Below are 57,671 nucleotides of genomic sequence, written 5' to 3'. Positions count from 1 at the left end.
CCGTCGAACCGCGCCCCACCAAAATCCTCGTACTGTGTGAAGGACGCCCCGCTAAAGTCCGCCGCGCTCGCAAAGCGTACGTTGCTGAACATTGCGGACTGCTTGGTGGCTATTCCGGCAAAGCGCGCGACCCCGCCGAACAGCGACTTGGAGAACACCGCCGGACGGTTGAAGACCGACGCGGCGAAGTGTGCCTCATCGTGGAACGTGGAGGCGGTGAATACTGCCTTTCCGTCGAAGGTGATTGCCGCGAAGCTGGCTATGCCTGCGGTGTTCAAGCGTGAGAAGTCGGCATCGGATTTGAAGGTGGATACCGCGAAGTCAGCCGCAGCCGAGAAGACCGCATCTGAGAAGTCGGCTCCGCCGGTGAAGGTTACGGTTGCGAAGCTTGCCGCGTCTGCAAAGTGTGCCCCGCTGAACTCTGCTGCGCCCGCGAAGTGCGCGGCGCTGAACCCCACCCAGTCGTTGAAATTTGCGCTGTTGAAGGATGCGTCAGCCGTGAACTGTGCTGCGGAGAAGCTGATGTCACCGTGGAAGGTTGCGCCGGAAAAATCCGCCGGGCCGTAGAAGGTTGCGGAGGCGAAATCGGCGTTCTGAAAGTGCAGCTGCCGTAGCGGGTAGAAGATGGGTGCGCCGCCAAAGTCGAAGCACAGATCAGCCCACATGGGCGATATTGGCGGCACCGCGTGCTGGCTTTCTTCGCTGTCTGCCTTGTTGCTCTCGGCGATTGCGGCGAGGCGGCGGCTGAACTCCATGAAGACGGTGCGGCGCACCAGCTGCTCTTCGCGGAATGCCTCCTGATCGCGCGTAAAGTCGCCTTCGTATCCTTCGGGGGCCTCGCCTGATTCTAGGACCTGCCGCTTCTGTGCGAGGGGGTAGGGCGTGCGGATGCACCCGGTCAGCGCGTCGATGATGGCCTGGGCTTCTTCGCGGCGTACCTGCTCGGGGAGGGATGCGTCGGTGAGCCATTCGTCTGCGAGGTTCGCGAGCGTGTACGCCCCACTGAGGCGTACGGCGGGCTGCCCGTCAAGGAATTGCTCGAGTGCGTGCGTGTAGCGTTCGCGCCGCCCTGCCTGCTGGTTGTGTGCCGGGGCGTTTTTGCGTTGCCGCAGCGCAGTTAAGAGTTTGTTGAGGTTCATGGCGGTGTTCCCTTCCTGCTCCGGTGCTGGCTTATATCCAGCATAGGGGAGAGCCCCACCCCTGCGCGCTCGCGCTGGGCAAAGAAGAAGCCCCGCCTGTACGAGATGCATAGGCGGAGCTTCTTTTATTGAGCCTTACTTGGAGGGGCTTTTCCTTGATTATCAGACTCTTCTATCGGCTTTGCTGGCTCACTTAGCCCACTGTAATTCCCATCCTTATACTTTGGGGACATCGGGTCGAAAAGTACCGTTCCAAGGGGGATTTCGAACGTCTTACCGAGAAGAGTAGCGGTTCCACAATTGATAGGTTTGCTACCCTGCCTGACTGCGAAATAGTAGTCCTGCGGATTTACCTGTGCAGAGAACAGAGTAGAGCCGACGATATCTGCAAATGTGGGTGCATACTTTTCGAAATATACGCGATTGAAGTCTGTGTTGCTGGTGAACTTCGCGTCCGTAAAGTATGCCTTTTCGGTGAAATACGCACCCCAGAAGTTTGCGTTTCCGGTGAACGTAGAGTTCCTGAAGTTTGCGTTTCCAGTGAACTCCACACCCATGAAGTCTGTGTTGCTGGTGAACTTCGCGAACACGAAGTCTGCGTTTCCGGTGAACTCCGCACCCGCGAAGTGTGCGTTTCCGGTGAACTCCGTGCACTCGAAGTGTGCGTTTCCAAAGTTTGCGTTTCCGGTGAACTCCGCGCCCCTGAAGTCTGCGTCTCTGGTGAACTTCGCATCCCTGAAGTCTGCGTCTCTGGTGAACTCCGCGCCCCTGAAATCTGCGTCTCTGGTGAACTCCGCGCCCCTGAAATCTGCGTCACCGTAGAATCTGGCAGAAGAGAAGATTGCTTTTTCAATGGTGAGGCTGTTCAAGGGGTAGAAAATGGGAGCTCGGCTGAAGTCGAAGTCAAAGCCACTCCACGCTCCTGAAGTAGTGTCAATTATCTTGCCATTATTGTCTTTAGCGAAGGTACTACTGCGCCTGCTCATTTCCTTAAAAATGGCGCGGCGTACGTCCTGCTCTTCGTGAAACTTTGCGTAGTCTGTGGTGATATCTCTAGGCTCTTTATACTCAGTAGAGTCTTTGAACCGCTCGCGTAGAACCTTGAGTCGGGAAGACTTATTTGCACTGAGATTCTTAGAGTCTTGCTTCTTGAGCGTTTCTAGTTCCTTGCGGGCTTCATATTCGTCAATCTTCTTAGCCAGGGGAAAAGAAGAACGAATATGCGCGCAAAGAATATCGATGATATCCTGACATTTTTTCTCATCCTTTTTACAGTTTGGGCTATCTTCCAGCCAAGAATCAGCCATGTTTGCCAGTGTTTTTACTGCGGAGATTCGAGATGCTAAATCTTTTGAGTCTAGCATTTTGCAAGCATTAGTAGTGATTCTCTCTCGCTCAGATCGCTCGTCAATAATATTTGTTACATTCTGAGCGGTATTAATATTATTCTGAATGGATATAGGTGAATTGTTATTTTCCTGAATGGAGGTGGGTGAATTTCCCTGAATGGTGGTGGGGGAATTTTCCTGGATGAATTCAGGGGAAGATTTTGAAACGTTTTTTTGAAGACCAGATTCTTCCTTCTTTTCCTTATTGAAACTTTGCATGAGTTGGGCAAGGCCAGGAATACCAAATATTACGGATAGTAGAATTGCGATTAGTGGCAGTGTTTCCCCTGTAATTTTAAATATGGAAAGTAGTACTGGAATGAGAATTGAGAGTGCAAAAACTATAAAAAGGCAAATTAATTTATGTTTCCTGAATATATTAACTAGCTGCTTGTTGCATATGAGTAGAAGGGCGGCCATGGAAATAATTGCAAATGTGCCGGATATTTTATTTTTATCTTGTGTGGAGTCGATAGTGGTATTTGAATTTCCGGATTTAAAAGCAGTATAGATGTCTACGCATGTATCGATATATGTAATTAGGGAAACGGTGAATGCAATTAGGAATATGATGAGAACTGTCCTGTTCCCAAACTTTGATGGGGGGTTTTCTGGGGGCATGAAGGTCTCCTGTCTACTTTGAGAGGATGTAGTCGTAACCAGCATACGGCAGGCGGGTAGCCTCAATCCACAGGTGAAGGTTAAGGAAATACATGTCGGACAAGCAGAGATGCCCCCTATGCGGTGAGCGATGGAGCTTGCATACAGGTCCTCTATATATAAGAGGAGTGAATCTCAGAAATTTCAGGCGGGTGCTTATAGCTGAGGTACCTGCACGAAGCGCACCTCTAGTAACGCTCTCTAGCAACGCTGCTAGAGGCCTAGCCTCCAGACCTAAAAATCGCCCCGTACACCCTATATAGGGTGCTCCCAGACCATCTTCCAGCACCTCTCGCACCCCAATTTCTCGGTTTTCCACCCCTTTTTTAAAGATTTTTAAAAATTTTTTCGCCCCGAGCGCCCGCCGGTGTCCGCCGTGCGCTGAATCGCCGCGCCGCGCCCTCGCGCCACTCAAAAACCCCGGAATTTCGCGGCAAAACCGCCCATCCGCGTCTCGCCGCCGCCCCGATTTTCCCCGTAAAACACTGCCCCAGAACCCTAAAAAACCCGCCCCTCACACACCTCCGCGAAAAAAAGTTGAGTAAAGTTCGCTCAACCCTATTGACACACCCTCTGAGGGGGTGCATACTTGAGTACATGAGGCTCAAGGAGCCGCGCAGACCACCCCACACGGGGCGGCACGCGCAGCACCGACCGCCTCCAAAACTTTCAAACTAACCCGCCTCGCATTAGAAGAAGCGGGGCACTAACACCTAAGGAGTGAATAAACATATGGCACGTGCAGTAGGCATTGACCTCGGTACCACCAACTCTGTCGTTTCGGTTCTCGAAGGCGGCGACCCCGTAGTTATCGCCAACGCAGAAGGCACCCGCACCACCCCCTCCGTCGTCGCATTCTCCAAGGACGGCGAGGTTCTGGTCGGTAGCGTCGCAAAGCGTCAGGCAGTAACCAACGTCGACCGCACCATCTCCTCCGTCAAGCGCCACATGGGCACCGACTGGACCACCGAGATCGACGGCAAGAAGTACACCCCGCAGGAAATCTCCGCTCGTATCCTCATGAAGCTGAAGGGTGACGCAGAGGCATTCCTGAACGACACCGTCACCGATGCTGTCATCACCGTCCCGGCATACTTCAACGACGCTGAGCGTCAGGCAACCAAGGAAGCCGGCGAGATTGCAGGTCTGAACGTCCTGCGTATCGTCAACGAGCCCACCGCCGCAGCACTCGCATACGGCCTGGACAAGGGTAAGGAAGACGAGCTCATCCTGGTCTTCGACCTCGGTGGCGGTACCTTCGACGTCTCCCTGCTGGAAGTCGGCAAGGACGACGACGGCTTCTCCACCATTCAGGTTCGCGCAACCAGCGGTGACAACCGCCTCGGTGGTGACGACTGGGATCACCGCATCGTTGAGTGGCTGCTCGCACAGGTGAAGGCAAACACCGGCGCTGACCTGTCCAAGGACAAGATTGCTCTGCAGCGTCTGCAGGAGGCAGCTGAGCAGGCTAAGAAGGAACTGTCCAGCGCAACCAGCACCAACATCTCCCTGCAGTATCTGTCCGTCACCCCCGAGGGCCCCATCCACCTGGATGAGAAGCTGACCCGCGCAAAGTTCGAGGAACTGACCCGCGACCTGCTCGAGCGCACCAAGAAGCCCGTACTCGACGTAATCAAGGAAGCTGGCGTGTCCATCTCCGAGATTTCCGAGGTCGTTCTGGTCGGTGGCTCCACCCGTATGCCCGCTGTTGCTGAGCTCGTCAAGGAGCTCACTGGTCGCGAGCCCAACAAGGGCGTGAACCCCGACGAGGTTGTGGCAATGGGTGCAGCACTGCAGGCAGGCGTTCTGAAGGGCGACCGTAAGGACGTTCTGCTGATTGACGTCACCCCCCTCTCCCTCGGTATCGAGACCAAGGGCGGCGTGATGACCAAGCTGATCGAGCGCAACACCGCAATCCCGACCAAGCGTTCCGAGACCTTCACCACCGCAGAGGACAACCAGCCCTCCGTGACCATTCAGGTCTTCCAGGGTGAGCGTGAGTTCACTCGCGACAACAAGAACCTGGGTACCTTCGAGCTGACCGGCATCGCCCCCGCACCCCGTGGCGTGCCGCAGATTGAGGTTACCTTCGACATTGACGCAAACGGCATCGTCCACGTCTCCGCAAAGGACAAGGGCACCGGCGTTGAGCAGTCCATGACCATCACCGGCGGCACCTCCCTCTCCAAGGACGACATCGACCGCATGGTCAAGGACGCAGAGGCACACGCTGAGCAGGATAAGGCACGCCGCGAGGCTGCTGACACCCGCAACGCAGCCGAGTCCGTCGCATACTCCGTCGAGAAGCTCCTGAAGGAGAACGGCGACAAGCTGCCCGAGGACGTCAAGACCGAGGTTCAGGGCGATGTCGACGAGCTGAAGAAGGCACTCGAGGGCGACGACGACGCAGCAGTGAAGTCCGCATTCGAGAAGCTGCAGGCATCCCAGTCCAAGCTGGGCGAGGCACTCTACGCAGCAGCACAGGCTGAGGCATCCGAGTCCAAGCCCGCCGCTGATGAGGACGTTGTCGACGCCGAGGTTATCGACGAAGACGAGAAGAAGTAATCATGGCTGAGCAGGAAAACACCACCCCCGACCCGCTGGAGGAGGCATTCAACGCCCCCGCAGCGGAAGGCCACCCCGAAGCTGAATCGGTCGAAACCACCGAAGAAGCTGCGGAAGCCGTCGAGGCTGAGCTCCAGGACGCTGTAGAAGCAGAATCTGCGGATGCGGCACTCGCCGCAGAGCGCCTGGACTCCCTGCTTCGCCTGCAGGCTGAGTTCACCAACTACAAGAACCGCACCGCTCGCGAAAAGGAGCAGCTGCGACTCTTCGTCATCAGTGACCTGGTCGGCGCACTGCTGCCGGTGTTCGATGATATCGACGCCGCACGCAAGCACGGCGACCTGCAGGACGGCCCCTTCGCCTCCATCGCTACCAAGCTCGAAGAGCTGCTCGGCAAGCAGGGTGTGGAGCGTTTCGGTGAAGTAGGCGACGCCTTCGACCCGAACATCCACGAAGCTGTTCTGCAGCAGCCCACCGACGAGGTAGCTGAGGACCACATCTCCATGGTCCTGCGATACGGCTACCGCGTGAACGACCGCGTGGTTCGTACCGCTCAGGTGGCTGTGGCTGTCGCACCGTAAGGTGGTCGGCTCAGCAATGGCTGAATAACTAACGACGGGCGGGTGCTCTCCCTGATGGGGGAGTGCCCGCCCTGTTGTTTGCCTGGGCTGCTGGCTTGGACTGTTCGCCCGGTGCGCCTGTTCTGCCGGGGTTGTTATACCCGGTGTGTTGGCGCGGGTTTTGGCGAGCTGTGGTGGCGGTTAAAGGCTTGTAGGGGCGCTATTTTTTGGGCTCAGCCCTTTCAAAATTGAGTCAAGTAGACTAAACTTTTATATAGAGTATTAAGACAAGCACGCGGTGCCCCTGCAAGCCGTCCCGTAACCGAGGAGGGCGGCGCATCACCGCAGAAGGAGAAACACAACATGGCAAGTGAAAACTGGCTAACCGACGACTTCTATAAGGCACTGGGTGTCAGCGAAGACGCAAGCGAAAGCGACATCAAGAAGGCATACCGCAAGCTCTCCCGCAAGTACCACCCGGACCTGAACCCCGGCGACGCCGCAGCAGAGAAGAAGTTCAAGGAAATCTCGGAAGCATACGACGTGCTCTCCGATAAGAAGCAGCGCGAAGAGTACGACCAGATTCGCCGCTACGGCGCATCTGGCATGGGCGGCTTCGGCGGAGGCGGTTTCGGCGGTGGCAGCTACACCGGCTACCCCGGCGCGGACGCATTCGGCGGCTTCAGCAACGGCGGCGCAGGCATCAACATTGACGACCTGCTCGGCGGCCTCTTCGGTGGTAGCGCCGGTGGCTCCCGACGCTCCGCAGGCTTCACCAGCGCCGACTTCGGCGGCATGGGTGGCGGCGGTTTCGGCGGCGCACAGCACGCAGCCCCCGAAGAAAGCACCACCAGCACCCGCATCAGCCTCGCCCAGGCATACACCGGCGCAACCGTGACCGTGTTCCTGCCGGACGGCTCCCACACCGAGGCGCGCATCCCCGCAGGCATTAAGGACGGCCAGAAGGTCCGCCTGCGCGGCAAGGGCCTGCGCGGCGGCGACCTGAAGGTCACCGTGCGCGTCTCCGATGACTCCGTGTACTCTCGCGAGGGAAACAACCTGATTCTGCGCGCACCCGTCACCCTCGCCGAGGCCGTCGACGGCGCAGTGATTGAGGTGCCCCTGCCGGACGCATCCACCGTGAAGCTGCGCCTGGCACCCGGCCAGGTCGGCCGCCGACTGCGCGCTAAGGGCCGCGGCTTCAAGGCTAAGGGCGGCGACGGCGACCTGCTGGTCATCCCGGAGATTGTTCTGCCCACCGAGCTGAGTGCAGAGGCGCAGGAAGCATTCGATAAGTTCGTAAAACTGGCACCGCAGGAGAACCCGCGTAAGGATCTGTTGAAGAAGGCGAAGTAAACCATGGCATCTCGAGAATCATCATCTAAGTCCCGTAGCGGCAAGCCGTTGCACAGCGTGGACCTGCCGGTTTTCGTGATTTCTGTGGCGGCTGAGCTGGCGGGCATGCACCCGCAGACCCTGCGCCAGTACGACCGCATCGGCCTGGTCCAGCCTTCGCGTGCGCCCGGTAAGGCGCGCCGCTATTCGCAGCGTGACGTGAACCGTCTGCAGCAGATTCAGCAGCTTTCGCAGGAGGGCGTCTCCCTGGAGGGTATTCGCCGCATTATTGAGCTGGAGTCCCTCGTGGAGGAGCAGCAGGAGCAGATTGCGGCGCTGCAGCGTCAGGTTGAGGATGCGAAGGTGAAACTGGGCATGGTGGAGCGCGTGTTCGCAGCCGGTACCAGTGGCGATGTGGTGCATATTGCCCGCGGTACCCGCCCGGCGCCTCGTCAGCGTTCTTCGGCGGTGGTGCTGTACCGTCAGCGTCACCAGTCGGCTACGGCGGATGATGCGAAGCCGCAGCGCTAAACCGGTTAAACCCGCTACACTGGGATAAACGGTTCGGCTGTTCTAGCTCGCTTCTAGTTCATTTGAGCTGGTCAGCCGCCCATATAGACTTGTGCGTCTTAGCGCCGCGCGAGCGAGGTAGGGTAGACCCCCGCCCGCATGCACTCAGACCCACACACAAGGAGGTGAGGCTCCCCGAATGATCGGGGAGCCTCACCTGCTTTAACGTATGCACTTTGCGCGGTGGCGGGAAATCACCTGGCGGTAACTCTCGCTAACGCTGACCCGCTTACTTGCGGCGGTAGGTCAGATCATGCGCGCGGCGGCCCGCCTCCTGAGCCTTACGCTCAAAGCTGGTGAGAGTACGGCCCTCCCAACGCGGAGCCCAACCACCCAGCGGATCCTCCTCGGTCGCACCGGCGCCCGGGTTCACGTTCTCAAAGTCGGGGTGCGCCTCCAGAACCTCACGCATGACCAGGGCGTACTCCTCCCAGTCAGTCGCCAGACGCCAAATGCCGCCGGGCTTGAGCACGCGCGCAACCTTATCAGCGAACGCCGGGGACACCAGGCGGCGCTTGTGGTGGCGGGACTTGTGCCAGGGGTCCGGGAAGAACACCCACAGCTCGTCCACGGAGTTCTCCTCAAGCATGTTGTCGAGCAGCTCGGGCGCGTTCGCCTGAGCTACACGCACGTTCTCCACGCCGGCGTTGCCCATCTTCAGCAGCAGGTCCGCGATGCCGGGGGTGTACACCTCAACGGCGAGGAAGTTCGCCTCGGGCACCTCAGCTGCGCGGTGCACGATTGCCTCGCCCAGACCGGAACCGATCTCGACGACCTGGTACGCCTCACGGCCATAAATCTTATCCGGGTCGAAGGTCGCCTCAGGCGCGACGGAGGTGTCGGTGCGCAGGCGCGGAATGTCCAGCACGTGGGTGGGGGAATAGGTGTCCCACGCCTTCTGACGGCGCGCGGTGAGGCGGTCGCCGCGGCGGACGAAGGAGTAGGGCTGGCGGAAGAATTCCTCGGGAACCGGCTTCTTGGCCTTTTCTTCGGTGGATTCGGGTGCCTGGCTAGGCTGCGTGTTCTCAGTAGACATACCTAAAAGAATAGCGTAGCGCCGCTATACCGTGCGGTTTCGCGGCGTGCGGGGCTGGCGTGACGCTGAACTAGCCGGGCGTGAGACTGAACTAGCCGGGAGCATGCCGGTCTGAGAAACGCAGAAATTCAGCACGCATACAAAAGTGCGGCGGGAACGAATACTGTTCCCGCCGCACTTTCGTGAGGTTGTTGAGTGAGTTTAGTTTGTGGGGCTTACTTCTTGGAGCCCAGCAGTGCCAGGCCTGCGCCGAGCAGCACGATGTTGTTTGCGAGCTGCTGGCCGTCCTGGGTGGGGCGGAAGGTTGCGTCGTGCATGTCCGGGTTGCGGAAGTACATGGTCATCAGGTTTGCCGCGAATGCGGTCAGGCCTGCGCCCGCCAGGCGGGAGGGGACGAAGGGGGTCAGCAGGGTTGCGCCGAGTGCGGTCTCTGCGCCGGAGATGAGCTTACCGAAGGTTGCTGCGTCCAGCTTGGAGACTGCGGGAACACCGGTTGCCGCCATCTGCTGCAGGAAGGCGTAGGTGCCTTCGTCTGCCTTGAGCTTCTTGACGCCTGCGTCGAGGATGAGTGCGCCGGCGGTGAGTCGCAGTGCTGCGTTGGAGAACTTGCTCATGATGTTGTCCTTCTGTTCTGTAGTTGGTTGGTTAGGTTTTTGTTGAACGGTTTCTACTCTAGACCCGGTTTCTCGCCGTGTAAAGTTTTACACGTAAAGTTTCTAAATATTTTTTGAAAACCCGGCAGAAGCCTGCAGAGAAGGGGTGTGATCTAAGGGTGATACGGGGCGTGTTTCGGGTGAAGGCTGAGGGATGCCACAGGCTCGTCCCGTCTCAATCGCCCCGTCTCAAAAATCTGGTGATGTTGTATTCCTTGTACTTGTGTGGGTATGAGGGGGTAAAATTTGAAATTATGCATTCTCTGCATAACCTTTTATCGGCGATGCAAGAAATCGGAAGCCCCGCGAAATCGGAGCCCACAAGCCCAAGCGCACCGCGCCGGCTCGGGAAGCGCGGGAACCGCCTCCTGGCGCGCCGTTCAGGATTATGTATGAATACCAGCCACCCGGACTCGCCCCCGAGTGAATTTTAGGGCGAATCGACGCAGGAAAGAGGAATACGTGACACAGCAGCCAACGCCGCATAACTCCGTCACCGGCCTAGACTCCGAAGCAGAGCACTCCAAGCTCCAGCGCGGACTAAGCTACCGACACATCCAGCTGATCGCTATTGGCGGCGCCATCGGCACCGGCCTTTTCCTCGGCTCGGCAAAGACCATCGCCTTGACCGGCCCCTCCATCGTCTTTGTGTATGCGATTATCGGGAGCGTTATCTACTTTGTTCTGCGCGCCATGGGCGAGATTCTGCTCTCCAACCCCAAGTACAAGTCCTTCACCGACTTCATTACCGACATCCTCGGTCTGCGCGCCGGCTTCTTCGTCGGCTGGTCGTACTGGTTCTTCTGGGTCGTCACAGGTATCGCGGACGTCATTGCTATTACCGGCTACATCAAATACTGGTGGCCGGAAATCCCAGCCTTCATCCCGGCGCTGACCGTTATCGTGGCTCTGCTGCTACTGAACCTGCCCTCGGTGAAGAACTTCGGTGAAATCGAGTTCTGGTTCGCCGTCATTAAAATCGTCGCTATTGTCGCCCTCATTATTGTTGGTGCGCTCATGGTTGCCTTTAGCTTCACTGCGCCCGACGGTACCGTCGCCTCCGTGACAAACCTCTGGGATCGCCCCGGCCCTTCCGGTAGCGGTATCTTTACCCAGGGCCTGACGGGCTTCCTGGGTGCCTTCCAGATTGCGCTCTTCGCCTTCGTGGGTGCTGAGCTGGTCGGTACCGCCGTGGCGGAAACCGAACACCCTGAACGCACCCTGCCCAAGGCAATTAACGCGGTACCCTTCCGCATTGGCCTCTTCTACGCGCTGCCGCTGCTGACCATCCTCGCCGTCACCCCCTGGGACAAGTTGGATAAGTCCATGAGCCCCTTCGTGGGCATGTTCTCCCTGGCTGGCATTGCTGTTGCCGCCTCCCTGGTGAACTTTGTGGTGCTGACCTCCGCGGCGTCCTCGGCGAACTCCGGTATTTTCTCGACCTCCCGCATGGTCTACGGTCTGGCGCATGACGGTGCCGCCCCCTCCGCACTGGGTAAGCTCACCAAGAACGGTGTGCCCGCCAACGCCCTGTACCTGACCACCGTGATGCTGCTGTTTAGTCTGGTCATGTTGTATGCCGGTAGCGGCATCATGGAGGCGTTCACCGTGGTGACCTCCGTGGCGTCGATGATGGGTATCTTCACCTGGAGCATGATCCTGATTGCGTACCTGGTGTACCGCAAGAAGTTCCCGGAGCGCCACGAGGCGTCCGCGTACAAGATGCCCTGGGGTATTGGCATGAGCTGGTTTGGTCTGGTCTTCTTCGCCGTCATGGTCTACGCCCTGAGCCTGTACCCGGACACCGCAATCGGCCTGGCGCTGACCCCCATCTGGTTTATCGCTCTGGCTATTGGCTACGAGATTCTGACCCGCCGCCACGCGGCGAAGCGTGCTCGTGCGCTGGCTGTTGAAAACGCTGCTGACAAGGCTGGTCAGAAGTAGTTTCTGTTCTTTCTGTGGCGCTCCGGTAGTGCTGTGTGTAAGCCCCGTTTCTGCATTCTTTTAGGATGCGGAGGCGGGGCTTACGCGTGCCCTCGTGCCTGCCTGTTTACGTTCCGGACGGCATTTTTTACGTCGCTTGATATGACGTAAATAATAGAAACAGGTCACATTTTTGCTGTAAATCCTGTTTTCTTGCACTTAACACCTGTAGAATAACTATCCAAGTAGCTGTGAGAGCTCTCAGAAAAACTCCGCGTCAATCGATAGCGTGACACTTCCGAATGCCGCGCGGTATTTGATAGAGACCCAGCCTCGCCCCGAAATCCGGGGACGCCCCGCAAGCTAATGGCCGCATATTCATACAGTGACCGTGCCTGCTGCGATCTAGCGATTCTTATTCCAGTAACGGCACATGCGGTACGGGGTACAACCGCTGAAAAGAGGACGTCGTGACTGAACAGAACAACGTCAGCCTGAATCCTAAAGCTCCCGAACAGGGAGAGCGACTGCACCGCGGTCTGAGCAACCGCCACATCCAGCTCATCGCCATCGGCGGAGCCATCGGCACCGGCCTGTTCATGGGCTCCGGCCGCGCCATCTCCATGGCGGGTCCCTCAGTTATTTTCGTGTACATGCTCATCGGCGCCGTCATCTTCCTGGTACTGCGAGCTATGGGCGAGATTCTGCTCTCCAACCTGAGGTACAAGTCCTTCTCTGACTTCACCACCGACCTTGTCGGCCCCATGGCGGGCTTCTTCCTCGGCTGGTCCTACTGGTTCATGTGGGTGGTCACAGCCGTCGCGGATATCATCGCAATCGTCGGCTACCTGCACATGTGGTGGCCCGACCTGCAACCATGGATCCCGGCGCTCGCCGTCATCGGCGTTCTGCTGACCCTGAACCTGGTCTCCGTGAAGAACTTCGGCGAAATCGAATTCTGGTTCTCCATGATTAAGATCGTCGCCATCGTCGCCCTGATTATCGTTGGCGGCGGCATGATCGCCGTCGGCTTCACCTCGCCCAGTGGCGCGCAGGCATCCGTCGCAAACCTCTGGAATGACGGCGGAATGTTCCCCAACCACTTCATTGGCTTCCTCGGCGCGTTCCAGATTGCCGTCTTCGCGTTCATGGGCTCAGAGCTCGTCGGTACCACCGCAGCAGAAACCCAGGACCCCGAAAAGACCCTGCCCAAGGCAATTAACGCTGTACCGGTACGTATTATGGTCTTCTACGTGGGCGCGCTCGCTGTCATCCTGATGGTCACCCCCTGGCGCCTGGTCAGCCCCGATAAGAGCCCCTTCGTCGCCATGTTCACTCTGGCGGGCCTGGGCATCGCCGCGCACATCATCAACTTCGTGGTGATTACCAGCGCAACCTCCTCGGCGAACTCCGGTATCTTCTCTACCTCGCGTATGGCATTCGGCCTGGCGCGCGAGCGCAGCGCACCGCAGTTCCTGGGCAAGATCTCTAAGAACGGCGTGCCTCGTAACGCGCTGTTCCTTTCCGCCGTGATGCTGCTGTCCTCGATTGTGCTGCTCTACGCGGGTGACTCGATCTCTCGCGCGTTCAACCTGGTCACCACCGTGGCTGCGGTGCTCGTGATTTTTGCGTGGGCCATGATTATGGTCAGCTACCTGATGTACCGCAAGAAGTTCCCTTCGCGCCACAAGAAGTCGAAGTTCCGTCTGCCCGGCGGCCGTTTCTCTGCGTGGCTGTCGCTGGCGTTCTTCGCTTTCACCATTGGTGTGCTGACCATGAACGAGGAAACCCTCATGGGTCTGCTCGCGATGCCCGTCTGGTTCGTGATTCTGGGTATCGGCTGGGTCTTCAAGCGCCGCGCTGATGCCCGCCGCCACGAAGCAATCTCGACCCGCACCGCGCAGATTGCGATTGTGGAGGCGTCCGAGATTTTCTCGGCACGCTAAGCCACGCCGGCTATCTCGGTACCGGCTATCAGCGCATGCGTAAAGCCCGCGTCACCTGCTCCTCTCAGGGAGCGGGGGACGCGGGCTTTCGCTGTCTCCAGGGATGAACTCGAGAGGCTCGCGGGAGTGCGCGCTTAGAGGGGCGCCGCCTCAGCCTCTTCGGCAAGCGGGTCGTCGTCATCATCGGTGCGGTAGAAATCCCAGCGTTCACAACCGCAACCGGAACGCATCGCCTCAATGACGGCGGCAGCTGCCTCCAGCGGGTCGAGCGCGTGCAGATTCCACAGCGCATGCACCGGTACCGGGTGCCTCCAGCCGTGCTCCTGCAGGAACTCCGGGTCGAAGGCGGGCAGCGCCTCGACGGTGGGTTCAAGCTCGCAGAGGAAACCGGTGGGGGAGCGGAAAACCGTCACCACGGGGGTCGGGTCGGCATCTTCCAGGCAGGCTCCGTCGAAGAAGTAGTAGGTGCTCAGACGGCGGTTCCAGGCAAGCTGCGCGAGGCGTTCGCCGAAGACTTCCACCGTCTGCTCCCACTGGGTGCGGTGGTACGCCGCCAGGTTGGTGTGGGCGGTCTGCACCACGCCGATGCCCTGCTCGGTGAGTTCGCGGGCGCTCAGACGCGCGGGCTCTGCCGGTTCCGCCGGTTCTGCGGGAGCGCCCGCAGGGGATGCGTCCGGGGTATCCAACTCTGCTAGTTCTGCTTCGGGGAGCTCAGCGTTAGTCAGCTCAGCGTCAGCGTTAGTTAGCTCAGCATCGAGGAGCTCAAGCTCCTCAGCCTCGCTCGCCTCGGCCTCGTTCGACTCAGCGGCAGCTGCGTTTGCTTCGTTCTTCGTCCACAGGCGCAGCTCGCGGGCAATCTGCGTGCGTCCGCGATGCAGAGTCGTCTGCCAGGAGCCGAACTTGGCGCGTACCGCACCCAGCGGCGGCACCTCACCAATCAGAGTGGGAATGGTCGACCAGTAGCCGTAGTTCAGCGCCGTCGGCTCGCGGTCGTAGCGGGCGCAATAGCTCAAAAACAGGCTCAGAGTCTTCGGCGCAAAATCCTCGGGTACCGCCGCGGCGTCGATATACCACTCGTTTTCGAGCGCCTCCGCCGGGTAGATGCCGGTGCGGAGCATGCCCAGGGACCAGTCGCCGTCGCCGAGGTAATCGTTGACCGTCTGTGCGGGGGCAGGCCACGCCGATTCGCCCTCCATACTGGCGGCAAGCAGGGTGTACAGGCTACCGCCCTCGGTGCCGATTTCTTTCACGCCGCGCAGTCGGATGTCCTCGAGGGTCTGCGCGTAGGCTTCTTCCTCCAGCTGGGAGTAGGGGTGTGCGGCAAGGTACTTGAGCGTAGCGCCGATCTTCGCCAGAACGTGCGCAATGTCTTCATTGCTGAAGTGGCGTGCCTCCAGCGCGGGCGGCAGGTCGTGAATAATATCGCAATCAAGAATCAGCGCCGCGTACTCGGGCTCCGGAGGCAGATCGTAGGCTTCCGCGAAAACGTACCAGAGGCCGCATGCGAGCACCGTGTAGCTCGGGGCGTCTGCCGTGACCGGGCCAAACTGCCAGATGCCGGAGTCCAGCGCATAGTTCAGGTGCTTCTTGTTGATGTGCGGGTACAGAAAATTGAGGCGGCGGAGAACCTGGGTAGGGGTGAACCCCAGCGCGGCGAGTTCGGCGATGAGTTCCGCGTACTCGTCGTGAAAATCTAAGTAGCCCTCCGGCGCGTTTGATAGCGCGGCTTGTTCGCGCATGGGTCCCTCTTTCATCTGCGGGATGTGGCGGCACCATGTCGTACCGTGCTGCCGAAAACCCTGAACGTGTGCACGCAGATAAGGGTGTTTGCGTGGTGTGAGTCCAGCTCTTATCTGCACGAATAAGAGATATTTTTTCAAAAAAATATGCTCTTTTATCTAAATTTATCGCTGAAACTAAGTACTATTCAAATACGTGAACCCCTAACACGGTTTCTTACGAAAAGATGACAACGTTTAGCGCACCCACAGGGTAAAACGTGCACAAAGGGGCGTATTCTGCACCAGAAGATACGGTGGAAAAATACGCTTACCCGCACCCGCACAGGCGAGCAAAATACGCCCCGCGCTGACTCTTATCCCAGCATTACCGGCCAACCCATGAGCCGCGGCGAAATATGCGAAACTGGAAAGATGAGCGAACACCCCCTCCCGAGCAGCATCCGCCCGCGCGCGGATCGAACTGCACACCCCGCGCCCAGCAGTGCCGCCGGCAACGAACCCAGCAGCGCCGCACACCGCGAAAAACACGAAACCGGCGGCAAGACTGAGCAGCCTGCCGAGCACCTCAATAACGCGCTCGCCGTAGAAACCGGCATCGCGCCGCACCGCATCCGCGCAGCCGTGGCGCTGCTCGACGCCGACAACTCCGTACCCTTCATCGCCCGCTACCGCAAAGAAGCAACGGGCGCACTCACCGACACCCAGCTGCGCACCATCCAGTCGCGCCTGGGCCAGCTCCGCGCCCTCGAAGAGCGCCGCAACCGCGTGCTCGAAGCGCTCACCGAACGCGCCGACGAAGGCCTCATTGACCCGCTCACCCTGCTGCAGCTGCGTTCCTCGCTCATGAACGCCGCCACTATCGCAGACGTGAACGCCATCTACGCCCCGTACCGCAGCGAGCGCGTGACCCGTGCCCAGATGGCGCGTGCCGCCGGGCTTGATTCCCTCGTCGAAGACCTGCTGGAGGTGCCCCTCGCCGAGGCACACGCCATCGCCGCCGCATACATTACCGACGGCACCGAAGACAATGGGGACGACGAGGGCGACGAGGACGAGAGTATTGAGGTTGCAGAGGCGGATGAAGCCCTGCAGATTCACAGTGCCGAAGAGGCCCTTGACGGTGCCCGCGCAATCCTGGTTGACCGCGCCCTCACCGACCCGGTGCTGAGTGAAAAGCTCCTCAAGCGCCTGCGTGAAGGCGGCGTGATCGAGTCTCGCGTGATTGCCGGTCAGGAAAGCATTGGCGCGAAGTTCTCCGACTATTTCGCTTTCTCGGACCGTATTCGTTCCATTCCGCCGCACCGCGTGCTGGCGCTGCACCGCGCCAAGGATGCCGGCGTGGTGCGCCTCAAGGTGGATGTGGCACCCGCCCCCGTGGCGCTCAGCCGCCTGCGCGGTGCCGCCCGCGCTGAAGCTGAGGCTGCCGCCGAAAATTACGAGAACGTCCGTTCTGCATACGAGCGTGAAGTTGCCGCTGCGCTACGCATCCCCGTGCAGGTGCTCAACACCGTCGACGACGAAGACCGCATACTCGGCTGGCTCGCCGCCACCGTGCGCACCGCATGGCGCAGCCACCTGCGCCCGCGCCTTGCCGAACGCATCCGCCACCAGCTACTCGACGCCGCCGCACAGCACGCGACCGAGGTGTTCGCCTCCAACCTACGCGATATTCTGCTCGCCGCACCCGCCGGACACAAGACCACCCTCGGCCTGGACCCGGGCCTGCGCCACGGCGTGAAATACGCCGTGGTCGACGGTACCGGTGAGCCGCTGCGCGTGGGCACCGTCTACCCGCACGCCCCGCGCAATCAGTGGGAGGAGGCGTTGCGCGAGCTCGCCGCCGCCTGCCGCGAGCACAGCGTGGAACTCATCGCCATTGGCAACGGCACCGCAAGCCGCGAAACCGACAAGCTCGCCAGCGAACTGATCCGCACCCTGCGCGAGGAAGGCGCAGAAGCACCCCAGAAGGTGACCGTCTCGGAAGCGGGCGCCTCCGTCTACTCCGCCTCCGTCCTCGCCGCCGCCGAGCTGCCCGACTACGACGTGACCGTACGCGGCGCCGTCTCCATTGCCCGCCGCCTGCAGGACCCGCTCGCCGAGCTCGTCAAAATCGACCCGCAGTCCATCGGCGTGGGCCAGTATCAGCACGACGTGCCGCCCGCAGCCCTGCGCCGCGCCCTCAACGACACCGTCGAAGACTGCGTGAACGCCGTGGGCGTGAACCTCAACAGCGCCTCCGTGCAGCTGCTTGCACACGTGGCGGGCGTGGGTACCGCAACCGCCGAACGCATCGTCGCCTACCGCACCGAACACGGCGCCTTCGCGAACCGTCGGCAGCTGCTGAACGTGCCGCGACTGGGGGCGAAAACCTTCCGCCAGGCGGCAGGATTTATTCGCATCCGCGGCGGTGAAGAGCCGCTGGACGCCTCCGCCGTGCACCCGGAAGCCTACCCGCTCGCGCGCCGCATTATTGCCGACGCGCAGGCGCGCAACGGCGCCCACTGGGTTGCCGGCGCCCTGGGTACCTCGGATGGAACCGACCCGCTCGCCGGGCTGAACCCCGCCGACTACGTGCAGGACAGCCACGAGCAGGACGGCCACATGCCGGAGAGTGCGGAAGGCACCGCCGGCGTGTACACGGTCGAGGACATCTTCGCCGAGCTGCGCCGCCCCGGCCTGGACCCGCGCGGTAGCTTCCGCACCGCCCGCTTCTCCGAGTCCGTCTCGCACTTCGAGGACGTGCGCCCCGGCATGGTGCTCGAGGGTACCGTCTCGAACGTGGCGGCATTCGGCGCGTTCGTGGATATTGGCGTGCACCAGGACGGCCTCGTGCACATCTCGCAGATGAGCCGCGGCTACGTGGCGAACCCGCACGATATTGTGCGCAGCGGCGACATCGTGCAGGTTCGCGTGGTGGAGGTCGACCCGGTGCGCCGCCGCATCTCCCTCTCCCTGCTGGTAGAGGACGAGAACTAGTGGGGGAGAACGGGAGCGGTCGCTGACCTGTTGAGCAATCCAAGAATGAGCGTTCGCTAAAACTCAAGCTCGAGAACACAATAAAGCCCCGACAAGCACTATCTTTGCCTGTCGGGGCTTTATGTAGGTTCGATTCGAGCTCTACGCCCGAGCTATACCTTAGAAGTCGATATTCGCCGGGTCAGCGCCAATACGACCCTCGGGGGTAGAAAGCGCATCCACAGCCGCGATGTCCTCAGCGGTCAGCTTCACGTTCACCGACGCCAGGTTCTCCTCAATGCGGGAGGGGGTCACAGACTTCGGGATAGCCACGGTGCCCTTAGCCAGGTGCCACGCCAGCACGACCTGCGCGGGGGTTGCGCCGTGGCGCTCCGCGATCTCAGCCAGTACGGGGTTCTGCAGCAGGTCGCTACCGTTGCCCAGCGGGCTCCATGCCTGAGTCGCGATGCCGTACTCGGCGTGAACGGCGCGCAGCGCCTCCTGCGAGAAGTAGGGGTGCAGCTCAATCTGGTGGATGACCGGAACTACGCCGGTCTCCTCGATAATCTCGCGCAGCTGCTCCTCGGGGAAGTTCGAAACACCAATCGAACGAACCTTACCCTGCTTCTGCAATTCAATCAGCGCACGCCAGGAATCCAGGTACAGGCCCTGCTGCGGCTTAGCCCAGTGAATCAGGTACAGGTCAACGTAGTCGGTGCCCAGCTTCTCCAAGGACGCCTCGAACGCCTCAAAAGCGCTCTCGTAGCCCTGGTCGGAGTTCCACAGCTTGGTGGTGAGGAAGATATCCTCACGAGCCACGTTGGAGTTAGCGATAGCGCGGCCCACGCCCGCCTCGTTGCCGTAAATAGCGGCGGTGTCGATGTGGCGGTAGCCGGTCTCCAGGGCGGTGCCCACAACCTTCTCGGCGACCTCGTCCTCAACCTGCCACACGCCGTAGCCCAGCTGCGGAATGGATCGGCCGTCGTTGAACTTTACGTTGGGTACGTTGTAGCTCATGATGCTCCTTTGGAATCTATGGGGAGGCGGCGCCTCCGTAAGCAGTCCTTCAAGGCTACGCCTCAGAGCCCCACGTTGAGAAGGGCCACGGCAGAATCAGGTATGAATCTAGCCCGAGGCGTAACCAAATGGCGAAAAATGACCGGCGTCAGACATATCAGCAGACTCGAGGGCTGCCGCTCAGATTGGAGGGCGGCTACCGCTCAGGCTGAAGGGCGGCTACCGCTCGACAGCCGGCGCAAAGAGCTCGCGCACATCCTCAGCCGTCACCGCCGCGGAGGCGAACTCGCCCTCACCGACCACCGCATCGAAGAGCGCCGCCTTCGACTCCTTGAGCTGCATGACCTTCTCCTCAATCGTGCCCTCGGCAACCAGGCGGTAGACGTGCACCTCCTTGTCCTGGCCGATGCGGTGAATACGGTCCACCGCCTGCTGCTCGGCGGCGGGGTTCCACCACGGATCCATGATGAACACGTGATCCGCCTCGGTCAGGTTCAGACCGAAACCGCCAGCCTTGAGCGAAATGAGGAACACCGGCTCCTGACCGCTCGTGAACGCCTCAATAACCTCGGCGCGGTTGCGGGTCGAACCGTCCAGGTATAGGTGGCCGATGCCCTCCTCCGCCAGGCGCGCCGAAATGCTCTTGAGATAGCCGGTGAACTGGCTGAACACCAGCACGCGGTGGCCCTTCTCGAGCAGGTCGGGCAGCTGCTGAACCAGGTAGTCACGCTTGACCGACGACACCCCGGCGTAGGCTTCCGGATCAATCAGCGCGGCATCAAGCGCCAGACGGCGCAGCAGGGTCAGCGACTGGAAGATCGTGAACCGGTTCTTGTCCATATCCTCCAGCAGACCCAGCACCTTCTGGCGTTCACGCTGCAGGTGCGTGTCATAGATGCGGCGGTGACCGGGAGCCAGCGGCAGGTTCACGCGCGTATCGTTCTTCGCCGGAAGCTCTGCCGCCACCAGCTCCTTGGTGCGGCGCAGCATGAGCGGGCGGATGCGCCGGCGCAGACGAGCAGCCGTCGCCGCGGCGTGCGCCGGGTCCTCACCGGACTCCGCCGGGCGAGCGTACAGGTCACGGAACGCACGGGCGGAGGGGAACAGTCCGTCCGCCACAATTGCTAGCAGCGCCCACAGTTCCATGAGGTTGTTCTCAATGGGCGTGCCGGTCATCGCAATCTTGGTGCGGGCGGGCATTGCGCGGGCGATGGACCAGGCGCGGGTGCCGGTGTTTTTGACGAATTGCGCCTCGTCCAGCAGGAGCGCACCCCAGCCTTCGGGGGCGGACTGCTCGCCCGTGAATTCGTCAACGGTACGGCCTAACGTGCGGGCGTAGCCGGTGTAGGCCTCCTCGTCCATGCGCAGCAGCGTGTAGCTGGTCAGCACCAGGTGCGCCCCGGCGATGCGCTCGGCAAGTGGGGTCTTACCGGCGGTGGTTTCGGTGATGGTCACGATCTTCGCCTCGGGCAGGAAGCGTTCCGCCTCCGCCGCCCAGTTGGTGATGACGGAGGTCGGGGCAACCACGAGGAAGGGCGCGAACGGCTCGACGCTCTCACCGCGCTCGGCGGCACGTTCGGAGGCGGCACGGTGCTCCTCGATGGCGTGGGCGAGCAGGGCGAGAGCCTGCACGGTCTTACCCAGACCCATATCATCGGCGAGAATACCGCCCAGACGCTGCTCATACAGGAAGGACAGCCACTGGAAACCCTCCACCTGGTAGGGGCGTAGGGTCGCCTGCAGACCGGTGGGTACCGGGCGCTGAGCGATAACCCGACGGGAAGTCTTTTGGGGCCCGGGGGAATCCTGAGTGCCCTTGTCAGAGGTCTTTTCAGAGTCCTTTTCGGCGCTTTCCTCGGCATCCTCCAGGCCCTCAACCAGCTGCAGCAGCGAACGCACCTGAGCGTCCCACCGCGCGGTCGTATGCACGCTCGCCGCCAGCGACTCCAGCTCAGAGAACAGCCCCGCCTGGTGACGGTTAATGCGCAGCTCACCGCCCGCATCGTCGAGTTCGCGAGCCTCCGCGATGAGGGTGCGCAGGGTCTTAAACTCGGGTCGACGCAGCGAGAAATAGGTGCCGTTACCGAGCAGAATACGGTCCGCCCCGCGGTCGAGCGCCTCAAAAATCTGTGCGAACGGTACGGTCCAATTGTTGACCTTCACGGCAATGCCCAGGCCGAACCAGTCACGAGAATTGCCCTCGCTCACGGTGATTTCAATCAGCGCGTCGGTTGCCTCCACGAACTGTGGCGGGGTACCGTTAAAACGCACCTGAACAGCGGAAACACGGCGAAGCTTCGGCAGAATCGCACTGAGCAGCTCGCGGGTTTCCCAGCCTTCGATGCGGCGCTCCTCCAGCCCGGAAAGCGCCGGGTGGGCAGCAAGAATGGTGCGCACCGAACGCAGCACGCGCGCCTCAAAACGCTCATCGCGAACCTCGCCGCCCTCTTCGCCGGGGTAGCCGAAAACGGGCAGGGACTGCACATCGGAGCCGGCCGCAGGATTCTGTGCGCTCGCCTCACTAGTAGCTTCATCAGTGCTGTCCTCCGCGAAGGGGTTCAGCGGGTACTCCCAACGCCAGCTCAGCTGCGCGTCGTGGCGTACCTGCTCGTCAAAGCTGATTTCAAGCACCAGATGCGGCGGCTTCACGCGCGGCAGCGCCAGCGCCGGATCGGGGGTCAGCGAGGGAATGGAACGGCTGAGCGCGGGCAGATACTCCTTCTGGAACGTGGCGCGTTCCGCGGCGGGAATGTGCACGGTTCCGGCGCTAATGAGCGATTCGGAGGCGGCATCGAGCGGCTCGACCAGGGGGATGAGCGCCAGTTCCACGCCCTCGGGCAGTTCGGGTACTGCGGGGGAGTAGCGCACCCGCTCACCCTGTACTGGGGCAATCGTCGGTGCGCTATTCTCAGCTTCCTCAGTCGGCGCCTCCTGCGCGTCCTTTTGCACGAAGGACTCGCGGCCCACTTCATCCAGTGCGCCGGGGCGCGCGGTCTTCCAGTGCACCGCCTTCGCCGCCTGCTCGTACTCCTGCTGAGCGAGCCTGCCCAGGGCAAAGAAGCCGGTGCGCGGGGTGCCGATGGGATGGCAGTGGGCGGCGGGCAGCCAGAGCTGGCGCAGTAGTTCGCCTTCGCGTCCTTCCCAGCTGAGCGCTGCTTGAAGCTGCAGTCCGGCGCCTTCTGCGTGCTTCTCTTCGCTGGCGGCGGCGTGCAGGCGCACCTGTGCGGGGCTCAGCACGGCGTAGTTCACTTCGCGACCGTTGACGAGCAGGGGCAGGCCAATATCCTCCGCGCGGGCGAGTACGTCCCAGAGCAGAGTGGAGGCAGAAGCGCTGATTGAGATCCAGTCGCGGTGCGAGGAGTACATGTTCTGCCAGGGGCGGGCAATCGAGTAGAGCTCGGCGAAGAATCGTTCGTGTTCGGGGTAGATTTCGTGCCGCCCGACGGGCCCGCCCACGCTGGAGGCGAAGGTTTCCCAGCTGAGTCCGCCCTTGATCCAGCGCCCGGTTTTGGACGCCATGAGCGGGCGGGCGAGCAGGTTAATGCTGGGGGTTGCGCCGGGCATATTGCGGCCGCGTGCGTAGGAACCGGAGACGCTCAGGGAGAAATCTAGGGCGCCGCTCACGCGCATTGAATCAATGCCCGCAAGGTCCTGACGTGCGGAAAGAACGGAGGAGAGGTCGCGCCGCCATGCCGAGATTTTGGTGGCGGATGCCTCTGCCAGCAGGCTCGGGGAGGCGCCTAGCTCGTTGAGCGCAAAGCTTCCCTGGGGGTTTTCGGGCTCGGCAGTCGCTGCATCGGGCGCGGGCAGTTTTGCCGCGGTGGTGAGCGCACCGGAGGCACGTAGCGCCGCGAGCGGGTCGGCGGCTTTCTTCGCCTCCGCAACATCCGCGCTCTTTGAATCTGTTGATTCCTTTATTGCTGATCCCTTTGCGTCTGTCGCACCCTTTGCTGCGGCACCGGGTACGCCGACCGGTCCGGGGTGTTCGCTGAGTGCCTTTTTCGCTACGGAGGCGCGGTCGAGCGCGGTGAGCATGAGCGCTACGGCGTGCTTGCAGTCGGTGAGCACGGGGCAGGTGCAGCGGGCGGTGAAGGTTGCGGAGCCGCTGACGGCGGGGAAGAAGCGAATGGTCACTTCGTAGGGGATGATGGTGCTTCCGTTGACGAGCCCGGTGAGGGTTCGCTCGTCTTCGTCGTAGCTGTAGCGGATGACTTCGCGGTTGCGCTGGTAGGCGACACCGCGCTGGTAGGTGCGGTGCCCGGCCTGGCGAATGATTTGCGGTACGGTGACGGGAATTTCGGGGAAGGGGTTGTTGGCGCTCACCAGCTCATTATCGCGTATCGTGCGGGTTTGCGCCTTGTTGCCGGTCATCGCCGGGTGGGTGTGCGGGATGTGTTTTTGATGCATAAAAACACCTATATTTATATAAAATATTCCGCACCGTATTAAAAATTCACGCCATTTAAAACGTTCTCACAAGCCAAAATGCTAATAATCTAAATCTCTTTCAAAAAACGCTTTACTTAACTTGAGAAAATGCTGTAAGCTAAACCCAGCTTCAAGAGTTTCGACTGATAAGCTCCGACTATGGTCGAACGCCAACCCCATGTTCACGGGTGGCTCGGATGACGAAGCGGTTTGTATTCACCACCGGAATAACCGGTGGTAATTGGTACAGACAAGAGCAACGCGAAAGGATCGCGCCACTCACGGCGCAGGTTGTCACATGTACAACGGCTCTGCAACCAAAGCAGCAATCTCTCTGAACCCCTCCCGCTCCTACCAGGAAAGCCTGCGTGCCGCAGCTGTCCCCGCGCGAGGCGGATACACCGCAGTCAGCATTGACGACTACTCCCGCATTTCTTCTAAGCGCGACGAGTTCCTGAACTTCCTTCTTCTGCCCAACCCCGAGGGCATCCCCGCTATTGAGTACGCCGGTCTGCGCGTAGCGTAGCATTAGGGGTATGAATTTCTCCGGTATGCTCCTGGACTCCGACGTTCTTGCGGAGATCCGTAAGGCGGATCCAGACCCCGCCGTGGTCGCTTTTCTGCGCCGCCGCTCGTTCCGGCACATGTACATTTCTGTGCTGAGCATTGGCGAGCTGAAGGGCCTGTACCCCTACCCGGAAACTGATCGCTGGATTACCGAACTTCTTGAGCGCTTTGGCGACCACGTTATTAACGTGGATGCGCGCGTGAGCCTCGAGTGGGCGGGCCGTCAGGCGCCGCGCGGTGTGCATGCCGTGGGTCGTGATGATGCCGGTCCGCTGCCTACCGCCGCCCTGGAGGGTCTGATGGCGGCGAGCGCGAGCGCCTATGATTTGGAGCTGATTTCTTCTAAGGCGCAGGTGTACCGTGCCTGGGGTGTTGAAGCTTCCAACCCGTGGACTGAGCAGTAAAACTTCGCCTGATACGCGTCCTCGCGTGCGCGTCTGTATGAATACCTGTGCGAATAGTTGTGAGAACCCGCTTTCGAGTGTTAATCGGAGGCGGGTTTCGTCGTTAATTCGTGGCATGATTGAAGGACGATGAAAAGCACCTCACCTATCTCTCGTTATTCCATGCCCATGCCTCTGTGGCTTCAGGGTGTTGTTGAGCTAATTGTTACTGCCCTGTTCTCTGCGCTTGCTGTGTTTGCGGCGATGTCTGCCGTGTGGGCGACCAAGGGTTTTGGCGACATGGAGTTCTCCTCCGTGGCCGCCATGTCGGCGCACCTGTGGCTTCTGATTCACGGTGTTCCTTTGGATCTTGCGGCTGCTTTTGGTGCTTCTGCCGGCACGATGACGCTGGTGCCTCTGGGTTTGAGTATTCTGCCTCTGCTGCTCTGCTACCGTTCGGGTCGTCGCCTGGCGCGCGCCTCGTATGAGGGTGAGTTTTTGATTCCGGTGCTGTCCGGTTCGGTGACCTATGCGCTGATTAGTTCGGCGATGTACGGTTGGGCGAGCCCGCATCCGCAGCCTCTTCAGGCGTTGAATGCTGCCCTGGTGCCTTTGGGTATTGTGGTGGCTGGTCTGATGTGGGGTGGTTACCGTGAGGCGCGTTCGCTCTCGCGCATGGTGGGTGTTGATACTGCGGAGCAGATTTCGCAGATGAGTCAGTATTCGCGTTGGGCGGGTTCGTACGCCTGGGCTGTGGTGCGTGCCGCGGTGGTTGCTTTTGTGGCGCTGATTGGTCTGGGTGCGGTGCTTTTGGGTATCGGTATTTTGGCGGGCTGGTCGCAGATTGTTGCCACCTACCAGGAGCTGCACGCGGGCGCTGTGGGTGATACCGCGGTGACCCTGCTGCAGCTGGGTTTCTTGCCGAACCTGGTGATTTATGCGATTGCGTGGTCGACCGGTGCCGGTTTCTCCTTTGGTGCGGGTACCTCGGTTGGTTTGACCAGTAGCGATGCCGGTACTTTGCCGATGCTTCCGATTCTGGGCGCCGTGCCCGAGTCGATGGGCACGTTTGGTCTGGTGGGTCTGCTGGTGCCGCTGGGTGCCGGTGCGATTGCTGGCTGGTGGTTCTTGCGTGAGGGCGAGGATCACCTGGATGAGTGGGTTGCCCCGAAGGTTCCGTTCCGCCCGTTGTCTGCGTTGATTTCTGCGGTGGTGCTGGGTGTGATGACCGGTATTATGACGTCGTTTGGTGCCCTGTGGCTGGGCTGGATTTCGTACGGCTCCCTGGGTATTGGTCGTTTTACGGAGGTTGGTGCTGAGCCGCTGACTTTTGCGGCGCATACCGCGTTGACGGTGGGTGCCGGCGTGACTTTCGGTATGTTGCTGAGCCGCGCCCTGGTGCCGGATAGCAGCCGTGAGCTGCCTCGTTTTGCGGATGAGCGCCCGAACTTGGGTGAGCGTCTGATGAGTTTTACTGCCTCGACTCGTGAGCGTTTTGCACAGGGCCGTGAGCGTTTTGCGGAGCGTCGTGAGCAGCGTGCGCAGGCACGTGCAGAGCGTATGGAGCGTGAGGCTGAGGAAGCCGCGGCACGTGAGGCGGCTGAGCGTGAAGCTGCAGAGCGTGAAGCTGAGGAAGTCGCCGCTCGTGAGGCTGCAGAGCGTGAAGCAGCTGAGCACGAGGCGGAAGAGACGGCACACGCGACTGCCTCTAAGAAGGTTTCTGAGAAGAACGTCTCTGAGCCTGAGCAGTCTGTTGTGTCTGAGGTGGCGACCGGTCATGTTCCGGTGCATCCGCAGGAGCCGGTGGTTGCCGTCCCCGTGGAGGCGACCGAGCAGCTGGCGCAGCGTGCGGCGGCGGACGCTTTCGCTGAGATTGTTGCAGAGCGCGAAGAGGTGGCTGAAGAGCCCGCCTCCGAAGAGGCTAGTGCTGAAGAGAGCCCCGCTGAGCAGTACGAGCCGATTGAGGCCGTTCAGCAGGTCGATTACCTGCACTCTGCTCACGCTGACTCTGCCCACGTTGACTCTGCGCAGGCGGAGGATTACGAGAGCATTGAAGCATCTGTTGAGCCTGCCTCCAACGAGTACACTGCTGACGAACACGGCACCTATGACCCTGCCGTGTACGCTCATGACCCCTCCGAGGAGGAGACTCGCGAACTGATTCAGGAGCCCGTCTACGAGGCTGCTGAACCTGTAACCGCTGAGCATGAGAGCACTGTTGAAGAGCCCGCGGAGCAGACGCCGCGTTTGAAGGGCCGCGCGAGCCGCATTATGGCGTACTTCGGTTTTGGTCTTGAGCAGCCCGCCGCAGCGCAAGGTGCCGAGCCGACTGAGGGTTCCCACGCTGAATCTGCCGCGCAGGACCGCGCCAACGACCGCGCGCTTGAGCGTGCGCAGAAGCGTGAGGCGAAGAAGGCGGCCAAGGCGGCACGCAAGAAGCAGAAGAACGACCTAGAGCGTGATTTTGTGGATCGTGAGCTGGATGTCCTCTCCGCTGATCAGGCGATGAGCCGCATCTTTGAGGTTCGTAGCCAGACCGGCATCCTTCCGCTGGTGACCGATGAGGCGTCTACCGTGGAGCTGCCCCCGCTGGATGTCAGCTCCTCGAAGTCCCAGGGCTCTAATGCGCAGGGTTCTAACGCCCGCAAGAAGAACTAGCGCGCAGAACCCCTAACGAGCTGCAGAAGAGCTAGAGCTGGACGTGCCGGTGAGCTTGTCCATCGTGCCCTGGAACTTCTGGTCGCAGGTGTACATATCGGTCTGGGTCAGCGCGGCGGCGCGGCACTCGCGGTACTCCTGCGCGCCGGGCATGAGTGCAAGACCGATGCCGCCGAGCAGGGTCATCGCGCCGTAGATGATGCTGACGCCCGCGGCAATGTAGAAGAACCAGGGGCCGCGGTAGACCGCGGTGCGCACGATCGCAATAATGCTCAGGGTAATGCCGGCGAGCGCGAAGATGAAGAGCGCCAAGAAAAGCGGCATCGTGGAGAGCACGAAGGAAGACGCCGCAAAAATCACCAGCGCGGCAGCAATCAGCATGAGCGAGGTGCGAATATTCGCCTTCTGCTGCTCGATGGGGTCGATGGGCTTGCGCGGCTTCTTACCCTGAGGTCCTCGAGGCTGCGGCATCATGTTCTGCGGTGCCTGCTGCGGTGCGTTGTTCGGTGCGTTGTTTGGAGTGTTCTGCGGGGGAGTAGACATACCTATAAGGGTACCGTCCCGTGCGCCCGCGACCTATTGAGTATGCGGCCTATTGAGGTCGCGACCTGTTGAGTTTGCGCCCAGTAAACCCCGGTGCCCCCCATAAACCCCCATGAACTCCAGTGAACCCCGGTGAGGATTCATCCCGCCGGGGTTTCTTTGTGCTCACCTTTGGGTTTTGGGTGTTTTGTGAACCTCTTACCCCCTTTGGATAAGGGTGTGAGACGGGTTATACTAGTCGGGTGCGAATTGTGGTTATGGTATCCGGCTCCGGAACGAATCTTCAGTCCATCCTCGACGCTGTAGCAGCGGGCGAGCTTCCCCTCGACATTGCGGCAGTGGGCGCCGACAAGCCCTGTCTGGGTATTGAACGTGCCCAGGCGGCGGGTGTACCCACCTTCCTGGTGCAGCCCGGCGACTACGCCGACCGCCCCTCCTGGAACCGCGCGCTGGAAGAAAAGATCGCTTCCTACAACCCCGATTACATTGTGTTCGCCGGCTTCATGCGCATTGTTGACGCGCAGCTGGTCGAGCGTTTCAGCAACCGCATTATTAACACCCACCCCGCCCTGCTGCCCTCCTTCCCGGGTGCGCACGGCGTGCGTGACGCCCTGGCGCACGGTGTGAAGATTACCGGCCTGACCGTGCACTTCGTCGACGCGGGCGTTGACACCGGCCCCATCCTCGCCCAGGCGGCAGTGCCCGTTCTGGACGACGATACCGAAGAGACCCTGCACGAACGCATTAAGGTGCAGGAGCGCCGCCTGCTCGTGCAGACCATCGCGTCTCTCGCTGAATCCCACGGTGCTGTGTCTGACAGCTAATTCCGCCCACTGATTTTTCGCGGCGGAATGAGCCGAGCTCAAACCCCGCCGCCCACACACGTTCCGTTGTGCCCATTTGACGCGCTCACCTTAGCGTCACGCACAGCGGCGGGGAATACCCCCACACATGCCCTGTCTATCCGGGCAGGCTACGTCCATCCACCAGCTGTGCCGCCGAGAACCGGCGCGCACGTCTAAAGCATCGGAGTATTTGTGTCTCTCATTGAGCTCGATCGCGTGCCCCTGCGCCGCGCCCTCATTTCCGTCTACGACAAGACCGGTCTGGAGGAGTTCGCCCGCGGCCTGCACGAGGCTGGCGTCGCGCTGGTCTCCACCGGCTCCACCGCATCCACCATCGCGGCAGCAGGCGTACCCGTCACCGAGGTCACCGAAGTGACCGGTTTCCCCGAGTGCCTCGAGGGCCGCGTGAAGACCCTGCACCCGCGCATCCACGCCGGTATTCTGGCTGACCGCCGCAAGCAGGAGCACATCGACACCCTCGAAGAGCTGGACGTTGAGGCGTTCGACCTGGTGGTTGTGAACCTGTACCCCTTCGTTGAGACCGTTGCATCCGGTGCCGATCAGGACGCTATCATCGAGAAGATCGACATTGGTGGCCCCTCCATGGTTCGCGCTGCCGCGAAGAACCACGACGCCGTCGCAATTGTTGTAGACCCCGCCGACTACGCGCGCACCGTTGAGGCCGCTAAGAACGGTGGCTTCTCCCTGGATGAGCGCCGCCGCCTTGCCGCTGACGCATTCGCCCACACCGCCGCATACGACACCGCTGTGGCTACCTGGACCGCATCCCAGTTCCTGCAGGATGAGGACGCTAACTTCTGGCCCCCGTACGCTGGCCTGGGCTTCGAGCGCAGCGAGACCCTGCGTTACGGTGAGAACCCGCACCAGCGTGCCGCCCTGTACGTTGACCCCGCCGCTGCCCCCGGTATCGCTCAGGCGGAGCAGGTGCACGGTAAGGCGATGAGCTACAACAACTACGTTGATGCTGACGCTGCTCTGCGTGCCGCTTACGACTTCGACGAGCCGGCTGTTGCCGTTATCAAGCACAACAACCCCTGCGGTATTGCTGTGGCAACCCCCGGCGCGGCTGACCCGATTGCGGACGCTCACGCGAAGGCGCACGCTTGCGACCCGCTGTCCGCATACGGTGGCGTGATTGCCGCTAACCGCCCGGTGACCGCCGCAATGGCTCAGACCGTCAAGGGCATCTTCACCGAGGTGATTGTGGCTCCCGGCTTCGAGCCCGAGGCGCTGGAGATCCTGCGCGAGAAGAAGAACCTGCGCCTGCTGGTTCTGCCCGAGAACTTCGCCCGTGAGGCCATCGAGTACCGCCCCATTTCCGGTGGCGCACTCTTCCAGGAGGCTGACCGCCTGCAGGCTGAGGGTGACGACCCGAAGAACTGGACCCTGGTTGCTGGTGAGGCAGCTGACGAGGCAACCCTGCGCGACCTCGAGTTCGCCTGGCGTGCACTGCGTTCGCCCAAGTCCAACGCTATTCTGCTTGCCGATAACGGTGCCGCCGTGGGCATCGGCATGGGTCAGGTGAACCGCGTGGATTCCTGCAAGCTCTCGGTGGAGCGTGCGAACACTCTCGGCGGCGAAGGTAACGAGCGTGCCCGCGGTGCGGTTGCCGCATCTGACGCATTCTTCCCCTTCGCTGACGGCCTGCAGGTGTTGCTGGACGCCGGTGTGCGTGCCGTCGTGCACCCGGGCGGTTCGATCCGTGACGAGGAAGTTATCGAGGCGGCTAAGGCCGCTGGCGTGACCATGTACCTGACCGGTACCCGCCACTTCTTCCACTAAACATGTGTAGCGGGCTCAGTACGCGCTGAGCTACCTGCTGTGAGCGGGGCATTTCCGGGTGAACCTTCTGGTGAACCTGGTATGCCCCGCTTTTTCGTGCTATCGACCTGAGACGTCTGCATGGGGACATCTGTGCTGGAACAGTCGCGTTGGGGCATCCGTATTATGAGCACCCGTATTTATAGAATTTTTGCTCTATTTTGCGCCGGATTTACGCATGAGGGCGCGTCAATGGCGACCAGGATGCGCACGGATTGGCTAAAAATTCGCTAGGATTAGGTTGTGCCTAAAGTCAGCGAAGAATACAAAAAGAACAGGCGTTCTCAGATTGTAGAGACCGCCCGCGAATGCTTCATCAAGCACGGTTATCAGAAGGCTTCGATGAGCGAGATTATTGCGGCCACCGGCCTGTCTGCTGGAGCGATTTATAACCACTTCTCCTCCAAGGATGAGATTATCCTGGCGGCAGCCCGCATGGACATGGCGCCCTTCGACCGCATCCGCGCCGAACAGCCCTGGGACTACGTGTTCGGGTGCCTGAAGGTGCTGGACACCCCCAAGATTCGCCGTCACCTACTCGTCACCTGGGGCGAGGCTGTGGCAATGCCGCAGCTGGCGACCGTGGTGTCTGAGCAGCTGAGCTACCTGCGTGATCAGTCCCTGGAACGCTACCGCGCCTGGGGTGCCGCTGAGCTGGACTTCACCGAAGAGGAGCTTGAAGAGTGGCTGACCGTTATCGGTGCCGCGGTGCTGTCGGTGCTGACCGGTTACGTGGTGCAGACTCAGCTGGTGGCTGGCGGTAAGAAGGAGAGCGCTCGCGAGGCGTACCTGGAGTATGCTTCCGCTATCCTGCGTCAGGCGTAGGGTGTGTAGACCCGCTTAATGGCCGCCGATTAGCCTGCCGGGGTGTGTTGTATGCCCCTTGCTGGTGTCGCGCCAACGCCGTAAAAACTTCATCGTGATGCTTTGTAAAGCCCGTTTTTCTTCTCGAAGGAAAGCGGGCTTTACGGTATTATGAGGTGTAGCTCATATTTTTTCATTCAGGGTTTTCAACTGGAGGCGCCCGCCGCCTCCTGAAGACCGCCCGGCGCACGCCGCGGCAACCCCGATGATGAGCGACCGAAGATAACGCAAAAACACTCCCAGGAGCGTAATGTCCGAGCAGAAGATCCTCGAGATGCCCCTCGCCGACCTCGACCCCGAGGTTGCAGAAGCCATTGAGCTGGAGCGCAAGCGCCAGCAGAACACCCTCGAGATGATTGCATCCGAGAACTTCGTCCCCCGTGCCGTCCTCGAAAGCCAGGGCTCGGTACTGACCAACAAGTACGCTGAGGGTTACCCCGGCCGCCGCTACTACGGCGGCTGCGAATTCGTTGACATCGTTGAGTCCCTCGCTATTTCCCGCGTGAAGGAGCTCTTCGGTGCGGAGCACGCCAACGTTCAGCCCCACTCCGGTGCGCAGGCAAACAACGCCGTTATGCACGCGCTGCTGAACCCCGGCGACACCATTATGGGTCTGTCCCTGGCACACGGTGGCCACCTGACCCACGGCATGAAGCTGAACGTCTCCGGCAAGCTGTACCACGTCGTGGCGTACGGTGTGGACGAGTCCGGTCGCGTTGACATGGAGCAGGTGCGTGAACTGGCTCTGGCTGAGCGCCCCAAGCTGATTATTGCCGGCTGGTCTGCGTACCCCCGTCAGCTGGATTTCGCTGCGTTCCGCGCGATTGCTGACGAAATCGGTGCGTACCTGTGGGTGGACATGGCTCACTTCGCGGGCCTGGTGGCTGCGGGTCTGCACCCGAACCCCGTCCCGCACGCACACGTGGTCTCCTCCACCGTGCACAAGACCCTGGGCGGCCCCCGCTCCGGCTTCATCCTCTGCACCGAGGAGCTGAAGAAGAAGATTGACTCCGCAGTGTTCCCCGGTCAGCAGGGCGGCCCGCTCATGCACGTGATCGCTGCGAAGGCTACCGCGTTCAAGGTTGCCGCATCTGACGCGTTCAAGGACCGTCAGAAGCGCACTGTTGAGGGCGCACAGATCCTGGCGAACCGCTTGCTGCAGCAGGACATGAAGGACGCCGGCGTGTCGATCGCCTCTGGCGGTACCGACGTTCACCTGGTGCTCGTTGACCTGCGCGACCACGCCCTCAACGGCAAGGAAGCAGAGGACCTGCTGCACCAGGCTGGTATTACCGTCAACCGTAACGCCGTGCCGAACGACCCGCGCCCGCCGATGGTGACCTCCGGTCTGCGTATCGGTACCCCCGCACTGGCAACCCGCGGCTTCGACGCTGAGGGCTTCACCGAGGTAGCCGACATTATCGCTTCCGTACTGCTGCCGAACCCGGACATCGCTGCGCTGCGTGCCCGCGTTGAGGCACTGTGCGCCAAGTACCCCCTCTACCAGGGCAGCGAGAACTGGTAGACCCATGAATGACCCCGTTCGCTCAACATCCCTTCGTGGGCGCTGAGCGGGCGGGGTTATTTCGCCCTCTTACTTTTTACCGCCCTGCCCGCTACACCCGTTCAGGGACGTAGCGGGGGAGTGGTACCTCTAGGGGTACACCCTAGAACTCAACACACAGACCGTCCGTTTCGGCGAACCCGCCGCAATCTATGGAAGGAAAAAACAATGCCCCAGATTCTAGACGGTAACGCAACCGCCGCAGCCATCAAGGAAGAGCTGAAGGAGCGCGTCGAGGCGCTCAAGGCTAAGGGTATTACCCCCGGCCTGGGTACCGTGCTGGTCGGTGACGACCCCGCATCTCGCTCGTACGTGGGCGCTAAGCACCGCGACTGCGCAGAGATCGGTATTAACTCCATCCGTGTGGACCTGCCCGGTGACATCACTCAGGAAGAGCTCGACGCAGAGATCGACAAGCTGAACAACGACCCGGCGTGCACCAGCTACATTGTGCAGCTGCCCCTGCCCAAGCACCTGGACACCAACCGCGTGCTGGAGCGCATCGCCCCCGAGAAGGACGCTGACGGCCTGCACCCGACCAACCTCGGCAAGCTCGTGCTGAACGTTTCTGAGCCGCTGGATTCCCCGCTGCCTTGCACCCCCAACGGTGTCATTGAGCTGGTGAAGCGCCACGGTATCGACTGGAACGGTAAGAACGTTGTGGTGCTCGGCCGCGGCATTACTGTGGGTCGCCCGCTGGGTCTGCTGCTGACCCGCCGCGAGGTGAACGCAACCGCAACCCTGGCGCATACCGGTACCGAGAACCTGGACGAGGTGCTGCGCGAGGCTGACGTCATTGTTGCCGCTGTGGGTGTTCCGCACGTGCTGAAGGCTCACCAGGTCAAGGACGGTGCAATCCTGCTGGACGTTGGCGTTTCCCGCGCTGAGGACCCGGAGACCGGCAAGAAGAAGCTCTTCGGCGACGTTTCCCCGGAAGCTGCGCAGAAGGCGTCCTGGGTTTCCCCGAACCCCGGCGGCGTGGGCCCGATGACCCGCGCGGAGCTGCTGGTGAACGTGGTTGAGACTGCGGAGCGTCAGGCGGCGTAAGGCTCGCAACATTTCAGAGCTGATAACTCAAAAGGGCGGTGCCCCGGTAGATTGTTCTACCGGGGCACCGCCCTTCACACTGTCATCACAATCGAAAAGGCAGATGCTAGAGAATCATCTCGTAGAAGTAAGCATCGGCAAGGTACAGGGTCTCTGCGTACTCGACGGGGCTACCTTCTTCGGTGTAGCCGGTCGCGCAGACCTTGAACGCCGCCTCGCCCACGGGAACCTGGTGGTTGAACGCCTCGGCGTCGGCGTCGGTGAAGAGCGCCGCGCTGGTGCGTACGCGGGCGTGCTTAATGGCGTTGGGGGTGTCGGCAAGCTGGTCGAAGGAGCTTGAAGCGCCGGACATTTCCGCCATCATGGCGTCCAGGATGCTGCTTGCGGCGGCCTTGACAAAGTAGGAACGCTCAAAGCCAATGACTTCGTGGTTGGCAAGACGCAGACGACGCACGAACAGCACCTGCTCGCCCACCGGCACGGATAGGTGGGTGGAAATCTCTTCGGTGGCGTCCACCCAGCGGGTCGCAATCATGCGGGTGGAGCCCTCAAAACCGCGGCGGCGCATATCGTCAACGAAGGTGTCCACGCGCGGAATGTAAGTGGCGTCGGTGCGCTCGGCAACGTAGGTGCCGGAGCCCTGCACGTTGTAGAGCAGGCCGCGTTCAATCAGAACCTTCAGGGCGCTACGAACCGTCTGGCGGCTCACCCCAAAGTTCTGCTGAATCATGCGTTCGGTGGGCAGCTTATCGCCGGGCTTGCCGGGAATAATGTAGCGCTGCTCAATGTAGTGGATGACCTGCTCGTACTTCGGGCCGGGAATCGGGGGTAACTCGTAGCGGCTCTCAGCGTTGTGAGCGGTACTTTCGGATGCGGTGGTGCCCGCAGAATGTGAGGGGGCACCGTGGTCGGTGGTATGTGAGGAGTGTGAATTCATCACCCAATAGTTTACCGTTCAGCCAGAGAAAAAACGCGCACGAGTGAAAATTTCTCTTCCCTCAAACTGGCATAATTAAGACTATGCATTTTTCTAACACCCCTGCACCGCGCCCGAGCGGTCTGCTTCGCGTGGCGAGCGTGAATGTGAACGGTATCCGAGCCGCCTACAAGAAGGATATGGCGGCGTGGTTGGCGAGCCGTGACATCGACATTCTCTGCCTGCAGGAGGTGCGCGCCCCCGACGCTATCGTGCGTGAGCTGCTGGACGAATCCCAGTGGCATATTCTGCACGCGGAGGCGGCAGCGAAGGGGCGCGCCGGTGTGCTGGTGGCGACCCGCCGCACCCCCAACTCTGCCGGTGAAGTCCTGGAGAACCAGCCGGTCGCGACCCGCTCGAATATTGGCGAAGAGTACTTTGACGATTCGGGCCGCTGGGTTGAGGCGGACTACGTTCTGCCCAACGGCAAAACCCTGACCGTGGTCAGCGCCTACGTTCACTCCGGCGAGGTCGGCACTCAGAAGCAGGACGATAAGTACCGCTTCCTGGAGCGCATGCTGGTGCGCATGCCTGAACTGGCAAAGCACTCGGACCACGTGCTCATCGTGGGCGATTTGAACGTGGGCCACACCGAGCTGGACATTAAGAACTGGAAGGCTAACCAGAAGCGTGCCGGCTTCCTGCCGGAGGAACGCGCCTACTTTGACCGCTTCTTCGGCGATATCGGCTACCGCGATGTGGCTCGTGAGCTGGCGGGTCAGGTGCCCGGCCCCTACACCTGGTGGTCTTACCGCGGTAAGGCGTTCGATAATGACGCTGGCTGGCGTATCGACTACCACATGGCGACCCCGGCGCTCGCCGAAAGCGCCGTGGAAGCGGTCGTGGACCGTGCGGCAAGCTACGATGAGCGTTTCAGCGATCACGCGCCGCTCGTGGTTGACTACCGCATCGGTGAGTAAGACGCGGACCCACCTACAGATAAGTTTTTGAAGATGTGCTGCACCGTCCGCAGCACCGCACAGGAAGAACTGCACAGGAAATAACTATGGCAGACGAAAAGAAGCAGGATAAGTCCCTCATCCCTAACGCCTCTCAGCAGAAGGCACGTATCTATTCGGGTGCGCAGCCGTCGGCTGATTCGATGCACCTGGGTAACTACATTGGTGCTGTGAACAACTGGGTGGCGTTGCAGGACGACCCGAATAACGAATGCCTGTTCTTTATCCCGGATATGCACGCCATCACCGTTCCTCAGAATCCCGAGGAGCTGCGTGAGCGTACCCGCCTGACCGCGGCGCAGTACATCGCCTCCGGTATTGACCCGACCCGCACCCCGCTGTTCGTGCAGTCGCACGTGCCCGAGCACGCCCAGCTGGCGTGGATTCTGAACTGCTTCACCGGCTTCGGTGAGGCCTCCCGTATGACCCAGTTCAAGGACAAGTCCCAGAAGCAGGGTGCCGAGAACGCCTCCGTGGGTCTATTCACCTACCCGATTCTGATGGCTGCCGACATCCTGCTCTACCAGGTGGACGGCGTGCCCGTGGGCGAGGACCAGCGTCAGCACCTGGAGCTGACCCGTAACCTGGCTCAGCGCTTCAACTCCCGTTTCGGTGAGACCTTCGTGGTACCCGAGCCGGTGATTCTGAAGGAAACCGCTAAGATTTACGACCTGCAGGACCCGACCTCGAAGATGTCCAAGTCTGCAGCCACCGACAAGGGCCTGATCAAGCTTCTGGACACCCCCAAGACAACCCAGAAGAAGATTAAGTCCGCCGTGACTGATGACGGCTCCGTCATCGCCTACGACCGCGAGGCTAAGCCCGGCGTCTCCAACCTGCTCTCCATCTACTCAGCAATGACCGGCGAGAGCATCGACGAGATCGTGGCACGCTACGAGGGTAAGATGTACGGCCACCTGAAGGTTGACCTTGCCGATATCGTGGTGGAGCGCCTCACCCCGGTGCGTGAGCGTACCCTCGAGCTGATGGACGACCCCGCCGAGCTGGACCGCCTGCTGGCTGTGGGTGCATCCGCTGCCCGCGAGATCGCTACGGTCACCATTGAGAACGTGTACAAGAAGGTTGGCTTCCTGCCTGCCGCAGCAATCTAGCGCGCTGTTCAGCCAGTCCGGCTGAGACGCCGCATTACCTGCACGATTGAGATGACAGCACAAGAGAACTCTTCGAGCCCCACGACGGCTCCTGTATCCCCGACCCTGAAACCCGGTCGCCGCTACCTGAGCGTTATTGCGCACGTGAGCGGTGAGAATGTTCAGCGCCTGGAAGAGTGGAAGCGCGCGGTAGCCGGTGGTGCGGTGGCGCCTATCAGCACCCACGTGACCGTGTACCTGACGGAGCTGAACGAGTCTCTAATGGCTGAGGTGCAGTCCCCGCAGCTCCGCGAGGCGCTGGACACGCCGCGTTTTGAGGCGCGCTGGGGTTCGGTGCACTCCTTCCGCCCGGTCACCGAGGTGGAGTACCTGAACCTGGAGGCGGGTAGGGCCGAGTTCGAGCAGATTCACCAGAAGCTGGTTGAGCTATTCGGTGCCGGCGCGGCGTCCTTCCCCTACGTGCCGCACGTGACCCTGGGTCACGGGCTCACGGAAGAGCAGGTGGCGAACGCCCGTGAGGTGTTTGATGCTCTGCCTGCCGAGCAGCGCACCTTCACCGTGGATCACCTGCACTGCTACTCCTATGACGGGCAGGACTGGGAAGAGATTAGCGTTCTGCCGCTGCGTTAGGAGCTGGCGTATAAGCCTGGAATACGTAACGAGAGATGCGACCGATAAGCTATCGGTCGCATCTCTCTTTACGTTTTCGCTAGGTTTATTTCAGCGTGAGAGCCCTAGTGGGAGTGGCCCTCATGAGCCTTACCGGACTCGTGCGCGTCAGCCGAAGCCGAGGAGGAAGCAGCGCCGTGTGCCTCAGAGCCGTGTGCCTCAGCCTCAACCGGTGCAGCGTTCGAGGAGGAGACACCCAGGATCTCGTTCGGGGTCTTCGGAAGCTCCACGCTCATCAGCTCCTTCGGTGCTGCCGGGTTCGACAGGGACACCGCAATGAGCTTCTTGGTCGCCGGGTCGGTCACGTAGGCGGTCTTACCGTCCACCCACAGTGCCGGACGCTCGTCCTGCCACGTCTCAGACTCGGTCCACGCCTCCATGAGCTGTACGGAGCCGAGCTCGGCACCGGTCGCCGGATCGAAGACGCGCAGCTTACCGTCGGTGGTCAGCAGTAGCGCCTCACCCTGGGGGCCGCGAGCCAGCGAACGGAAGGTGTAGCTCACGCCAGAAGGCAGGGAGTAGACGGTGCGGGTTGCCGCAACGGTGTCGATAATGGAGAACTTCTCGGGGCGCTCCAGCTTAGCGTCCTTGTCGGTCTTGTAGTCCGCCAGAACGTACTGGGAGTCAGCCTTACCGGCCTGGTTACCCGAGCGCGAGTACGGGTCCTCGGGATTGGTGATCTTGGTGAACTTGCCGTCCTTGTAGACCAGCGCGCCGTCGGTGCAACCGATGGAGAACGCGCCGTCCTTGGCGATAGCTTCACCGTGAACGCCGGGGCAGGCGGGGCTCTCGGTGACGGTCTTGCCCTGAGCATCCACAACAGCGGCACCGGTGCGGGTCTTCGAGTCGCCGACCGCTACCAGGTACTGGTCGTTGGGCAGCGGGATTGCGAAGCCGTGGTGCGGCTTCGGCAGGGTGACGGTGGTGGTCTCCAGGGAGGAGGCGGTGCGCTTGTCATGGGTCAGCTTCGCCGGATCGTACACGGCGAAGGAGCCGGTGCCGTCAGCGAATGCCGCGACCTTGCCGTTGTCCTTGATGACGTGACCGGTGTGGTCAGCCGCCAGAGACAGCGAAGACAGCGACGGGGAAGTGGTGTAGTAGTGCGAGTGGTCGCCGTGCGCTACGGACCATACGCCGGTGTCCAGGAAGGTGTAGCTGTTGCCGTCTGCAACGACGAGGTGGCGGTTATCGCCAGCGTCGGAGAGGCGCAGGAAGCCTTCCTTGGGGATGTCTGCGAGCAGCTTCATGTCCTTGGCATCATAGACGAGCACGCCACCGTCGTAGGTGATGGCGACGCGACTTGCCGCGCCCTTGCCTTCGGTGATGGGGGCGGGGGTTGCGCTCGCGGAGGTGGAGGCGCTGGGGCTGGTCTGTGTATTCTGGCCGGTCTGGGTGGTCTGGGAGCCGCATGCGGTCAGGGCGAGGGCGGCTACTGCGCCGAGTGCGCCGGCGCGGGTGAGGAAAAACTTACGGGTCATGTGCATGCACCAAGACTAACATGAGAATGGTTCTCTATAGTGGTTGATCCTTGGCTCGTATCAGAGTCTGGAAGCGCAACCCACGCCGGGTGCGTAAGGCATTCCGAACCCCGCCCAGCCGCAGGGAGCATCCTTCCGCGCCCCACTAGGCAAAAGCCCTGAAACCGCCCGCAAAATGACCCATTAGGGCAAAAGAAAACCGGCTCCCTTCCGAAAAGAAGAGAGCCGATTTCTAGAGGTATCTTTTGCTCGAGTAAGGCTCATGTACCTGCTCAGGGCCAGAATTTAGAGGAGGTTGTTCAGGCCTCGTGCCTTGACCTCGCCCACAGCATCCTTGACGGCCTGTGCCTTGGAGCGCGGTGCGACCAACAGGGCATCGGGGGTATCCACCACAACGATGTCGTCGAGACCAATGATGGAGATCTTACGCTCGGTGTTTGCAACAACGATGCCGGAGCAACCGTGGTTAATCACGTTATCCTTCTCGCCGAGAATGGTCAGCTCTTCGCCGCTCTTCTCGGTGTTCAGGCGCGCCACGGCGTCGAAGTCTCCAACGTCGTCCCAGCTGAAGGAGCCGGGAACCATTGCGACGTCACCTGCTGCCGCTGCGGGCTCAGCCACAGCGTAGTCGATAGCGGTCTTCGGCAGGGTCTCCCACACGCGGTCCATAACAGCCTCACGCTCGGGGGTGTCCCAAGCATTAGCGATCTCCATAATGCCTGCGTATAGCTCGGGCTCGTTCGCCTCGAGGTGCTTGAGCATCAGGGCTGCCGGCGCCACGAACATGCCTGCGTTCCAGGTGTACTCACCGGAATCCAGGTACTTCTGTGCGGTAGCGGTGTCCGGCTTTTCCACGAAGGTGTCCACGGCGTGAGCATTGGGAGCGCCTTCGATGCCCAGGGACTCGCTGGCGTGAATGTAGCCAAACGCGCTGGAGGGCTCGGTGGGAGTAATGCCGATGGTGACAATCTTGCCGGTTGCCGCGGTGATGACAGCTTCGGTCACCACACGGTGGAACTCGTCCACCGGGCTGATCACGTGGTCAGCTGCGAAGGAGCCGATGATGGCGTCCGGTTCGCGGCGGTGGATGATAGCGCAAGCCAGGCCGATAGCTGCAGCCGAATCCTTGGGGGAGGGCTCCAGTACCAGGTCAGCGGCACGCAGTTCAGGAATCTGCTGGGTAACCGCATTGGCGTGCGAAGTGCCGGTAACTACCATGACGGAACCGTTGCTGAGATCGATGAGACGGTCGTAGGTGTCACGCAACAGGGAATTGCCCGACGAGGTGAGGTCGAGTAGGAATTTCGGGGCGTGCGCGCGGGATAGGGGCCACAAACGCGAGCCAACACCGCCGGCAGGAATAAGCGGGCGGAATCGAGTGAGTGCAGTATTCATCGCTTCAAGAATAGCGGGTGAATTTGTCATATATCGAATTCTTTTAGGTTTTAACAAAAAAGTGTCAGGCGGCTCTCATTTAGGCGATGTTTGAGGTTAGGTTAAGGTAAGTCCCGCACAAACACAGGGAAGTAGGCGATATGGTAATAAAAACATGCTCTAATTCGCTTTTGGAACCTGTAAAAAAACCCTAAACAGGGTGTCAGTAAGCTGTGAATTTACCTGATATCTTGGAAGTAACAGACGAACAAAAGCAGTCGGTGAGCACACAGTCATGCCCGGAAGCTGAGGATCACAATGACCCATCAGAACCCGGAAGCTCGCCGTCGCAGCAGGAGGTTATTCAGTGTTGAATGGTTCTAAAGGAACCCTCTACCGCGGCCGCTGGGGCATGTGGTCCTGGGTTGCTCATCGCATTACCGGTATCGCGATTTTCTTCTTCCTTCTTGTACACATCCTAGATACTGCCGTCGTGCGTATCTCCCCGGAGGCCTACAACGGTGTACTGAGCCTGTACAAGAACCCCATCATGGGCCTGGGTGAGACCGCGCTTGTCGCCGCCATCGTCTACCACGCGTTCAACGGTATTCGCATTATCCTCATTGACTTCTGGGGTAAGGCAACCAACTCGCACGTGGAGCACATTCAGGCGAAGAACAAGGACGGCAACGTCGAAATCAGCCAGAAGGCAACCTACACGCACATCAAGATTCTCTGGGTTGTGCTTTTCCTCTGGGCAATTACCGTTGCGGGCTTCGCAGCGCGTCACCTGCCGATCGTTTTCTCGCACATGGGAGGTCACTAAACTATGGCTACTCCGCTTAAGCCCCGCACCTATGTACCCCGTCTGCGTGACAACCGCATCGACGGTGTGAAGTACAACCGCTCCTCCTCCAAGCGCAACAACTTTGAGATGTTCGCTTGGCTGGGTATGCGCCTGTCCGGCGTCGTACTCGTCGTGCTGATTTTCGGCCACCTGTTCTCCAACCTCATGGTCGGCGACGGCATCCACGCCATCGACTTCGGCTTCGTGGGCGGCAAGTGGGCGAACCCCTTCTGGCAGGTCTGGGATCTGCTGCTGCTCTGGCTGGCTATGCTGCACGGTGCTAACGGCATCCGCGTCATCATCGATGACTACGCAGAGAAGGACCGCCTGCGCGTTTGGCTGAAGGTGATCCTCTTCGCAGCATGCGCATTCGTCCTGCTGGTTGGTACCCTCACCATCTTCGCGTTCGACCCCTGCCCCTCCGGTGCAGCGGCTGAACTGCTCCCCAGCTTCTGCTCGGCACGCTAACGGCGACGTATCCGAGACAAACGAAAACATCTAAAACACAGAAAGAACATCATGCAGGTACATAAGTACGATGTAGTGATCGTCGGTGCCGGTGGCGCAGGTATGCGTGCCGCCATTGAGGCCGGCCAGCGAGTTCGCACCGCGGTACTGACCAAGCTATACCCCACCCGCTCCCATACCGGTGCGGCACAGGGTGGCATGTGCGCCGCTCTGGCTAACGTTGAAGAGGACAACTGGGAGTGGCACACCTTTGACACCGTCAAGGGTGGCGACTACCTGGTCGACCAGGACGCAGCAGAAATCATGGCTAAGGAAGCTATTGACGCTGTGCTCGACCTGGAAAAGATGGGTCTTCCCTTCAACCGAACCCCCGAAGGCCGCATTGACCAGCGCCGCTTCGGCGGTCACACCCGTGACCACGGTAAGGCTGCTGTGCGCCGCGCATGCTACGCAGCTGACCGTACCGGCCACATGATTCTGCAGACCCTCTACCAGAACTGCGTTCGTCACAATGTGGAGTTCTACAACGAGTTCTACGTTCTCGACCTGATTCTGGTCAAGGACGAAGAGGGTAAGCCCCGCCCCGCCGGCGTCGTCTCCTACGACCTGGCAACCGGCGAGGTCCACGTCTTCCAGGCTAAGTCCGTGATCTTCGCATCCGGCGGCTGTGGCAAGATTTTCAAGACCACCTCCAACGCACACACCCTCACCGGTGACGGCATGGCTATCGCACTGCGTGCAGGCCTGCCCCTGGAGGACATGGAATTCGTTCAGTTCCACCCGACCGGCCTGGCTGGCCTGGGCATTCTCGTCACCGAGGGTGCTCGTGGTGAAGGCGGTATTCTCCGTAATGCTGACGGTGAGCGCTTCATGGAGCGCTACGCACCCACCATTAAGGACCTCGCACCCCGCGATATCGTGGCACGTGCAATGGCAAACGAGGTGCGCGAAGGCCGCGGTTGCGGTCCCCACAAGGACTACGTGCTGCTGGACCTGACCCACCTGGAGCCCTCCCACATCGACGAGAAGCTGCCGGACATTACCGAGTTCGCTCGTACCTACCTGGCAGTGGAACCGCACCACCAGCCCATCCCGGTGTTCCCCACCGCGCACTACGCAATGGGCGGTATCCCCACCAACAACGAGACCGAGGTCTACCACAACAGCAAGGAGACCATCCCCGGCCTCTACGCAGCTGGTGAGGTTGCTTGCGTGTCCGTCCACGGTGCAAACCGTCTGGGCACCAACTCCCTGCTGGACATCAACGTGTTCGGTAAGCGTGCAGGCCGCAAGGCAGCAGAGTACGCAGCATCCGCTGAGTTTGTACCGGTTCCGGACGACGCAGCAGATCGCGTTCTCAACATGCTCAACGGCATCCTCGAAGGTAAGGGCACCGAGAAGGTCGGCGCTATCCGCGCAGACCTGCAGAAGGCTATGGAAGCTGACATGCAGGTGTTCCGTACCGACGAGACCATCCGCGCAGCACTGGCAACTATTGCTGAACTGGAAGAGCGCTACAAGAACATCGCCATCCAGGACAAGGGCAAGCGCTTCAACCTCGACCTGCTCGAGGCTGTTGAGCTCGGCTTCCTGATTGAGCTGGCAAAGGTCATGTCCGTTGGTGCACTGCACCGTAAGGAATCCCGTGGTGGTCACTACCGCGAGGACTTCCCCAAGCGTGACGACGTTAACTTCATGAAGCACTCGATGGTCTACCTCGACCCCGAATCCGAGTTTGAGGGTGTCAAGGGTCTGCGATTCGAAACCAAGCCCGTTGTCTACACCCGCTACGAGCCGAAGGAGCGTAAGTACTAAAATGGCTGAAAACGAACTCCCCGAACCGGAATCCGTCAAGCTGTTTGAGGGTATGACCGGCGGCGACTCCGACTCCATCCCCACCTACGATGTGGTCATCAAGATTCGTCGCTACAACCCGGAAGTTTCCTCCGAGGCGTACTGGGATGAATTCCCGCTGACCATGTACCGCACCGACCGCGTGCTGGATGCTCTACACAAGATCAAGTGGGAAGTAGACGGCTCCGTCTCCTTCCGCCGCTCCTGTGCACACGGCATCTGCGGCTCGGACGCAATGCGCATCAACGGCCGTAACCGCCTGGCTTGCAAGACCCTGCTGAAGGACCTTGACCTGACCAAGCCGATTACCGTTGAGCCCATCAAGGGTCTGCCCTGCGAAAAGGACCTCATCGTTGACATGGAGCCCTTCTTCCAGGCATACCGCGAGATTATGCCGTTCTTCATCAACGACTCGAACGAGCCTGAGCGTGAGCGCCTGCAGACCATTGAGGACCGTGCACGTTTCGATGACACCACCAAGTGCATCCTCTGCGCAGCATGTACCTCGTCCTGCCCGGTCTTCTGGACCGACGGTCAGTACTTCGGCCCCTCCGCTATCGTGAACGCACACCGCTTCATCTTCGACTCGCGCGATGACGCAGGCGACCTGCGTCTGGAGATCCTCAACGACAAGGAAGGCGTATGGCGTTGCCGTACCACCTTCAACTGCACCGAGGCTTGCCCCCGTGGCATCCAGATTACCAAGGCTATTGCCGAGGTGAAGCAGGCAATCCTGAGCCGCTCGCTCTAATCTGAGTACGCGGTATCAGCTGATACAGCATTGACGATTCAAGCCGTCACCCACACCGGGTGGCGGCTTGAGTCGTTTAACAAAAAAGGCCGGCAACAAAATCGTGGGGCAGAGCATTTTCGGGGCTTCGGCGGGTGGGAGTATTCTTCACAATCTGTCATAAAGTCATAGATATTCTCGAGTGCTGTCAGAAAGGGACAGCGGGTAGGTAAACCCCGGCGGGCGGCGTTATTCTACTGTGTATGGTTTTCGCTAATTCTCGCTACGATTTGTCCACCCCCGTCTTCGACGACTGGGTGGAGCGCACGATGGGTACCCTCGTGCAGTTCCGCCGCGAAGTGCACGCCAACCCGGAACTTTCCTTCCGCGAAATCGCAACCACTGAGCGCCTCATGAACCGACTGCGAGAAGCCGGCATGAACCCCGTCGCCTGCGAAGGCACCGGCTGCTACGTCGATATCGGAAGCGGCCCCTTCGCCGTGGCTCTGCGCGCCGATATTGATGCTCTGCCCATTGTTGAGCAGACCGGTCTGCCCTACGCCTCCACCGTACCCGGCGTGATGCACGCCTGCGGTCACGATATTCACCAGACCGTCATGCTCGGCGTGGCTCTGGCACTGCACGAGCTGAACGAGAAGACCCCGCTGGGCCGTAGCGTCCGTATTCTCTTCCAGCCCGCTGAGGAGCAGCTTCCCGGTGGCGCCGTGCAGATGATTGCTCAGGGTCTGCTCAAGGACATTCCGCGTGCCTTTGCCCTGCACTGCGACCCGAAGGTGGACCTGGGCCAGATTGGTACCCGTATCGGTGCGATTACTAGCGCATCCGACACCATCAAGATTCACCTGAGCGGTCACGGCGGCCACACTTCTCGCCCGCACCTGACCGAAGACCTCATCTACGCGATGAGCCAGATTGCTGTGCAGGTTCCCGCCGTGCTGACCCGCCGCACCGACGTACGTTCGGGCGTGCTGGTTGCCTGGGGTCAGGTCAGTGCCGGTGTTGCTCCCAACGCTATCCCCGCCGAGGGCTACCTGGCGGGCACCATGCGTTGCCTGGACGTTGAGGTATGGCGTCAGGCAGGCAACATGCTGGACGAAGTGATTGAGCAGGTCGCCGTACCCTTCGGCGTGACCGCGCGCGTGGAGCACATCCGCGGTGTGCCGCCGGTCGTGAACACCGACCTGGAAACCACCATGCTGGAGAACGCGGCTCGCGCCGAGCTGGGCGAAGACTCGATTGTGCTGGTTGAACAGTCCATGGGCGGAGAAGACTTCGCCTGGATGCTACAGGAAGTTCCCGGCTCCATGTTCCGTCTGGGTACCCGCGCCCCCGGCGACCCCACCTACGATTTGCATCAGGGTGATTACGCCCCGAGCGAGCAGGCGATCGGTATTGGTGTGCGTGTTATGGCGGCAACCGCGCTACGCGCCGTCCGTTTTGAGCTGGCGAAGGCGGCGAAGGCTGCAAACCCCATTCGCGATGAGGCACGCTAAAGAGCTTTTCGAAAGCTTATTCTGCAGTCTTGAAGGCGCGACTCTATAGCCGCATTAAGCCTTGAAAAGTGTAGAAGTTTCACCCCGTTACCTCTCACCGAGTAGCGGGGTGAAACTCTATGCACGCGATAGAATTAAAAGGATTATGAGGACATTTGCGTCATGTTTCCGACCCCGTGCCCACACACCTGCGGGGGATGAAGGAGGCGGCGCATCATCACACGGCGCACGCCGGAGGAGGACACCCAATGAGCTTCTTTGGAATCGGCAAGAAGAAGTTGGATGAGCAGTCGCGCGAAGAACAGAGCGCCGAAACTGCTAAGGTCCAGAAGGAACAGGTAAGCGAAGACGCTCCCAAGAATGCGCGACTGAGCCAGAAGATTATGGAACAGCAGCAGTGGGAGGACTCCCTGCGCCGCTTCGTGAAGTCTGAAAGCACACGCCACCAGAACCACGATGAAGAGCAGAACGAAGAGCACCGCGCTGTTGAGGACCTCAAGCGCGCCCTCTTGCACGGCGATGAGAAGGTTGAAGAATCTTCCGCTACTGATGAGCTGACTGAGGATCAGGCTGAGGAACAGGAGCGTCGTAGCCTGCTGGCTGCGCTTGGTGCTTTCCCTCAGGAATCTGAAGAGCCTGTTGAGGTCGAGCAGGTAGCTCAGGCCCAGGACGTTGAAGAAGATGAAGCCCCGGTTGCTGAGGCTGCTCAGCCGGCTACCCCCGCGTTCCTGCGCGATGACGAAGAGTCTGCAACTGAGGACGCATCTGTCGAGGAGCAGGAGCCTAAGGACGCTGCAGAGGATGCACGTTCCCATTTTGAGGAGCACCTGCGTGCTCTGCGTGCTCAGAACACCGAAGATGCTGCCTCTGAGGATACTGCCGTTGAGGATGCGGAGGCCGATGCAGATACTGCAGGCGAGGCAGAGGGCCGCGAAGAGCTTGAGGCTGTTGTAGAAGCTTCCGAGAACAAGGCTGAGAACGCTCATTCTGTATCTGAAGCTGAGGAAATTCATACCGTTGAAGATATGAAGGCAGCCCGCACCCATGCCGCCGTGACCGAGGCGCAGAACGCCGGTCTGGACGATCTGGCGGCAGCCTACGCGGCACGCCTGGGCATCACCTTGGACAGCGAAGAGGAGACCTTTGTAGAGGTTGCTTCCGATGAGGCGATCGCTGAGGAAACTGCTGCTGACAAGGCAACTACTGAGGCACCTGAGCCCGCTGAAGCTACTGAATCTGTTGAGGACACCGATGTGTCTGAGGTATCCGCAACTGTTGCTGAGACTGCTGAAGACTTCGAATCCGAGGAGACCGTTGACCTCACCGCAGGTGAAGAAGAAGTTGTAGAGCCTGCTACCGCTACTGAGGAAGAGCCGATTGAGGCTGTCGTTGAGGCGCCTGAGCTGCTGGCATCTGAACTTACTGAGGAAGAAAACGCGGTCTCTGATGAGACCGAGCTGCTCTCCGCCGTATCCGTTGAGGAGAAGCATGACGTGTCCGTCTCTGAAGCGCCCGCGGCTAAGGACTTCGACGCTGAAGAAGAGAACACCGCAGAGCTGATCTTTGACGCCTCCGCTGTTGCTGCCCCCGTAGTTGCTGCAGCTGCCGTTGCCTCTACCGCAAAGACCGAAAAGGCTGAAAAGGCTGAGGAGAAGACCGAAAAGGGTACCTCTCAGAGCGTCGCGCTGACCGCAGAGGGCATCGATAAGAAGGAAGCAGAGAAGCACGAGTCTGCTGCTCGTGATGACTCCACTGAGGAGCCCGTTGCTGAGTTGAAGGAAACTGAGCAGAAGCTCAGCGAAGACGAAGCTGAACTGGTTGCCGAATCCATCATCCTGAGCGAGCCCGTTGAGGGCGCGGCAACCCTGCCCGCGCTCCCCGAGCAGCGTGCTCTCCACGGCCTTGCGGAGCTTATGCGCACCCGCGGTTCGGGCACCATGAGCCTGGAACTGCGCCAGGTTGATGAGGATATGCACTACCGTCTGCTGCACCGCGGCCGTGAGGTTGAAACCGGCATTGTCGTGCCCGGTGTTGACTGGTTTGCACCCGTTGCGGCACTGTACACCGAGGCTCAGCAGGTCGGCGCAACCTGGAACCGTGCGGCTGTCTCTTTGAAGCCGCGCCTGGGTGATGGCCTGGAGGTTCACGCATCGTACCTGGGTGCTGTGGATGGTCAGACTATTAGCGAGAGCTTCCTGCTGGAAGGTGCCGCTGTTGAGGCTAAGCCCGTTGCGACCGCTGAGGCCGCTGAGGCTACCTCGCAGGATGAGCCTCAGGAAGCTGCTGTTCAGAGTGTTGACCCGGTTGAGGCTGAACGTGAGGCTATCGAGCGTGAGCTGGAGGCTGAACTCGCTGAGAAGCAGGCTGCGAACGAGGCTGAGGCAGCTGCCGAAGCTGCTGAAGAGCCTGTAGTTGAGACTGCTGAAGAGGGTGCCTCCGCGGGTCTGCTGACTGCTGCAGGTCTTGCCGCTGCCGGTACTGCTGTGGCTGGTTCTGCCGCTTCTGCGCAGGAGAAGGAAGACGTAGAGGAGGCTGTTGAAGCTTCTGCCCAGCCTGCCGCCCAGCCTGCCCAGGCTGAGTTTGCGCCGGTTGAAGCTGAGTTCGAGCACGATTACGAGAACGACCCGGTCTTCGGTGCCGCTACCGTAGAGCCCGAAACCGAGCATGCTGAAGAATCTGCCGCTGAGGCATCCGAGGTATCTGCCGAGGACTCTGTAGAGACCGGCGAAGATATGGAAGCCGCCCTGGCTGCCATCGTTGCCAACGCTCAGAAGAAGCTGGACGCTGAGGAAGCAACAGCCCCCGCAGTTGCTGAGGAAGCACCCGCTGAGGAAGTTTCGGCTGAGGAAGTTTTGGCTGCCGAGGAGCAGAAGGCTGCCGCTCCCGTGGTTGCTGAGTCCTTCACCCTGGACCGCACCCAGCCCGTTGAAGAAGCTGCAGATGAGCCGATCGCAGAGAGCTCCGAAGAGCCCGCCCTGCCCGCGTTCTTGGACGACTCTGAACTGCTGCCTGAGAAGGAAACCTCCGCCGCTTCCGCTGAAGCGCCCGCCGAGGAACCTGCCCTCGTAGACGTTGAGCCTGCCGCTGAGAGCGCATCTGTGGCTCCCGGCCTGGCTGGTGCTCTTGCCGCAGCTGCCGCAGTGGGCACCGCCGGCGCCGCTACGAAGGCTGCCGAGGCAAAGGCATCTGAGGCGAAGGCTACCGGCGCTCAGGAAGAGCCCGCTGAGAAGGCCGCTGAGCTCAAGACCGTTGAGGTGGCCCCCGCGGCTAAGATTGCTGAGGCTCCCGTAGCGGTTGCACCCGCCTCCGAGGCTACCGATCAGACTGCCCCGGCAGCACCGGCAGCAGAGGTAGCAGAGGCGGCACCCGCCTCCGAGGCGACCACCCCGGTTGCCCTGCCGGAGAGCACCCCGGCAGGTATCTCCTCCAGCATCTCGGCATCCGCGCTGAGCGAGCTCAACCAGCTACCCACCATCGTGGCTGAGCCGGACACCCCCTCCGCCGCGGTGCAGAGCCCGCTGGTTCCCTCGGAGACTCAGCTGGCAGCCGGCAACCTGGTTCTGACCGAGGCTCAGGTCGCTCAGCGTCTGGCGCCGGTTGTCGAGCACCTCTTCGGCGAGAACGGCACCGCAAAGGATGCCACCACCGTGCTGATTCGTGTACGTGCCCTCGGCTCCTACTACGACGCCCTGACCCACGTGCGCCGCAACGGTTTCTGGGAGCAGGTCCGTACCTTCGAGCTGATTCCCGAAACCCTGCTGGACATCCCGGCGCTGAAGACCGACTCGTACAGCGAGGGCGAGGGCTCGCCGCTGGCTATGAGCCTGACCTTCACCCCGGGCGTGCCGGTTCAGGCGGCATTCGATTATGCGAATGAGCAGGCGTTTGTCACCTACCCGCGTCCGCTGGATGCTGAGCGTTACGTTGAGGAGCTGCGCATGTTCCCGCGTCTGGGTTCGAAGATCCCGGCTCATATGACGAGCGCGCTTTCGCACTGGAACCTCTAAAACCTTGTAAGGTGTGCCGCGCCGGCTCCCCGTGTGGGGGTCGGCGCGGCGTGCTATGTTTGTCATTTTTTCGATGAGGAAGATTGTTATGACTGATACCCCTAATACTCCTGAGGCTTCTGCGGCGCAGAACGTTCAGGACACTGCTGCCCGCGCGGCTGAAGCTTTTGGCGCCCTGGTGGAAACCATGGCGCTGCTGCGTGCACCGGGCGGTTGCCCGTGGGATGCTGAGCAGACTCATGCCTCCCTAATCCGCTACCTGGTGGAGGAAGCCTACGAGGTTGTCGAGGCGGTAGAAACCGGTGGAGAGCCGAATATGCCGCTGTTGCGTGAGGAACTGGGCGACGTGCTGCTGCAGGTGGTGTTCCATTCCGATATTGCTGCGGCAAACCCGCAGGGCTTCGACATCGTGCAGGTGGTTGAGGGCCTGGTGCAGAAGCTTCGTTCGCGCCACCCGGACGTGTTCACGGCTGAGTCTGAGGGCTCTTCGGAGGCGCCCCGCACCGCAGCTGAGCAGCAGGCGGCGTGGGATGCGTTGAAGAAGAAGGAGAAGAGCGACCGTGGCGCGCTGGACGGTATTCCGCCGCATCTGCCGGCGCTCGCTATGGCTGAGAAGACTGCTGTGAAGGCACGTAAGGCGGGTATTATTCTGCCGCCGGAGCCTACGAGCATGGAGGACGACCTGCGCTATATGCACACTGAAGAGGAATTCGGTGAGTTGCTCTTTGCGTTGGTGAGCCGCGCACAGCGTAATGGTTTGGATCCGGAGCGTGCCCTGCGTTCGTACACTCGCCGCTATATTGCTCAGCATACGCATGATGAGCCGAGCTATTAGAAACGCTGGTTGAGTTCTTCTGTGAGGCGCTTTGAAATCTGTTCTCTGAGGGAATAAGAGATTTCAAAGCGCCTTCTGTTTGTTTGGGGTTGTGTTGGGCGGCCGTGAGTATGCTCGTGGCACATGCCCCGGCATTTGGGCTCATGTTGTGCTTTGGTCGAGTACCCACACCCTCCCAATGTGGGGGAGTGTGGGTCTTGTTCCGCTTTGTAGCGCCTGACTAAGGGTTATTGAAACCTTCATTAAGGCAATAAAAAAGCGGTGGCAACTAGTGTGTTTGTGTGGGAGTTTTGCTAGAATTTAGGGGACGCGACTTGTCCACTACCGGGTGAGCCGTTCACATCCTTGACATCTCATAAGGAGAACAATTCATGGCTGTTATTACCGCAGTTCACGCACGCCAGATCCTGGATTCCCGTGGCAACCCGACCGTTGAGGTTGAGGTTCTGCTCGAAGACGGTGCTTTCGCACGCGCAGCTGTGCCCTCGGGCGCATCCACCGGTGAGTGGGAAGCTGTTGAGCGCCGCGATGGCGACAAGTCCGTATACCTGGGCAAGGGTGTTCTGGGCGCAGTGAAGTCTGTTATCGAAGAAATCGCTGAAGAGGTCATCGGCATTGAGGCTTCCGACCAGCGCGCTGTTGACGCAGCCATGATTGCTCTGGATGCAACCAACAACAAGGGCAAGCTGGGCGCAAACGCAATCCTGGGTGTCTCCCTGGCTGTTGCTAAGGCAGCTGCTGAGTCCGCTGATCTGCCCCTGTACAAGTACCTCGGCGGCCCGAACGCTCACGTTCTGCCCGTCCCCATGATGAACATCCTCAACGGTGGTTCTCACGCAGACTCCAACGTTGACATCCAGGAGTTCATGATTGCTCCCATCGGCTTCGACAACTACTCTGACGCTCTGCGTGCAGGTGTTGAGGTTTACCACTCCCTGAAGTCCGTGCTGCACGACCGCGGCCTGGCAACCGGTCTGGGCGACGAGGGTGGCTTCGCACCCAACCTGGAGTCCAACGCAGCTGCACTGGACCTGATTGTTGAGGCAATCGAGAAGGCCGGCTACAAGCCGGGCGAGCAGGTTGCACTGGCTCTGGACGTTGCATCCTCCGAGTTCTACAACGACGGCGCTTACGAGTTCGAGGGCCAGAAGAAGTCCGCAGCTGAGATGAGCGCATACTACGCTGACCTCGTTGCAAAGTACCCCCTGGTTTCCATCGAGGATCCCCTGGATGAGAACGACTGGGAGGGCTACAAGACCCTGACCGAGCAGATCGGTGACAAGGTCCAGATCGTTGGTGACGACCTGTTCGTGACCAACCCCGAGCGCCTGGCTCGCGGTATCGAGGAGGGCGCAGCTAACGCTCTGCTCGTGAAGGTGAACCAGATTGGTTCGCTGACCGAGACCCTGGACGCAATGGAGCTGGCTCAGCGCCACGAGTACCGTTGCATGGTTTCTCACCGTTCCGGTGAGACCGAGGACGTCACCATCGCTGACCTGGCTGTTGCAACCAACGCTGGCCAGATCAAGACCGGTGCTCCCGCACGTTCCGAGCGCGTTGCTAAGTACAACCAGCTGTTGCGCATTGAGGAAGAGCTGGGCGACGCAGCTGTTTACGCTGGCAAGTCCGCATTCCCCCGCTTCAAGGCATAAGTTACTGAAGCATCCGACCGCGTGAGCGGTTAGACGTCAGGGAGGCGGTGCTACCCCGTAGGGGAGTGGCACCGCCTCCCTCTCTGTGTGCGGTCTATCAGCTCAGGTATGCCGTGGCAGGGTAGAATGTATCGCTTGCAACATAGAGCTGGGGAAGCCCTCTGAACCCGGTAGAATATGAAGGAAGCGCTTAGCGGTACAGAATGGAACGAGGGATTGAGTAATGAGCCAGCGAGCAAACCAGCAGACCCGGTCGCACTCTCAGAGTTCCACCGAACCCGCTCAGGGCGCTGCCTCCTCCAACGCGCCGCGTGGCGCCGCTAAGGAAGCCCGCACCTCCCTGTTGAAAAAGGCTAGCGCCCTTTTCTTCGGCGTGGGCTTGAACCAGCGCCATCCCGAGCGTGAACGTCAGGCGCAGGCTCGCCGTGAGGAACGTGCCCGCCGCCGTGCCGCTGCCCAGCAGGGCCGTGAAGAGGGCGGATACGACGCCCCCGTGGCGGCTCATATGTTCTCCGGCCGTAGCTTCCTGACCGCTGTTGTGGTGGGCGTGATTGCGCTCGGTACCGCATACCCGGTGGTCACCTACTTTGACCAGGACCGGGAAATCAAGCAGATTAACGCGCACATTTCTCAGCTGCAGCAGGAGAACGCCCAGCTGAAGGCGGAGCAGACCTGGTGGAACGACGACAACTACGTTCGTCAGCAGGCACGTAGCCGCCTCTACTATGTGAACCCCGGCGATACCCCCTACGTGGTCACCGGCATTACCGAGGACTCCACGAAGGCTGACGGTACTTCTGCGAATGCGAAGAACGCCCCCGAGGACGCCTGGACCACAAAGATCTGGGATTCTCTCGAAAAGAACTAGCCCCAGCTGCCGGCAGCAACCCTGCACGTGCAGACACCCGGCACAAGTGGACGAGGCGACCCCTCGTTCCAGAAACTTAGGATTATGAGCACCGAAAACACCATTGAAGAGCTGAAGGCACGCACCCCCGGCGGCTTCGGCGTAACTGTTGAAACCCTGACCCCCACCGAGCAGGACATCCGCGTCCTTTCCGCGCAGCTGGGCCGTAAGGTCCGCGACGTGATTGAGATTCCGGCGCGCTGCGTGTGCGGCAACCCGCTCGTGGCTGCTACCGCGCCGCGTCTGAGCAACGGCACCCCCTTCCCGACCGTGTTCTACCTGGCGCATCCGGTTATTACCGCTGCGGCTTCCCGTCTGGAGGCGGGCGGCCTGATGTACGAGATGACCGACTCTCTGGCTGAGGATGCAGACCTTGCGGCACAGTACGCTGCCGCGCACGAGAACTACCTGGCTGAGCGTGAGCGCATCCGCCTGATCAGCGGCACTGAAGAGGTCCCGGAGATTGACGGCATCTCTGCCGGCGGTATGCCGACCCGCGTGAAGTGCCTGCACGCCGTTATCGGCCACACCCTGTCTGTGGGTCGCGGCGTGAACCCGATGGGTGACCGCGGCCTGGACGCTATCGCCGAGTGGTGGACCCCCGAGGTCTGCTCTTGCGACCCCGCGTGGCGTGAAGAAGCCTAAATATTGATTCTGGTGCGCCCGCATCGTCTTGAAGGACGGTGCGGGCGCATAATAGATAGAAGAAAGAGCGCCGAAAAGCGAAAATTTTTCGCCTGCGGCGCTCGCGTTGCCTTTGGCACTGATTGGTATTGAAGACCTGAAAGGAACCCACCGTGCGCGTTGGTGCGATTGACTGCGGTACGAACTCTATTCGCCTGCTGATTGCTGATTCCACTACTGAGGTGGTGGACGGGGTCGAGAAGACCGTCCTGAAGGACGTTGTGCGTGAGATGCGCATTGTGCGTCTGGGGCAGGGCGTGGACGCGACCGGCTGGCTGGCGCAGGAGGCGCTGGACCGTACTTTCGCTGCGGCGCGTGAGTATGCGCAGCTGCTGAAGGAGCACGGCGCTGATTCGGTGCGTTTCGTGGCGACTAGTGCGACCCGTGATGCGGGTAACCGTCAGGTGTTTGTGGACGGTATCCGCGAGATTTTGGGTATTGAGCCCGAGGTCATTAGCGGGGACGAAGAAGCAGCGCTGTCCTTCGCGGGTGCGGTGCGCGCTGTCGGCTACGGTGATGGCGATACCCTGGTGTTCGACCTGGGTGGCGGTTCGACTGAGTTCGTGCTCGGCGACGAGTCGGGTGTGAAGGCTTCCCGCAGCGTCAATATTGGTTGTGTGCGCCTGACTGAGCGTCACATGATGAGCGCCCCGTCGACTGACTCGCAGATTGCCCGCGTTGAGGCTGATACTGACGAGGCTCTCGAGGTGGCACGTAAGACTGTGCCCCTGCAGGATGCGCGCCGCGTGGTGGCTGTGGCTGGTACCGCAACCACTGTGGCTGCTGCCGCGCTGGGTCTGGACCGTTATGACTCTGAAGCTATTAACGCTCAGAGCTTCTCCGTAGAGACCGTTCAGAAGACCGCCCGCTGGTTGGCTTCGCTGAACCGTACCGAGCGTGAGGAGCTCGGTTACATGCACCCCGGCCGGGTGGATGTGATTGGTGCTGGCGCGACGATTTACGCCCGCATCCTGACCCGTCTGAATGAGATGACTGATGGTGCCGTGGATTCGGTGACCGTCAGCGAGCATGACATTCTGGACGGTATCGCTCTGTCCCAGCTGTAGGCTTGAGCGCTCGCGCCGTGAACCGATGGTGGTTCACGGCGCGGCTCAGCTTGAGGAGTTTTAATGGTTCGTTCTGAGCGTCGGCGAGGTATACCCCTGACCGGCTGGTCTGTTGCGCCGTCTTTCGCCTGTGCGTCTCGTGTATTTGGTGTGCGCGCCTCGGTTGGTTCTGACCGAGGCGCTACTCGCCGCATCCGTAAGGGTGCAGCTTTGGGGGCCAGTGCTGCGTTGACTCTTCTGCCGTTGTGGACCCCGCTGGCGCCTGCCGCTTGGGCGACGGATCCGACCCCTTCCGCTTCTGCGTCGCCGAGCCCGAAGAGGGAGGTGACGGCGACTCCTTCGCCGTCGGCTACTGCGGTGCCGAAGACTTCTGCGACTCCGAGTAAGGGTACGTCGACCACGAATGGTGATGATGTCCGTCAGCGTGAGTACTGGCTGAAGGAGTACGGCATTACGTCCTTGTGGTCGCAGGCTACGGGTAAGGGCGTGACGGTTGCTGTGATTGATACGGGCGTGGACGGTACCCACCCGGATCTTGAGGGTAATGTTCTGCGCGGTTATGACGCCTCGGGTGTTGGTAGCGAGGACGGCTGGAAGGGCCTGGGCGCTGAGCCGATGCACGGCACGGAGGTCGCTTCTCTGATCGCCGGTCACGGTCACGATACGCGGGGCTATTCTGCAATTGCAGGTCAGCCGGGTAAGCCGACCGGTGTGATTGGTGTAGCTCCCGAGGCGAAAATTCTGCCGATTTCGCTGAATATGGGTACGACCGGCGGTAAGAGTATTGATGAGCAGATCCCGGCGGCGGTGCGTTATGCAGTCGACCATGGGGCTCAGATTATTAACATGTCGATTGGCTCGAATAAGACGAGCTGGCCGCAGAGCTGGGATGAGGCGTTTGCCTACGCTGAGCAGAAGGGCGTGCTGATTGTTGCGGCTGCGGGTAACCGCGGTAGCGGCTTGACGCAGGTTGGTGCTCCGGCGACAATTCCTGGCGTGTTGACGGTTGGTGGTATTGACCGGAAGAAGGCTGTTGCTGAGGGCTCGTCGACTCAGGGCATTTCGATTGCTGTGGTTGCTCCGAGTACGGATATGATTGCGGCTGCTCCGGGTAACGGGTACATGATTTGGTCTGGTTCTTCGGCTGCTGCGCCCTTGGTGACGGGTGTTGCGGCGTTGTTGAAGCAGAAGTATCCGAAGGAGTCTGCGGCTCAGTTGGCTCAGCGTTTGATTGCTTCGGCTGATGATGCTGGCGTGACGGGCCGTGACCCTTTGTATGGTTACGGTATTTTCAATCCGCAGGATGCAATGGCTTTGGCGGCGCCTACGGTGACGGCTAATCCGTTGGGTTCTATTTCTGAGTGGATTGCGGTGCATCGTAAGCGGCAGGTGAGCGATCCGACTCCTAGCGATGCTGCGCCGGTCCATGAGGAGGGTGAGAGCATTGTGAAGGCGGCGGCGCCGGATGCGCGTCGCCCTCCGGAGGATCGTGGCTGGTTGCCACCGGTGATTTTGGCGGCGCTGGTGTTGTGGCTGACGATTATTACGGCTGGTTCTGTGCATCGTTTGCACAGGATGCATGTGAGCGCGGGGCAGGCTGCGCGGATGGCTCGTGCGGCGGCGCATCATCCGGGGTCTCATCGGGGTACTCGCCGGACCTCTCGTTAGTACTGTTTGATGACGTTTTTCTGTTGTACAGTGGCTTTTCTGTTCGCCCGGGGCTGACTTTTGAGTTGGCCCCGGGCTTTATTGTTTGGGTTGGGGGTTCTGGCAGGATAAGCAGTAATAAACGAAAATATCGAACACGCCGCGTAAAAATCAGAAAGGGTGTTTTTGACCGTAACCACCATTAAGGGGTGAACCCCGTTCAGATGCGCAAAACTTTTAACTTAGGGTGCGCTCTGATGCGGCATAGGTGCGAAATCACCTAAACAAAGGCGTAAAATAGAAGACGACAGGTATGTGATAGACAGGCTCGTGCTGCTAGCCACTTCGCGTTGCGTAGGACTTCCAGAGCGAGCCACTTTGTACGTCAGGGGAGCTTTCGGAACGAGCCGAAAGTTGCACATACCACCCTACTGAAGGGCTACCAAACCTTCGGTACCTAAAGACTAGGAAGTAACAAAATGGCATTCACTAAGGTGGCACAGGACCGTCCTCGCGTCCTGATCGTCGGTGGCGGCTACGTCGGCTTCACCGTTGCTAAGAAGATTCAGAAGGCTATCAAGGAGACTGGTGGCGTCGTCACCATCGTTGAGCCGAACCCCTACATGACTTACCAGCCCTTCCTCCCCGAGGTTGCAGCAGG

Annotated in this window: 42 protein-coding genes and 1 riboswitch (2 of these 43 only partly in view); of the genes, 31 read left to right on the top strand and 11 right to left on the bottom strand. The window is 60.6% G+C overall.

The window, feature by feature from the left end; translation table 11 throughout:
- Together HMPREF3055_RS06985 and HMPREF3055_RS06980 are read right to left on the bottom strand one after the other, a co-directional pair.
- A protein-coding gene (locus tag HMPREF3055_RS06985; protein WP_070738698.1) for a pentapeptide repeat-containing protein crosses the window boundary here: on the bottom strand, positions 1–1,139 show its 5' portion. The gene continues 505 nt to the left of window position 1, outside the view; the window shows 1,139 of its 1,644 coding nt (coding positions 1–1,139); its start codon is at positions 1,137–1,139; its stop codon lies off the left edge, out of view.
- Between the two features lie 125 nt (positions 1,140–1,264).
- Positions 1,265–3,148 (bottom strand): pentapeptide repeat-containing protein, encoded by a 1,884-nt coding sequence (locus tag HMPREF3055_RS06980; protein WP_070738689.1) that lies wholly within the window; start codon positions 3,146–3,148, stop codon positions 1,265–1,267.
- Positions 3,149–3,919: 771 nt separating this feature from the next.
- Between HMPREF3055_RS06980 and dnaK the strand changes: the two genes are divergently transcribed.
- The 4 genes from dnaK to HMPREF3055_RS06960 all read left to right on the top strand — a co-directional run bounded on the left by dnaK (position 3,920) and on the right by HMPREF3055_RS06960 (position 8,178).
- Positions 3,920–5,752, top strand: a complete 1,833-nt coding sequence (gene dnaK / locus HMPREF3055_RS06975) for a molecular chaperone DnaK (RefSeq protein ID WP_049354964.1) — start codon at positions 3,920–3,922, stop codon at positions 5,750–5,752.
- Between the two features lie 2 nt (positions 5,753–5,754).
- Positions 5,755–6,333: a nucleotide exchange factor GrpE gene (locus tag HMPREF3055_RS06970; protein WP_070738687.1), complete on the top strand. Its 579-nt coding sequence runs from the start codon at positions 5,755–5,757 to the stop codon at positions 6,331–6,333.
- A gap of 342 nt (positions 6,334–6,675) precedes the next feature.
- Positions 6,676–7,668, top strand: coding sequence for a DnaJ domain-containing protein (locus HMPREF3055_RS06965; RefSeq protein ID WP_070738685.1), 993 nt, complete (start codon positions 6,676–6,678; stop codon positions 7,666–7,668).
- 3 nt (positions 7,669–7,671) lie between these two features.
- Positions 7,672–8,178: a heat shock protein transcriptional repressor HspR gene (locus HMPREF3055_RS06960; protein ID WP_070738683.1), complete on the top strand. Its 507-nt coding sequence runs from the start codon at positions 7,672–7,674 to the stop codon at positions 8,176–8,178.
- Between the two features lie 268 nt (positions 8,179–8,446).
- On the opposite strand, the gene trmB is transcribed toward HMPREF3055_RS06960, so the two are convergent.
- Both trmB and HMPREF3055_RS06950 read right to left on the bottom strand, forming a co-directional pair.
- Positions 8,447–9,253: a tRNA (guanosine(46)-N7)-methyltransferase TrmB gene (trmB, locus tag HMPREF3055_RS06955; RefSeq protein WP_005506786.1), complete on the bottom strand. Its 807-nt coding sequence runs from the start codon at positions 9,251–9,253 to the stop codon at positions 8,447–8,449.
- A 215-nt stretch (positions 9,254–9,468) separates the two neighbouring features.
- The gene (locus HMPREF3055_RS06950; RefSeq protein ID WP_070738681.1) at positions 9,469–9,867 is read right to left on the bottom strand and encodes a hypothetical protein; all 399 of its coding nucleotides are present in this window, start codon (positions 9,865–9,867) and stop codon (positions 9,469–9,471) included.
- A gap of 501 nt (positions 9,868–10,368) precedes the next feature.
- Between HMPREF3055_RS06950 and HMPREF3055_RS06945 the strand changes: the two genes are divergently transcribed.
- Entirely contained in the window at positions 10,369–11,850 is a 1,482-nt protein-coding gene (locus tag HMPREF3055_RS06945) for an amino acid permease (RefSeq protein ID WP_070738679.1), read from the top strand.
- Between the two features lie 449 nt (positions 11,851–12,299).
- The gene (locus HMPREF3055_RS06940) at positions 12,300–13,775 is read left to right on the top strand and encodes an amino acid permease (protein ID WP_070634191.1); all 1,476 of its coding nucleotides are present in this window, start codon (positions 12,300–12,302) and stop codon (positions 13,773–13,775) included.
- A gap of 134 nt (positions 13,776–13,909) precedes the next feature.
- Here HMPREF3055_RS06940 and HMPREF3055_RS06935 read toward each other — a convergent pair whose 3' ends face one another.
- The gene (locus tag HMPREF3055_RS06935; protein WP_070738677.1) at positions 13,910–15,514 is read right to left on the bottom strand and encodes a dehydrogenase; all 1,605 of its coding nucleotides are present in this window, start codon (positions 15,512–15,514) and stop codon (positions 13,910–13,912) included.
- A 414-nt stretch (positions 15,515–15,928) separates the two neighbouring features.
- Here HMPREF3055_RS06935 and HMPREF3055_RS06930 point away from each other — a divergent pair, with 414 nt between their 5' ends.
- Entirely contained in the window at positions 15,929–18,493 is a 2,565-nt protein-coding gene (locus tag HMPREF3055_RS06930; protein ID WP_070738675.1) for a helix-hairpin-helix domain-containing protein, read from the top strand.
- Between the two features lie 159 nt (positions 18,494–18,652).
- Here the strand turns inward: HMPREF3055_RS06930 and HMPREF3055_RS06925 are convergent, their stop codons facing one another.
- Together HMPREF3055_RS06925 and HMPREF3055_RS06920 are read right to left on the bottom strand one after the other, a co-directional pair.
- A complete protein-coding gene (locus tag HMPREF3055_RS06925; RefSeq protein ID WP_070738673.1) occupies positions 18,653–19,489 on the bottom strand; it encodes an aldo/keto reductase in 837 nt (278 codons plus the stop codon).
- Positions 19,490–19,708: 219 nt separating this feature from the next.
- Positions 19,709–23,860 carry a DEAD/DEAH box helicase gene (locus HMPREF3055_RS06920; RefSeq protein WP_070738696.1) on the bottom strand — a complete coding sequence of 1,384 codons (4,152 nt, stop codon included), beginning with the start codon at positions 23,858–23,860 and terminating at the stop codon, positions 19,709–19,711.
- A gap of 185 nt (positions 23,861–24,045) precedes the next feature.
- Positions 24,046–24,180: riboswitch (SAM riboswitch) on the top strand.
- Between the two features lie 35 nt (positions 24,181–24,215).
- On the opposite strand from HMPREF3055_RS06920, the gene HMPREF3055_RS06915 reads away from it, so the two are divergent.
- From HMPREF3055_RS06915 to HMPREF3055_RS06905, 3 genes are all read left to right on the top strand, one after another.
- On the top strand, positions 24,216–24,443 hold the full coding sequence (locus HMPREF3055_RS06915) for a nuclease PIN (RefSeq protein WP_070634187.1): 228 nt from the start codon (positions 24,216–24,218) through the stop codon (positions 24,441–24,443).
- A gap of 10 nt (positions 24,444–24,453) precedes the next feature.
- Complete coding sequence (locus HMPREF3055_RS06910; RefSeq protein WP_005508979.1) at positions 24,454–24,888, top strand: PIN domain-containing protein; 435 nt, start codon at positions 24,454–24,456, stop codon at positions 24,886–24,888.
- Between the two features lie 168 nt (positions 24,889–25,056).
- Entirely contained in the window at positions 25,057–27,525 is a 2,469-nt protein-coding gene (locus HMPREF3055_RS06905; RefSeq protein WP_246826912.1) for a cell division protein PerM, read from the top strand.
- 12 nt (positions 27,526–27,537) lie between these two features.
- On the opposite strand, the gene HMPREF3055_RS06900 is transcribed toward HMPREF3055_RS06905, so the two are convergent.
- Positions 27,538–28,068: a 4-hydroxyphenylpyruvate dioxygenase gene (locus tag HMPREF3055_RS06900; RefSeq protein WP_070738670.1), complete on the bottom strand. Its 531-nt coding sequence runs from the start codon at positions 28,066–28,068 to the stop codon at positions 27,538–27,540.
- 257 nt (positions 28,069–28,325) lie between these two features.
- Between HMPREF3055_RS06900 and purN the strand changes: the two genes are divergently transcribed.
- From purN to HMPREF3055_RS06875, 5 genes are all read left to right on the top strand, one after another.
- Positions 28,326–28,892, top strand: a complete 567-nt coding sequence (gene purN, locus HMPREF3055_RS06895) for a phosphoribosylglycinamide formyltransferase (protein ID WP_070678655.1) — start codon at positions 28,326–28,328, stop codon at positions 28,890–28,892.
- A 213-nt stretch (positions 28,893–29,105) separates the two neighbouring features.
- Entirely contained in the window at positions 29,106–30,716 is a 1,611-nt protein-coding gene (gene purH, locus HMPREF3055_RS06890) for a bifunctional phosphoribosylaminoimidazolecarboxamide formyltransferase/IMP cyclohydrolase (RefSeq protein WP_070738668.1), read from the top strand.
- 282 nt (positions 30,717–30,998) lie between these two features.
- Entirely contained in the window at positions 30,999–31,580 is a 582-nt protein-coding gene (locus HMPREF3055_RS06885; protein ID WP_070686202.1) for a TetR/AcrR family transcriptional regulator, read from the top strand.
- Between the two features lie 289 nt (positions 31,581–31,869).
- Positions 31,870–33,144 carry a serine hydroxymethyltransferase gene (glyA, locus tag HMPREF3055_RS06880; protein WP_005506810.1) on the top strand — a complete coding sequence of 425 codons (1,275 nt, stop codon included), beginning with the start codon at positions 31,870–31,872 and terminating at the stop codon, positions 33,142–33,144.
- A gap of 207 nt (positions 33,145–33,351) precedes the next feature.
- The gene (locus HMPREF3055_RS06875) at positions 33,352–34,230 is read left to right on the top strand and encodes a bifunctional methylenetetrahydrofolate dehydrogenase/methenyltetrahydrofolate cyclohydrolase (protein ID WP_005508973.1); all 879 of its coding nucleotides are present in this window, start codon (positions 33,352–33,354) and stop codon (positions 34,228–34,230) included.
- A gap of 106 nt (positions 34,231–34,336) precedes the next feature.
- Here the strand turns inward: HMPREF3055_RS06875 and HMPREF3055_RS06870 are convergent, their stop codons facing one another.
- Positions 34,337–35,170, bottom strand: coding sequence for a GntR family transcriptional regulator (locus tag HMPREF3055_RS06870; RefSeq protein ID WP_049341501.1), 834 nt, complete (start codon positions 35,168–35,170; stop codon positions 34,337–34,339).
- 80 nt (positions 35,171–35,250) lie between these two features.
- Here HMPREF3055_RS06870 and HMPREF3055_RS06865 point away from each other — a divergent pair, with 80 nt between their 5' ends.
- The 3 genes from HMPREF3055_RS06865 (at position 35,251) to HMPREF3055_RS06855 (ending at position 37,907) form a co-directional block, all read left to right on the top strand.
- On the top strand, positions 35,251–36,126 hold the full coding sequence (locus tag HMPREF3055_RS06865; RefSeq protein WP_005506814.1) for an exodeoxyribonuclease III: 876 nt from the start codon (positions 35,251–35,253) through the stop codon (positions 36,124–36,126).
- A gap of 86 nt (positions 36,127–36,212) precedes the next feature.
- Positions 36,213–37,277 (top strand): tryptophan--tRNA ligase, encoded by a 1,065-nt coding sequence (gene trpS, locus HMPREF3055_RS06860; protein WP_049338682.1) that lies wholly within the window; start codon positions 36,213–36,215, stop codon positions 37,275–37,277.
- Positions 37,278–37,328: 51 nt separating this feature from the next.
- Positions 37,329–37,907, top strand: coding sequence for a 2'-5' RNA ligase family protein (locus HMPREF3055_RS06855; protein WP_005506816.1), 579 nt, complete (start codon positions 37,329–37,331; stop codon positions 37,905–37,907).
- Positions 37,908–38,011: 104 nt separating this feature from the next.
- Here HMPREF3055_RS06855 and HMPREF3055_RS06850 read toward each other — a convergent pair whose 3' ends face one another.
- Positions 38,012–39,424 (bottom strand): hypothetical protein, encoded by a 1,413-nt coding sequence (locus HMPREF3055_RS06850; protein ID WP_371326331.1) that lies wholly within the window; start codon positions 39,422–39,424, stop codon positions 38,012–38,014.
- Between the two features lie 285 nt (positions 39,425–39,709).
- A complete protein-coding gene (locus HMPREF3055_RS06845) occupies positions 39,710–40,819 on the bottom strand; it encodes a mannose-1-phosphate guanylyltransferase (RefSeq protein WP_049356077.1) in 1,110 nt (369 codons plus the stop codon).
- A 346-nt stretch (positions 40,820–41,165) separates the two neighbouring features.
- On the opposite strand from HMPREF3055_RS06845, the gene sdhC reads away from it, so the two are divergent.
- From sdhC to HMPREF3055_RS06780, 13 genes are all read left to right on the top strand, one after another.
- The gene (gene sdhC / locus HMPREF3055_RS06840) at positions 41,166–41,624 is read left to right on the top strand and encodes a succinate dehydrogenase, cytochrome b556 subunit (RefSeq protein WP_005506819.1); all 459 of its coding nucleotides are present in this window, start codon (positions 41,166–41,168) and stop codon (positions 41,622–41,624) included.
- Positions 41,625–41,627: 3 nt separating this feature from the next.
- Positions 41,628–42,113, top strand: coding sequence for a succinate dehydrogenase hydrophobic membrane anchor subunit (locus HMPREF3055_RS06835; protein WP_005506820.1), 486 nt, complete (start codon positions 41,628–41,630; stop codon positions 42,111–42,113).
- 51 nt (positions 42,114–42,164) lie between these two features.
- The gene (gene sdhA, locus HMPREF3055_RS06830; protein ID WP_049338687.1) at positions 42,165–43,928 is read left to right on the top strand and encodes a succinate dehydrogenase flavoprotein subunit; all 1,764 of its coding nucleotides are present in this window, start codon (positions 42,165–42,167) and stop codon (positions 43,926–43,928) included.
- A 1-nt stretch (position 43,929) separates the two neighbouring features.
- Positions 43,930–44,718, top strand: a complete 789-nt coding sequence (locus tag HMPREF3055_RS06825; RefSeq protein ID WP_005508960.1) for a succinate dehydrogenase iron-sulfur subunit — start codon at positions 43,930–43,932, stop codon at positions 44,716–44,718.
- Between the two features lie 242 nt (positions 44,719–44,960).
- A complete protein-coding gene (locus HMPREF3055_RS06820; RefSeq protein ID WP_049352135.1) occupies positions 44,961–46,211 on the top strand; it encodes an amidohydrolase in 1,251 nt (416 codons plus the stop codon).
- 248 nt (positions 46,212–46,459) lie between these two features.
- Positions 46,460–50,218 carry an ornithinee aminotransferase gene (locus HMPREF3055_RS06815; RefSeq protein ID WP_070738666.1) on the top strand — a complete coding sequence of 1,253 codons (3,759 nt, stop codon included), beginning with the start codon at positions 46,460–46,462 and terminating at the stop codon, positions 50,216–50,218.
- Positions 50,219–50,306: 88 nt separating this feature from the next.
- Complete coding sequence (locus tag HMPREF3055_RS06810; RefSeq protein ID WP_044150737.1) at positions 50,307–51,053, top strand: nucleoside triphosphate pyrophosphohydrolase; 747 nt, start codon at positions 50,307–50,309, stop codon at positions 51,051–51,053.
- Positions 51,054–51,424: 371 nt separating this feature from the next.
- Positions 51,425–52,705, top strand: coding sequence for a phosphopyruvate hydratase (gene eno, locus HMPREF3055_RS06805; protein ID WP_049341512.1), 1,281 nt, complete (start codon positions 51,425–51,427; stop codon positions 52,703–52,705).
- Positions 52,706–52,928: 223 nt separating this feature from the next.
- On the top strand, positions 52,929–53,573 hold the full coding sequence (locus HMPREF3055_RS06800; RefSeq protein ID WP_070634180.1) for a septum formation initiator family protein: 645 nt from the start codon (positions 52,929–52,931) through the stop codon (positions 53,571–53,573).
- Between the two features lie 84 nt (positions 53,574–53,657).
- Entirely contained in the window at positions 53,658–54,257 is a 600-nt protein-coding gene (locus HMPREF3055_RS06795; RefSeq protein ID WP_049341514.1) for a DUF501 domain-containing protein, read from the top strand.
- Between the two features lie 152 nt (positions 54,258–54,409).
- Positions 54,410–55,363, top strand: coding sequence for a Ppx/GppA phosphatase family protein (locus HMPREF3055_RS06790; protein ID WP_049352120.1), 954 nt, complete (start codon positions 54,410–54,412; stop codon positions 55,361–55,363).
- A 63-nt stretch (positions 55,364–55,426) separates the two neighbouring features.
- Complete coding sequence (locus HMPREF3055_RS06785; RefSeq protein ID WP_070738664.1) at positions 55,427–57,031, top strand: S8 family peptidase; 1,605 nt, start codon at positions 55,427–55,429, stop codon at positions 57,029–57,031.
- A gap of 458 nt (positions 57,032–57,489) precedes the next feature.
- Positions 57,490–57,671, top strand: the start of a protein-coding gene (locus HMPREF3055_RS06780) for an NAD(P)/FAD-dependent oxidoreductase (RefSeq protein ID WP_049341518.1). It continues 1,204 nt past the right edge of the window; 182 of the gene's 1,386 nt are visible here — the first part of the coding sequence; it begins with the start codon at positions 57,490–57,492; its stop codon lies beyond the right edge, outside the window.

Origin of the sequence: Rothia sp. HMSC061C12 (assembly GCF_001815755.1) — a bacterium.
In the GTDB taxonomy this organism is placed as follows: domain Bacteria; phylum Actinomycetota; class Actinomycetes; order Actinomycetales; family Micrococcaceae; genus Rothia; species Rothia mucilaginosa.
This window is presented reverse-complemented; position numbering and strand designations above follow the sequence as displayed.

Bases quoted from the DNA above. Each gene is read 5' to 3' on its own strand.
- HMPREF3055_RS06810 (WP_044150737.1), top strand. From the start codon at position 50,307: ATGACTGATACCCCTAATACTCCTGAGGCTTCTGCGGCGCAGAACGTT.
- HMPREF3055_RS06935 (WP_070738677.1), bottom strand. From the start codon at position 15,514: ATGCGCGAACAAGCCGCGCTATCAAACGCGCCGGAGGGCTACTTAGAT.
- HMPREF3055_RS06875 (WP_005508973.1), top strand. From the start codon at position 33,352: ATGCCCCAGATTCTAGACGGTAACGCAACCGCCGCAGCCATCAAGGAA.
- purN (WP_070678655.1), top strand. From the start codon at position 28,326: ATGGTATCCGGCTCCGGAACGAATCTTCAGTCCATCCTCGACGCTGTA.
- HMPREF3055_RS06980 (WP_070738689.1), bottom strand. From the start codon at position 3,148: ATGCCCCCAGAAAACCCCCCATCAAAGTTTGGGAACAGGACAGTTCTC.
- HMPREF3055_RS06850 (WP_371326331.1), bottom strand. From the start codon at position 39,424: ATGACCCGTAAGTTTTTCCTCACCCGCGCCGGCGCACTCGGCGCAGTA.
- HMPREF3055_RS06950 (WP_070738681.1), bottom strand. From the start codon at position 9,867: ATGAGCAAGTTCTCCAACGCAGCACTGCGACTCACCGCCGGCGCACTC.
- HMPREF3055_RS06915 (WP_070634187.1), top strand. From the start codon at position 24,216: ATGTACAACGGCTCTGCAACCAAAGCAGCAATCTCTCTGAACCCCTCC.
- HMPREF3055_RS06970 (WP_070738687.1), top strand. From the start codon at position 5,755: ATGGCTGAGCAGGAAAACACCACCCCCGACCCGCTGGAGGAGGCATTC.
- HMPREF3055_RS06795 (WP_049341514.1), top strand. From the start codon at position 53,658: ATGAGCACCGAAAACACCATTGAAGAGCTGAAGGCACGCACCCCCGGC.
- eno (WP_049341512.1), top strand. From the start codon at position 51,425: ATGGCTGTTATTACCGCAGTTCACGCACGCCAGATCCTGGATTCCCGT.
- HMPREF3055_RS06865 (WP_005506814.1), top strand. From the start codon at position 35,251: ATGCATTTTTCTAACACCCCTGCACCGCGCCCGAGCGGTCTGCTTCGC.
- HMPREF3055_RS06845 (WP_049356077.1), bottom strand. From the start codon at position 40,819: ATGAATACTGCACTCACTCGATTCCGCCCGCTTATTCCTGCCGGCGGT.
- HMPREF3055_RS06800 (WP_070634180.1), top strand. From the start codon at position 52,929: ATGAGCCAGCGAGCAAACCAGCAGACCCGGTCGCACTCTCAGAGTTCC.
- HMPREF3055_RS06835 (WP_005506820.1), top strand. From the start codon at position 41,628: ATGGCTACTCCGCTTAAGCCCCGCACCTATGTACCCCGTCTGCGTGAC.
- HMPREF3055_RS06815 (WP_070738666.1), top strand. From the start codon at position 46,460: ATGAGCTTCTTTGGAATCGGCAAGAAGAAGTTGGATGAGCAGTCGCGC.
- HMPREF3055_RS06825 (WP_005508960.1), top strand. From the start codon at position 43,930: ATGGCTGAAAACGAACTCCCCGAACCGGAATCCGTCAAGCTGTTTGAG.
- HMPREF3055_RS06855 (WP_005506816.1), top strand. From the start codon at position 37,329: ATGACAGCACAAGAGAACTCTTCGAGCCCCACGACGGCTCCTGTATCC.
- HMPREF3055_RS06910 (WP_005508979.1), top strand. From the start codon at position 24,454: ATGAATTTCTCCGGTATGCTCCTGGACTCCGACGTTCTTGCGGAGATC.
- HMPREF3055_RS06920 (WP_070738696.1), bottom strand. From the start codon at position 23,860: ATGACCGGCAACAAGGCGCAAACCCGCACGATACGCGATAATGAGCTG.
- trpS (WP_049338682.1), top strand. From the start codon at position 36,213: ATGGCAGACGAAAAGAAGCAGGATAAGTCCCTCATCCCTAACGCCTCT.
- HMPREF3055_RS06820 (WP_049352135.1), top strand. From the start codon at position 44,961: ATGGTTTTCGCTAATTCTCGCTACGATTTGTCCACCCCCGTCTTCGAC.
- HMPREF3055_RS06900 (WP_070738670.1), bottom strand. From the start codon at position 28,068: ATGTCTACTCCCCCGCAGAACACTCCAAACAACGCACCGAACAACGCA.
- HMPREF3055_RS06925 (WP_070738673.1), bottom strand. From the start codon at position 19,489: ATGAGCTACAACGTACCCAACGTAAAGTTCAACGACGGCCGATCCATT.
- sdhA (WP_049338687.1), top strand. From the start codon at position 42,165: ATGCAGGTACATAAGTACGATGTAGTGATCGTCGGTGCCGGTGGCGCA.
- HMPREF3055_RS06785 (WP_070738664.1), top strand. From the start codon at position 55,427: ATGGTTCGTTCTGAGCGTCGGCGAGGTATACCCCTGACCGGCTGGTCT.
- trmB (WP_005506786.1), bottom strand. From the start codon at position 9,253: ATGTCTACTGAGAACACGCAGCCTAGCCAGGCACCCGAATCCACCGAA.
- HMPREF3055_RS06960 (WP_070738683.1), top strand. From the start codon at position 7,672: ATGGCATCTCGAGAATCATCATCTAAGTCCCGTAGCGGCAAGCCGTTG.
- HMPREF3055_RS06930 (WP_070738675.1), top strand. From the start codon at position 15,929: ATGAGCGAACACCCCCTCCCGAGCAGCATCCGCCCGCGCGCGGATCGA.
- HMPREF3055_RS06965 (WP_070738685.1), top strand. From the start codon at position 6,676: ATGGCAAGTGAAAACTGGCTAACCGACGACTTCTATAAGGCACTGGGT.
- dnaK (WP_049354964.1), top strand. From the start codon at position 3,920: ATGGCACGTGCAGTAGGCATTGACCTCGGTACCACCAACTCTGTCGTT.
- glyA (WP_005506810.1), top strand. From the start codon at position 31,870: ATGTCCGAGCAGAAGATCCTCGAGATGCCCCTCGCCGACCTCGACCCC.
- HMPREF3055_RS06905 (WP_246826912.1), top strand. From the start codon at position 25,057: ATGCCTCTGTGGCTTCAGGGTGTTGTTGAGCTAATTGTTACTGCCCTG.